This is a genomic window from Bilifractor sp. LCP19S3_H10, assembly GCF_052119185.1.
Classification (GTDB): Bacteria; Bacillota; Clostridia; order Lachnospirales; family Lachnospiraceae; genus Bilifractor.
Genome location: NZ_JBQKFT010000021.1, coordinates 1 through 46,794 on the forward strand (window position 1 = coordinate 1; position 46,794 = coordinate 46,794).

The 46,794-nt window shown below is 51.8% G+C and carries 29 protein-coding genes; 24 read left to right on the plus strand and 5 right to left on the minus strand.

Translation table 11 applies throughout. The annotated features are described in order from the left end of the window. The 4 genes from ACTQZS_RS13015 to mgtE form a co-directional block, all read left to right on the plus strand. Positions 1-923: GH25 family lysozyme (locus tag ACTQZS_RS13015; protein ID WP_441476189.1), on the plus strand; the 923-nt coding region annotated here is incomplete at its 5' end. Between the two features lie 237 nt (positions 924-1,160). Then, a complete protein-coding gene (locus tag ACTQZS_RS13020; protein WP_441476190.1) occupies positions 1,161-1,415 on the plus strand; it encodes a hypothetical protein in 255 nt (84 codons plus the stop codon). Between the two features lie 205 nt (positions 1,416-1,620). Further along, a complete protein-coding gene (dnaK, locus tag ACTQZS_RS13025; protein ID WP_441476191.1) occupies positions 1,621-3,513 on the plus strand; it encodes a molecular chaperone DnaK in 1,893 nt (630 codons plus the stop codon). A 513-nt stretch (positions 3,514-4,026) separates the two neighbouring features. Beyond that, positions 4,027-5,391 carry a magnesium transporter gene (gene mgtE / locus ACTQZS_RS13030; RefSeq protein ID WP_441100526.1) on the plus strand — a complete coding sequence of 455 codons (1,365 nt, stop codon included), beginning with the start codon at positions 4,027-4,029 and terminating at the stop codon, positions 5,389-5,391. Positions 5,392-5,597: 206 nt separating this feature from the next. Here the strand turns inward: mgtE and ACTQZS_RS13035 are convergent, their stop codons facing one another. Together ACTQZS_RS13035 and ACTQZS_RS13040 are read right to left on the minus strand one after the other, a co-directional pair. Then, the gene (locus tag ACTQZS_RS13035; RefSeq protein ID WP_441476192.1) at positions 5,598-6,482 is read right to left on the minus strand and encodes a bifunctional hydroxymethylpyrimidine kinase/phosphomethylpyrimidine kinase; all 885 of its coding nucleotides are present in this window, start codon (positions 6,480-6,482) and stop codon (positions 5,598-5,600) included. 455 nt (positions 6,483-6,937) lie between these two features. Continuing rightward, the gene (locus tag ACTQZS_RS13040) at positions 6,938-7,336 is read right to left on the minus strand and encodes a 4Fe-4S dicluster domain-containing protein (RefSeq protein WP_441100486.1); all 399 of its coding nucleotides are present in this window, start codon (positions 7,334-7,336) and stop codon (positions 6,938-6,940) included. A 670-nt stretch (positions 7,337-8,006) separates the two neighbouring features. Between ACTQZS_RS13040 and ACTQZS_RS13045 the strand changes: the two genes are divergently transcribed. From ACTQZS_RS13045 to ACTQZS_RS13060, 4 genes are all read left to right on the plus strand, one after another. Further along, positions 8,007-8,993, plus strand: coding sequence for an NAD(P)-dependent oxidoreductase (locus ACTQZS_RS13045; protein WP_441476193.1), 987 nt, complete (start codon positions 8,007-8,009; stop codon positions 8,991-8,993). Between the two features lie 601 nt (positions 8,994-9,594). Beyond that, positions 9,595-10,947 carry a Na+/H+ antiporter NhaC family protein gene (locus ACTQZS_RS13050; protein WP_441476194.1) on the plus strand — a complete coding sequence of 451 codons (1,353 nt, stop codon included), beginning with the start codon at positions 9,595-9,597 and terminating at the stop codon, positions 10,945-10,947. A gap of 312 nt (positions 10,948-11,259) precedes the next feature. Continuing rightward, positions 11,260-11,874 (plus strand): AAA family ATPase, encoded by a 615-nt coding sequence (locus ACTQZS_RS13055; protein ID WP_441100491.1) that lies wholly within the window; start codon positions 11,260-11,262, stop codon positions 11,872-11,874. Positions 11,875-12,049: 175 nt separating this feature from the next. Next, complete coding sequence (locus ACTQZS_RS13060) at positions 12,050-13,777, plus strand: amidohydrolase (protein WP_441476195.1); 1,728 nt, start codon at positions 12,050-12,052, stop codon at positions 13,775-13,777. Between the two features lie 86 nt (positions 13,778-13,863). Here the strand turns inward: ACTQZS_RS13060 and ACTQZS_RS13065 are convergent, their stop codons facing one another. After that, positions 13,864-14,664 (minus strand): response regulator transcription factor, encoded by an 801-nt coding sequence (locus tag ACTQZS_RS13065; protein ID WP_441476196.1) that lies wholly within the window; start codon positions 14,662-14,664, stop codon positions 13,864-13,866. Between the two features lie 431 nt (positions 14,665-15,095). Here ACTQZS_RS13065 and ACTQZS_RS13070 point away from each other — a divergent pair, with 431 nt between their 5' ends. The 8 genes from ACTQZS_RS13070 (at position 15,096) to ACTQZS_RS13105 (ending at position 32,392) form a co-directional block, all read left to right on the plus strand. Then, positions 15,096-16,460, plus strand: coding sequence for a putrescine aminotransferase (locus ACTQZS_RS13070; protein WP_441476197.1), 1,365 nt, complete (start codon positions 15,096-15,098; stop codon positions 16,458-16,460). 272 nt (positions 16,461-16,732) lie between these two features. Further along, the gene (locus tag ACTQZS_RS13075) at positions 16,733-18,217 is read left to right on the plus strand and encodes an aldehyde dehydrogenase family protein (protein ID WP_441476198.1); all 1,485 of its coding nucleotides are present in this window, start codon (positions 16,733-16,735) and stop codon (positions 18,215-18,217) included. A 609-nt stretch (positions 18,218-18,826) separates the two neighbouring features. Continuing rightward, positions 18,827-20,872: a glutamine synthetase III family protein gene (locus ACTQZS_RS13080; RefSeq protein ID WP_441476212.1), complete on the plus strand. Its 2,046-nt coding sequence runs from the start codon at positions 18,827-18,829 to the stop codon at positions 20,870-20,872. Between the two features lie 362 nt (positions 20,873-21,234). Next, a complete protein-coding gene (gltB, locus tag ACTQZS_RS13085) occupies positions 21,235-25,788 on the plus strand; it encodes a glutamate synthase large subunit (RefSeq protein WP_441476199.1) in 4,554 nt (1,517 codons plus the stop codon). Next, positions 25,788-27,314 carry a glutamate synthase subunit beta gene (locus ACTQZS_RS13090; RefSeq protein ID WP_441100502.1) on the plus strand — a complete coding sequence of 509 codons (1,527 nt, stop codon included), beginning with the start codon at positions 25,788-25,790 and terminating at the stop codon, positions 27,312-27,314. Before gltB ends, ACTQZS_RS13090 begins: the two co-directional genes overlap by 1 nt. 341 nt (positions 27,315-27,655) lie before the next feature. Next, a complete protein-coding gene (asnB, locus tag ACTQZS_RS13095; protein WP_441476200.1) occupies positions 27,656-29,242 on the plus strand; it encodes an asparagine synthase B in 1,587 nt (528 codons plus the stop codon). 274 nt (positions 29,243-29,516) lie between these two features. Next, a complete protein-coding gene (locus ACTQZS_RS13100) occupies positions 29,517-30,638 on the plus strand; it encodes an alkaline phosphatase family protein (RefSeq protein ID WP_441476201.1) in 1,122 nt (373 codons plus the stop codon). A 251-nt stretch (positions 30,639-30,889) separates the two neighbouring features. Continuing rightward, on the plus strand, positions 30,890-32,392 hold the full coding sequence (locus tag ACTQZS_RS13105; protein ID WP_441476202.1) for a PucR family transcriptional regulator: 1,503 nt from the start codon (positions 30,890-30,892) through the stop codon (positions 32,390-32,392). Between the two features lie 21 nt (positions 32,393-32,413). Here the strand turns inward: ACTQZS_RS13105 and ACTQZS_RS13110 are convergent, their stop codons facing one another. Together ACTQZS_RS13110 and ACTQZS_RS13115 are read right to left on the minus strand one after the other, a co-directional pair. Further along, positions 32,414-33,859: a C39 family peptidase gene (locus ACTQZS_RS13110; RefSeq protein WP_441476203.1), complete on the minus strand. Its 1,446-nt coding sequence runs from the start codon at positions 33,857-33,859 to the stop codon at positions 32,414-32,416. Between the two features lie 641 nt (positions 33,860-34,500). Further along, complete coding sequence (locus ACTQZS_RS13115; protein ID WP_441476204.1) at positions 34,501-34,935, minus strand: hypothetical protein; 435 nt, start codon at positions 34,933-34,935, stop codon at positions 34,501-34,503. 473 nt (positions 34,936-35,408) lie between these two features. Between ACTQZS_RS13115 and ACTQZS_RS13120 the strand changes: the two genes are divergently transcribed. The 8 genes from ACTQZS_RS13120 to ACTQZS_RS13155 form a co-directional block, all read left to right on the plus strand. Next, positions 35,409-37,091 carry a phospho-sugar mutase gene (locus tag ACTQZS_RS13120; RefSeq protein WP_441476205.1) on the plus strand — a complete coding sequence of 561 codons (1,683 nt, stop codon included), beginning with the start codon at positions 35,409-35,411 and terminating at the stop codon, positions 37,089-37,091. Positions 37,092-37,674: 583 nt separating this feature from the next. Continuing rightward, positions 37,675-38,469, plus strand: coding sequence for a carbon-nitrogen hydrolase family protein (locus ACTQZS_RS13125; RefSeq protein WP_441476206.1), 795 nt, complete (start codon positions 37,675-37,677; stop codon positions 38,467-38,469). 263 nt (positions 38,470-38,732) lie between these two features. After that, positions 38,733-39,182: a hypothetical protein gene (locus ACTQZS_RS13130; protein WP_441476207.1), complete on the plus strand. Its 450-nt coding sequence runs from the start codon at positions 38,733-38,735 to the stop codon at positions 39,180-39,182. Continuing rightward, positions 39,179-40,117: a 1-phosphofructokinase family hexose kinase gene (locus ACTQZS_RS13135; protein ID WP_441476208.1), complete on the plus strand. Its 939-nt coding sequence runs from the start codon at positions 39,179-39,181 to the stop codon at positions 40,115-40,117. Before ACTQZS_RS13130 ends, ACTQZS_RS13135 begins: the two co-directional genes overlap by 4 nt. A gap of 30 nt (positions 40,118-40,147) precedes the next feature. Further along, positions 40,148-41,380 carry an NADase-type glycan-binding domain-containing protein gene (locus tag ACTQZS_RS13140; protein ID WP_441476209.1) on the plus strand — a complete coding sequence of 411 codons (1,233 nt, stop codon included), beginning with the start codon at positions 40,148-40,150 and terminating at the stop codon, positions 41,378-41,380. A gap of 210 nt (positions 41,381-41,590) precedes the next feature. Then, complete coding sequence (locus tag ACTQZS_RS13145; RefSeq protein ID WP_441100523.1) at positions 41,591-41,830, plus strand: polya polymerase; 240 nt, start codon at positions 41,591-41,593, stop codon at positions 41,828-41,830. A 542-nt stretch (positions 41,831-42,372) separates the two neighbouring features. Further along, positions 42,373-44,268 (plus strand): hypothetical protein, encoded by a 1,896-nt coding sequence (locus ACTQZS_RS13150; protein ID WP_441476210.1) that lies wholly within the window; start codon positions 42,373-42,375, stop codon positions 44,266-44,268. A 27-nt stretch (positions 44,269-44,295) separates the two neighbouring features. After that, positions 44,296-46,794: Spy0128 family protein (locus ACTQZS_RS13155; protein WP_441476211.1), on the plus strand; the 2,499-nt coding region annotated here is incomplete at its 3' end.

Sequence of the window (46,794 nt, forward strand, 5' to 3'; positions counted from 1 at the left end):
ATCAGTATCAGCAGGCAAAAAAACTCGGGAAGCTGCTCGGAGTGTACCATTATGCACACCCGGAATACAACTCGGCGATCTCGGAGGTGGATTTTTTTGTAAAAAATATCAGAGGCTATCTCGGGGAGTGCGCAATCTTTCTCGACTGGGAGTCCTCCGGGCTGTGGAATGTATCATGGGCATTGCAGTGGTTGCAGTATTTCAAACAGAAAACCGGGATCACTCCGGTATTTTACACCTATGAAAGCGTCCTGCAGAGGTATGATTGGTCTCCGGTTGCAAAAGCTGGTTTTAAACTCTGGGAGGCAAAGTATCGCGATTACGGCATCGATAATAATTACGATATGACAAATGCCGGCTCTCGGCCGCGGCTCGGCGCATTTTCGTCCATGATCATGTGGCAGTGGACATCTGTCGGACGGCTCGACGGCTATTCCGGAAACCTTGACTGTGATCGCTTCTATGGTTCAGCTGATGACTGGAAGGCACTGTATGGGAAACCCGCTGCAAAAGCGCAGCAGGCCGCATCGAAAACGGCGGCGATCTATCGTCTGTATCATCCATCAAGTCAGGATCACTTCTACACGGCTGATTCCGGTGAGAAGTCTCAGCTTGTCGGATCCGGTTGGAGATATGAGGGTATCGCCTGGTATTCTCCTACATCCGGCACGCCTGTTATCAGACTGTATCATGCTCAGACAGGTGATCACATGTATACGGCATCCGGTACAGAGGCGAACAACCTTGTGCGGTCCGGATGGAAGCGTGAAGGAACCGCATTCTTTGTAAAGGGTTCCGGCACGCCAGTCTATAGACTGTACAAGGCAAAAACCTGCGACCATCTGTTTACGATCAGCACAAACGAGAAGAAGTCGGCCATGATGTCCGGATACAAGGACGAAGGCATTGCCTTCTACATATAAAAATAAGTCCAGGGAGGAATCCCCTGGACCGTGATCATTTATTTAAATATGTACAGATTTTATCTAGCAGATATCTAGCAAAATTTCACGTTTTGCTGTTCCGTGGCAAGGGGTAAATGCCTTAAAATACGCGGTTTTGGGCGATGATGATGGGTCAATCAATACCGACCACCAGCATCATATAAATTCCCGGGAATCCTTTAAATATAGGGATATCCGGGAATTTTTCTTTTTTCATTGAAGCAGATTCAAAAGCTGGATTTTAATTATCTGCTCACAGGACATTCTCTGAGGCCGGTGCCGAGGGAAAGGCTGGAGGATTTTATAGGGGCTGCCATGAATCCGGATATTGAGCGGGCGAGGAAACTGAGGCCGAATGAATTTGCGCCGGGGGTCACATCTCTGCGGTGTTTTGAGAAGAAAAATCCGGAGAAAAGCGGACATGGAAAAAATAAAGCCAGCATCGTGATCAGCAGAGACAAATTATTATAAGGGATATAAAATTTAAAAATTGAAAAATAAGAGTTGACATCCGGAAATTCCGTGGTACTATAAGGATTGTAAGCGTTAGCACTCGTACATGATGAGTGCTAACAAGCCGCAAATAAGAATCAGACATCAGAAGAAATCCGCAGGAAACCGATCAGATGATTTTCCGTCGCGGAGGATGCTTCATCCGAAAAGGAGGAAATAGATTATGGGAAAAATCATTGGTATTGACCTTGGTACAACAAACAGCTGTGTAGCCGTTATGGAAGGTGGAAAACCCACCGTTATCGCGAACGCGGAAGGAAGCCGTACGACCCCGTCCGTTGTCGCGTTCACAAAGACAGGAGAGCGTCTGGTAGGCGAGCCGGCAAAGCGTCAGGCAGTTACAAACGCGGATCACACGATTTCATCGATCAAGCGTCACATGGGCTCCGATTACAGAGTCACCATTGACGGCAAGAGTTATACTCCGCAGGAGATCTCCGCAATGATTCTGCAGAAGCTGAAGAGCGACGCGGAAGGCTATCTGGGAGAAAAGGTCACAGAGGCCGTTATCACCTGCCCTGCGTATTTCAATGACGCACAGCGTCAGGCGACAAAGGACGCCGGCAAGATCGCCGGACTTGATGTAAAGCGTATCATCAACGAGCCGACAGCGGCGGCGCTGGCTTACGGCCTGGACAATGAGAAAGAACAGAAGGTTATGGTATACGATCTCGGCGGCGGCACCTTCGATGTGTCCATCATCGAGATCGGCGACGGAGTCATCGAGGTACTGGCTACCGCCGGCAATAACCATCTGGGCGGCGACGACTTTGATAAGAGAGTTGCCGATTATATCGTAAGTGAATTCAAGAAGCAGGAAGGCATCGACCTCTCCGGCGACAAGATGGCGATGCAGAGAATCCGTGAGGCGGCAGAGAAGGCAAAGATCGAGCTTTCCAGCGCGACCACCACGAACATTAACCTTCCGTTCATCACCGCTACGGCGGACGGCGCAAAGCATCTGGATCTCAACCTGACAAAGGCAAAATTCGACGAGCTGACCGCAGATCTTGTGGAAGCGACCGCGGAGCCGGTAAGAACCGCTCTGAACGACGCGGGACTTACCGCATCTGACCTTGCGAAGGTTCTTCTGGTCGGCGGTTCCACACGTATCCCGGCGGTACAGGACAAGGTAAGACAGCTGACCGGACATGAGCCGAGCAAGAACCTGAACCCGGATGAGTGCGTGGCAATCGGCGCATCGATTCAGGGAGGCAAGCTGGCCGGAGATGCTGGAGCCGGAGACGTGCTTCTGCTCGATGTCACACCGCTGACCCTTTCCATTGAGACCATGGGAGGAATCGCGACACCGCTGATTCCGAGAAACACGACAATTCCGACGAAGAAGAGCCAGATCTTCTCCACGGCAGCGGACAATCAGACCGCAGTGGATATCAACGTTGTACAGGGTGAGCGTAAGTTCGCCAGAGACAATAAGTCCCTCGGACAGTTCCGTCTGGACGGAATTCCGCCGGCAATGCGCGGCGTTCCGCAGATCGAGGTAACCTTCGATATCGACGCGAACGGCATTGTAAACGTATCCGCCAAGGATCTTGGAACGGGTAAGGAGCAGCACATCACGATCACTTCCGGATCGAGCATGAGCGACGCGGAGATCGATAAGGCAGTCAAAGAGGCAGCGCAGTACGAGGCTGAGGACAAGAAGAGAAAGGATGCCGTAGATACGAAGAATGAAGCGGATTCGACGGTATTCCAGGTAGAGAAGGCTCTGAAGGAAGTCGGCGACAAGGTGCCGGCGGATCAGAAGAGCGGCGTTGAGGCAGACCTGAACGCACTGAAGGATCTGCTCGCGAAGGCTCCGGCAGACGGAAGCCTGACCGACGCGCAGGTAACGGACATCAAGGCGGCGAAGGAGAAACTGATGAATTCTTCACAGGCTCTGTTCACGAAGATGTACGAGAACATGCAGCAGAACCAGGGCGGCCCGAATCCGGGCGCAGGCGCAGGCCCGCAGGGCGGAGCTCAGGGCGGAAGCAGCAGCGCAGGCAATAACGGCGGCGATGACGTCGTAGACGCTGACTACAAGGAAGTCTGATGTCAGGACCGGTATTTCCGGGAATTACACAGACCGGAATGCTTCTGAGATAGAATGCTTCTGAGATACATTAAGATACATCATTAAGAGAAGATTATCACGATATAGCAGAGAGATCTGTGAAAGCGGCAGGAAGGCAGAAATGTCTCCTGCCGCTATTTTAATTTACGCGAACAGTGAGCCGCAGCCGAATGCGAAGTATTCGTGTGCGGCGAGCGTCGCGATAGCGAGATAAAACTCGCACAGCATGTTTTATCTCGTTTGCACAAAGGGAGCTGACCTGGGGAGAAGCGGAGATTGTTAAGAGGAGGTGAAGAAATGTTAATGGTGCAAAAAAGAACGGATTCATCGAACCGTGCGGTGGCATCCCGCCGCGGATTATGATATTATCGGTATGTTCGAAAAAACGACGATAAGTGCGCTAAGTTTCCGCATGTGCGTCTGTCTGCGCCTGCGGCGATCCTGTCTGCATTTTCGGAGAACTTACGTCGGGAGGTGATTTCATTGAATGAGATGATAAATACAGAGGAGCTGGAAGACCGGAAGGAAATGGTCGAGGCGTGTATAAAGGATGGCGACAGCAAGAAGCTGAATGAGATTTTCAGCGATATGGAAGCCATTGACTTCGCACAGATCGTGGAAGCACTCGAGGACGAGGAAATTCCAAAGGTCATGCAGCTTCTGAATGATGAGAACAGAACTGCGCTGATGGAGGAGTCCAGCGATGAGATGCGGATCCGTCTTGCGAAAACTCTGGATAATCATGCGCTTCTCGATATGTTCGCGGATATGCAGAAGGATGATATCGTAGATATGCTGGGAGATTTCCCTACCGGAAGAAGAAAAGAGGTTCTTAACCTGATGAAGGCGGATGACCGGAAGATCATCACAAACCTTCTCCAGTATCCGGAGGAATCGGCCGGAGGCCTGATGTCCACGGCTTACCTGGCTCTGAATGAGAATCTGACGGTATCCGAGGGCATTCACAAGATTCATGAGATCGGGCCAAAGACCGAGGTTATCGAGATTATTTACGTGACGGACCGGACACATCGCCTGACGGGAACCGTCGATCTGCGGGATCTCCTGTCGAGTCCCGGGTCAAAGCTGATCCGTGATATCATGCATGACAATGTGATCTATGTCACTCCTGAGGTCGATCAGGAGGAAGTCGCAAAGCTGGTATCCCGATACGATCTGCAGGCAATTCCGGTTGTCAGCGCGAAGAAACAGCTTCTCGGAATCATCACCGTAGATGATGTCATCGACGTCATCATTCAGGAGCATGACGAGGATATGCTTCAGATGGCCGGTGTAAGCTCGGAGGAAAGCCTCAAGACCTCCCTCGGGCAGTCGATTCGTTTCCGGCTTCCGTGGCTCCTGGTCAACCTTGCGACGGCATTTCTCGCTTCGTTCACGGTAAAGGCATTCGAGAGCACCATCAATAAGGTTGTCGCTCTTTCTGCGATCATGACGATTGTATCCGGAATGGGAGGCAACGCCGGTACGCAGACAATGTCCGTCTTGGTCCGTGAGCTCTCGCATAACAAGATAACGTTCGCGGAGGCGATGAAGGGGTTCTTTAAGGAAATATTGCTTGGCATTATCAACGGTGCCGCTAATGGTCTTGTGACAGGCGTCATTGTCTGGTTGATCTATGGAAATTTCTATCTTGGAGTGATTGTGTTCATCGCCATGATCGGGAATATGATTGTCGCGGGTGTCTTCGGCTTCCTGGTTCCTGTTGTGCTGGATAAAATCCATGCGGATCCGGCCGTTGCGTCCTCAATTTTCGTGACGACGGCGACCGATGTTCTTGGATTCTTTATCTTCCTCGGACTGGCCAAGCTCACCCTTCCGTTGCTCCTCGGCGCCTGAGTCCGTCTGAATTTGCAGCCATAGCGTATGTCCGTCTGAATTTGCAGCCATAGTGTATGTCCGTCTGAATTTGAAGCCATAGTGTATGTCCGTCTGAATTTCCGGCCATCGCGTATGTCCGTCTGTATTTCCAGTCAGGTCATGGCTGCCCATCCTCTGAGCCAAAGACGCGAAGACCGGAGCTTGAGAGAGCCGTGCATACTTCGTCAGCGAATGTCAGAGCATATGTCCGGCATCAGCATCGGCAGATACTTTTCATAATTAATTCCGTCGAGGAAGGAAGTGCCGGCTACGATGGAGTCGTGAACGCCGGCGGACAGAAAGTCTCCGGCAGTCCTGACGGTTCTGTCCCAGCTCCATCCGTTGAGACGTCCGCCGAGGACAATAGCGGCGAAAAGATCGCCGGTTCCGGAAAAGTGCCCTTTTTCGTGTGGGAAGAGATACAATGTCTCTTCCTCGCTGTTTACAAGCAGATTGCCGATCTTTGGTTGTGTTCCGTCAGCGGAGTGATTGCAGAGCTCCCCGGATAAACCCGTGACGAGAATTGTTTTCCCCGGCTTGTTCAGAAGGGAACGGGCCCGGTCCCGGATCTGTTCCAGAAGCGACGCTGCAGGATAGGAAAGAAGTTCTGCGGGTTCTGCGCCGGTCAGAAGACAGAGCTCTGTGATGTTTGGGGTCAGGATATCGGCCTGTTCGGCGAGAACCTTCATGTCGCGGAGCAGATCGGGCGAAAAATTTGCGTAGGTGAAGCCGTCATCTCCCATGACGGGATCGACCAGAAGCGTGGTTTCCCCGGTCTTGAACTGCGCCAGGAAATCCCTGACAAAAGAGGTCTGAGAGGAATCCGCCAGATAGCCGGTCAGAATGCCGTCGAAGCGGGCATCGAGCGAGGACCAGTGCGAGAGATAATGCGGCAGGTCCGCGGTGCAGTCTCTGGAGTAGTATCCCGTGTATTCGGTCTGCGCCGTCAGTACAGCGGTTGGTACCGGGTTCACGGAAATTCCCATGGCGGAGAGAACCGAAATATCCGCCACCAGAGAACAGCGTCCCATGCCGGAGAGGTCGTTAATTGCAGCTGTTTTCCTTGTCATTGAGCCTTTCCTTTCAAATCCCATTTTAATCATCAATCCCTATATTTCAGTATCTATTCTGCTCCCCAGTCTTGAGAATCTGCGGTTCTCTCGATGTGAGGAGTCGGGAAACCTTCGGTTTCAGAGCACATAATAACTTCAGCCGGGGAAGAGCCCACAAGTGGCCTTATTGCGCCTGAAATGATAATGTGCGGAATAGTTACATATTTTATAAGATTGGAATAGCGATCCTAGAATCAGTACTTACTAATTTCTTATATCCAGTAAACCCTCATACGATTCATCGTGCCACACACTGTATAAACTACGGATTGCTCCGTGCTTCGCACTCTCGCAATCCTGCAGGTGACCGACTTCGTCGGTCTGCGTTTTCGAAGAGCTTAACAGTAAACGCCCGGTAAAGGACCCGCTTGCGCGGTGTGCCTTCACCGGGCGTCTGTCGCTCCGGACCATTTTTATTTTTCTTCAATAAACAGGCAGTCCATCGGGCAGGCCTGCGCACACTTGCCACAGGCAATGCATTTGAATGCCTTTTCGGTTGCGGGATCTTTTCTCATCACATGCATCGGGCAGACCTCAACGCAGGTTCCGCAGCCTGTGCAGAGTTTCTTGTTCACCATGTAAACACCGAATTTGTTCTGTGTGATAGCGTTCTGCGGGCAGTTCCGGGCACACTTGCCGCACTGAATACAGGTTACCGGTTTGGTCTCGAAGGGGAATACTTCGTTTACCGTCTCGATCCGCAGAGCGGCAAGATCCAGATCGTCGCTCTTGAAATAGGTATTCGCACATACCTGAACGCAGGTGAGGCAGTTCATGCACTCGGCTTCTTTGTTAACCTTCAGACGTTTCATAACTTGACATCCTCCTTGTCAATAGAAATAGTACTGCATTTCCCTTTTGCGGTGAATACCGCAAAAAAACACCCAGAGTCATCACTTCTGAGTCTGTTTCAGATTACCGAAAGATTGTGCAATATTTAACATACTTTCATAGTATTAATCTATCGTATTCAGGATATTTCGTCAATACGGGAATAGCAGAATCAGGCAATTTTCTGTACCGAATCAACAAAAAAATCAGAAGAGCTTCCTGAAAATATGACGAATCTGCACAGCGGGCAGGTAAGGACAGATAGATTTTGTCTTGTTGTTCGGCGCTTCTGGTCTTGAACCTTCCGATGCCGGAAGTGCATAATAGAAAAATCGACAGAAGAACAGGCATGGAAGAACGGATATCAGAGGAACAACTGGCGGAGGTACAGGTTCCGGCAGCGCAGCGTCGGGATAATGAAGGGATATACAATAAAGATACATTGTGCTACACACTGTATAAGCTACGGATTGCTCCGTGCTTCGCACTCTCGCAATCCTACAGGTATGAGGATTTCGCGGCGTTCGCGCTTCATCCTCATACCTGTTGCCTTCGAAATCGCATACAGTCTCTTATGCGCGCTTCGCGTGCGACGATCCTGTCTGCGTTTTCGAAGAGCTTATACAGTAGATATATGAAAGGGAATTATTGATGAAGGTTTTACATATCGGGGAAAAGGGAAATATTGAGAAGTACGCAGCCGGAAACCCGTATCTCTCCAGGCTGGAGATCATAGAAATGCCGAGGGGGCTGACGGATATCGAGTACCTTTCCCGGGCGAAGGATGCGGATTACATTGTAGCGGATGCCATCTCGAGGGTATCCGGTGACCTGATCGCCGGGATGCCGAATCTCAGGATGATTCACTCTGAGGGAGTGGCTTATGACCAGATCGACACAGAGGCGGCTGCCGATCGTGGAATCTATGTCTGCAGCAGTCAGGGAATGAATGCTTCCGCGGTAGCGGAGCAGACGGTTCTTCTGATGGTTGGAATGCTGCGGGATGTGGTGAACGGAGACCAGGCGGTCCGGGACGGACGGCAAATTCAGGTAAAAGGCGGATATATCCGGTCAGGATCGCTGAGGGAGCTGTCTGACTGCACGGTCGGGCTAGTGGGATTCGGAAATATTGCCAGGCGTACCGCACATCTTCTGAAGGCTTACGGAACGCGTGATATTTTCTATTATAAAAGACATCCCCTCCCGGCAGAGAGGGAGAAGGAGTACGGCGTGCAATATCTGCCGCTGGACAGATTGCTGGAACAGAGCGATATTGTCAGTCTGCACCTTCCCGTTACGCCCGAAACGGAATACATGGCGGACTTTGATTTCTTCCACAAGATGAAGGAGGGATCATATTTCGTGAACACATCCAGGGGAGAGCTCGTGGAGGATGATGCGCTGATTCACGCCCTGGCATCCGGAAAGCTGGCGATGGCCGGACTGGATACCCTCGACTGCGAGCCGGTGCAGAAGGATCATGTGTTGCTTGAACAGCCGCGGGAGATCTCGCGCAGAATCATTTTCAGTCCGCACATCGGCGGAATCACCGGCGCTTCCTTTGCCCGCAGCATGGCGATGGTGCTGGAGGATATCAAAACTGTCGAAGAAGGCGGAAGACCGGCGCGAGCTGTGTGAGCCCAGCCCTTCGGATAAACCGTACATCGTGGAATCTCCGCCTTTCAGACAATCCGCGGGACGATAACCTACCTGATTTCTGTTAAAAAAATACCGGACCGCGGGTATTGTCATACTGCAAAAAGGTTGTTATGATTCTTCATAAAGAAAAGTCAGAGACATTTGTGATACAAGGAAGTATCGTCGGCAGACAGCCGGATACTTCTTTTTTTTGTATCCTATATTCTGAATACAGACAGTGCAAAGGGGCATGTGGATTTATTCTGCATGCCCTTTTCTGTTTTCGCAGGTTTTCCGATAACGCGGAGAGGGCTGTCGGTTGAACGATTGGACTCGTTGCGTGACATCTGCAAGGTTGTTTGATAATGCGGAGAGGACTGTCGGTTGAACGATTGGACTCGTTGCGTGACATCTGCAAGGCTGTTTGATAATGCGGAGAGGACTGTCGCACATGAAGCGCGAGAAAGATTGTACACGGTTTTTGGATTGTGTATATTGTGTTGTATATCGTGTTATATATCGTGTTGTGTATCGGGTATTCAGAGACGTCTCTCCAGAGTAACTGTTGATTGGTTTTTGGATAAGTAGTGAGGTGAAGCACATGTCGACCGGTTTACTTTCAGTATTTATTATCCTGGCTATTATCGTTATTGCGGTCTTGACAAAAAGGTGCGCAGAGGTTCTGATTGCAGGATCACTGCTCGCGTGTCTGGTTTATTATAAAGGGAGTTTCCTGACAAAGTGGTGTCAGCTCATCCAGGACACACTCGCTGAAAATGTCTGGATCATCATCGTTTGCGGCCTTTTCGGCAGCCTGATTGCGCTGCTGACGGCATCGAAGGGAAGCTATGGATTTTCACGGCTTGTTTCCAGATTTTGCAACACGGAACGCAAGACGTTATTTACTTCCTTCATTCTCGGCATTCTCATCTTTGTAGATGATTATCTGAATGTGCTGACCATCGGTGTGTGCATGAAAGGTGTCTATGATAAGAGAAAGATCCCGAGAGAGGCACTGGCTTATATGCTGGATGCTACGGGCGCTCCGGTATGCGTTATGCTTCCGTTCTCCACATGGGCAGTTTTCTACGCGGGCATCTTCGCTGATCAGGACAGCGTGCAGAAGCTCGGCTACGCGACCGGTCTTCAGGCCTATACGCACGCCATTCCGTATCTGTTCTACCCGATTTTCACTCTTCTGATTGTGTTCCTGTTCTGCCTTGGCGTCATGCCGAAGATGGGCACGATGAAGAAGGCGTATCAGCGTGTCGCTGAAACCGGTATGGTATATAGCGAAAAGAGCCGCAAATACAACCATGACGAAGAGGGATACACGGAGGAAGGCAATATCTGGGATTTCATCATTCCGATGGGTGTGCTTGTCGCTCTCGCGATCGCGACAGGCAATCTGCTTCTTGCGGTCGTGGTAGGCATTCTGGTCTGCTTTGTGATGTACATACCGAGAAAGGTCATTCGCATGGAGGATTTCTATACGACGATCTGCAAGGGATTTGCCGACATGCTTCCGATCCTGATCCTTCTGATCATGGCGTTTTCTCTGGAAAAGGTGCTGGCCGACATGAAGATGACGGATTTCATCATTCAGATTGCAGAGCCGGTTCTTACCAGATCTGTGTTCCCGGCGGTTACCTTCATTCTTGTCGCGGTGCTGGCATTCACAACCGGATCTCTCTGGGGCATGAGCGCTATCGTAACTCCGATTGTTTTTCCGCTTGGAGCAGCGGTTGGCGCAAATACGATCCTGATCATGGCAGCGGTTATTTCCGGAGGTGCTTTCGGAAGCCACGCGTGCTTCTACACAGACGCGACGCTGCTGTCTTCGCAGAGCGCCGGCATCGACAACATGGAGCACGCACTATCGCAGCTGCCTTATGTGCTGATAGCTGCCGGTGCCTCGGTTGTCGCGTATCTGGTCTGCGGATTTGTCATGTAGCGCAGCGGGTTATCGGATTTGTCATGTAGCGCAGCAGGTTATCGGATATGATATGAGATGCGTAAATATCCGGACAGGCAGTGATCGGGCAATTGTTGCGGGAGGAAATCTGTGGCCGGACATGTACAGCCTGTGGTGCTCCGTATAGCGCGTGGCGTTTCATACAGCCTGTGGTGCTCCGTATAGCGCGTGGTGTTTCACTTAGCCTGTGGTGCTTCGTATAGCGCGTGGTGCTTCACTCAGCCTGTGGTGCTCCATACAGTACGTGGCGCTTCATACCGTCCGGTTGTTTATTTAGAAAGAGGAATGATTATGAGCAAGAGTAAATTTGTGGTAACCGTGAACCGACAGTTTGGCAGCATGGGAAGACCGATCGCAAAGCGTATGGCAGAGGATCTGGGAGTCGAGTATTACGACAGAGATCTGATTGAGAAGGCCGCGCAGGAGCTGGATCTTCCGGCCTCGGTGATTGAGGAATCGGAGGAATCGGCGAGGAAGGGCGTCGAGAATCCGTTCTCCCGGATGCAGTTTCCGCTGGGAGGAGGCACAAGTGATGTGCAGGACAAGATTTTTCATACACAGCAGAATATCATTAAGTTTCTGGCGCAGAGGGAATCCTGCATTATCGTCGGCCGGTGCTCGGATTTTATTCTGGCTGAGATGCCGAACACGATGCATATCTATATCTACGCTTCCTATTCAGACAGACTGCATCACTGCATCTATGATCTGAAACTGGAGGAGCAGGAGGCACGCCGCATGATCAAGGCGGTAGATGACGCGAGAGATGAATATCAGATGCATTACGCGGGCTATCTGCCGGATGATAAGAGGTATAAGGACATCATGATCAACAGCAGTCTGTTCGGCGTGCAGGGCACTGCGGAATATCTTACGGACGCAGTCAGACGGAAATTCAGTTTGTAAGGCGATGATCGTCAACTGCCCACTGCCTGAAGGCAGTGGGTTTTCGCCTGCAGCAAACGACAGGCAGTGCAGTGGATTACGCCTGCAGCAAATGACAGGCAGTGCAGTGGATTTCGCCTGCAGCAAATGACAGGCAGTGAGTTTCCGCCTGCAGCAAACGAAAGGAATTTATTTTATGAAATATTTGATCAGAAGTACGGCGGTATACAACGGACATGACGCTCTGCCTTCCCCGGAGTCGATTCTTGTGGAGGATGGAGTGATCCGGAAAATTCTTCCGTATGATGTGAACGCAGAGTCGCTTCTGGATAAAAGGGAAGCAGAGGCGTTTCCGGATAAAAAGGAAGCAGAGGTGCTTCCGGACAAAATGAACGCAGAGTCGCTTCCGGATGGGATAAAAGTTCTGGATTTCGGCGACCGGCTGGTGATGCCGGGATTCATCGATGCGCACACGCATTTTTTTACCGGAGCCATGGAGAACAGCGAGCATGTGTGCAGTGAGATCGCGGATTCGGTCTCCGAGGACGACTGTGCGCGGATCGTCGGAGAATACGCGGCAAAGCACCCGGAGGAAAAGGTGATCCGGGGAAGCGGATGGTTTCTTCCAAAATGGAGGACGACGACGCTTCCGACGAAAAAAAGTCTCGACGCGGTGGTTTCGGACCGTCCTGTTCTGCTGAAATGCGCGGACGCGCACAGCTACTGGCTGAACAGCGCGGCACTTCGACTGTGCGGGATTACGCCGGACATGAAGCCTGAGAGCGGTTCTGTCGGTCTTCTTCCGGATGGAGAGCTGAGCGGAATGCTGATCGAGCCGGCCGCGTATGAGCCTGCGGATAAGGTGTTCCGCACCTTCCCGGATGATGAGTATCGGAAGATTATTGAGGATTTCGAGAGGGTTCTGGCCGGATACGGCATTACCGCGCTCAGCGAGATGTTTGCGCCCGATTATAATGAGGAGAACAACCATCTCTGCGAGATGATTCATTCGATGGCAGAAGAGAACAGGATGAGCGCTCATCTGTACCTGTTCCCGCGTCTGTTCGGCTATACGGATTTTTCTGCGGCAGAGAAATGGAAGAAGCAGTTTGCCGGGAAGTGGTTTGACATCCCGGGTGTGAAGGGATTCCTTGACGGGGTTACAGAGACCTACACCGGTCTTCTGCTGGAGCCCTATACGGACCGGCCGGATACCTGCGGAATCGGGGTGCCTCTGCGGGAGTATGACGACGTCAGACAGTCTGTCATTGCCGCAAACAGGGAGGGATTTTCCGTCAGGCTGCACTGCATTGCGGATGGCTCCGTCCGGATGGCGCTGAACCTCTTCGAGGATTCGATCCGCGCCAACGGGGACAGAGATTATCACAATACAATTGAGCATATCGAGAATATCGATCCCTCGGATATCCCACGCTTCCGGAAGCTTCACGTGATTCCGTCCATGCAGCCGGCACATCTGGTTCTGGATGAGAACGGCAAGATCCTTCATATCGGAAAAGAGAGAATCCGCTATGAATGGCCGCTCCGCTCTATGGACGAGGCGACGGGAACGCTGGCTATCGGAACCGATTTTCCTGTGGTCGGCATTGATCCGTTCCAGACGATATATACCGCAGTCACGCGAAAGGATTATCAGCATCATCCGACCGGCTTTAATCCGGAGGAAAAACTGACGATGCTGCAGGTTCTGTCCGGATATACCTTCAACGCCGCGCGCGCATACCATATGGAGGACAGGATCGGAAGCCTCGAGGAGGGAAAATATGCGGACATCATTGTGCTGAAGGAGAATCTGTTCACCATGCCGGAGGAGGAGATCATGGACAATCGTGTCGTCTTCACGATGTGCTGCGGCAAAATCACGAATGATGAGCTGAAGATTTGTGAAAAGGCGAGTAAGTAAGACACGAGCTGGCGCAACGGTTCCGCCTGCTCGCAGCTGAAGATTTGTAAACAGGTGAATAATTAAGAAGGGAAAATCAGGGACGGTCAGAGACCGGTCCCTGCGCCGTCCGTTCCGGACATGATCCGGAAAAGTTCCAGCCGTGAGGAAATATGAAACTTCCGGTAGATGTTCTGCATATGCTTCTGCAGAGTGTTGTCCGTGATATGGAGCTGCTCGCGGATTTTTGCATTCGGAATCGCCTTCATGACAAGCCGGACGATCTCAGCCTCCCGCCGGGTCAGTCCGGCTTTTTCGATCAGGGCGTCTGTCCGTTCTGTGGTGAGGGCCGCGGATGCGGAATTCGGCAGAAGCGCATCCGGAGCTTTCAGAAGCAGACGGCCGTAGATGTAGTTCAGATGCTTGTCGAGAGACTTCAGCAGGGTCATGTCGTCTTCTGAGAAGGGCGGATCCTCCCGGGTGCGGAACAGTGTGATCACGCCCAGAAACTTCCGTTCATACACGATCGACATCTGAAGGGTGTCATAGATATGATATGGGCGGTAGCACTTTTCATAGATCGCGGAATGAAGGCGGCTTTCGTTTTTCAGAAGATCGCTCTCCCGAAGCACCGTGGAGACCTTGGAGTGGAGCATCCACTGGATTTCGTCGTCCTCGTAGTTATCGATGTATTTCTGCTCCGCGGCGGTAAAATCTGCCGGATCGCAGTACACACCGTTGAAGGTGAAGCGGGGCGCATCAGGGTCCGCAGTCAGAAGACTGGCATAGGGGCTCGGAATCAGCATCCGGAGATAGGAGAGGAGATCGTGGTTAATTCCCTCGGCATCGTTGGAAGTATACAAAGAGTACAGGAGATCACTGAAGATCAGCAGATGATTGGTATCCATTATTCTGTCACCTCATTTTAAGTCGGTTCATTTACTAGGGGAAGCTGCGGTATCACGGGATCGTACAGGATTATGGTATCCTGGGAGAACGTACCTGAAAATACCGGAAATCAAGTATAAAAATCGCAGAATCCGGGAATGGCAACGGGTTTTGGACTTTGCTAGAATATAACCAGCAGTTAAATATAACAGCACCGATACAAAGGCGTATCTGTCACTTGTCATGACGGATGCGCTTTTTTTATCAGTATCTGCAGGAAACCGAAGCAGCTGCTGCCTGAATGTACAGCTGCCCGGATCCGCAGGGAAAGTATCTGCGGAAACAGAACCTGCTGTTTCAGAATCTGCGGTTACAGGACCTGCAGTTATAGGACTGTCAGTTTACAGAGTTTTCAACAGTTATCAACAGTTATAGACAGGAGGAAAAAACTATGGCAGACACAGCAAAGACAATCAAGGATCTGGATCGTATTATAGGTCTTATCGAGACGGACAGCAAGGACATTCCGAAAGACGAGAAGAAGAGAATGGTTGCAGAGACGCTGGATTACTTCAACAACTATGTCAGCCCGGGCTGGCTGAAATACAGAAAGTCCGTATCCTCCGATTCGGAAGGCGGAGCGGTTCTGGAGTGGGAGGATGGCGGCGCGTACGTATACGGACTGAACGGTGAGAAATTCATCGACTGTCTGGGCGGCTTCGGAATCTACACCTGCGGACACAGAAATCCGGAAATCCTGGACGTTGTGAAGAAGCAGCTCGATCATCAGGCGCTTCATTCACAGGAGCTGCTGGATCCACTGAGAGGATATCTGGCAAAGGCACTCGCGGACATCACACCAGGTGATCTGCAGCAGTGCTTCTTCACAAACGGCGGAGCCGAGGCCGTTGAGATGGCTCTGAAACTGGCACGTATCGCTACCGGCGGCAGATGGTACATCTCTATGGTAGGCGCATTCCACGGCAAATCCATGGGCGCGATCTCCGTAGGAGGAAAGGATACCTACCGTGTACCGTACACACCGATGGTACAGCAGGTACAGCATGTTGAGTACGGAAACGCAGAGGATGTAAGAAAGGCCATCAAGAACCTTCAGGCAGTCGGTGAGAGCGTTGCGGCAGTTATCGCGGAGCCGATTCAGGGTGAGGCAGGCGTCATCGTTCCTCCGAAGGGATATCTGCAGCAGCTTCGTGACATCTGTGACGAGACCGGCGTTGCGCTGATCTTCGATGAGATCCAGACCGGCATGGGCCGTACCGGCACGATGTGGAGATGTGAGGCAGAGGGAGTTACTCCGGATATCATGACCTTCGGTAAAGCCTTCGGCGGCGGCATCATGCCGATCACCGGAATCATTTTCAAGCCGAAGATGTGGGGACAGCAGCTGATCGACAACCCGTGGCTGCTTGGCTCTCCGACCTTCGGAGGAAACCCGGTATGCTGCGCGGCGGCACTTGCGACGATCCGCTATATGCTGAAAAACGATATCCCGGGCGTATGCAGAGAGAAAGGAAAGATTCTGAAGGCAGGACTTCAGTCCATGGCTGAGAAGTACCCGGATATCATTCAGGAGGTCCGCGGAGAAGGATTGATGCTCGCCGTAGAGTTCGTGAACTGCGAGGTCGGCTACGCGACCGCTAAGGGCCTGTTCGCCCGGAGAGTCATGACAGCGGGAACACTGGTGAACGCGAAGACTATTCGTTTCGAGCCGACAGCAGTTATCTCCGAGCAGGATATCAAGGATGTTATCACGAGACTGGATGAGTCGCTCGCGGACGTAAGAGCGGCAAAGTAAGTTCAGGATCATAATTATCGTCTGAGCTTATGAAATAAGGTAAGTTCAGACGATAATAATATTACGCGAACAGTGAGCCGCAGCCGAATGCGAAGTATTCGTGTGCAGCGAGCGTCGCGATAGCGAGATAAAACTCGCGCAGCGCGTTTTATCTCGTTGTCTGCTTGAGCAGCAGGGTAAGCGCCATGTAAGAATAGCACCACATGCGGCATAAGCTCCGGATGGATCCGTGCTGTGTACTCTCGCAAAACCTATATACAAGGAGGAAACGGATGGAAATCGTAAAGAATTATATCAATGGTGTCTGGAAGGAATCCGTATCCGGGAAGACAGAGGAAGTGATCGGACCCGCAGACGGCAGTGTGATCGGCGTTGTGACGGACAGCTTGCCGCAGGATGCGGAGGAAGCCATCGCCGCCGCTAAGAAATCCTTCTATACAGACCGCACCTGGAGGGATATGCCGGGTGTGGCAAGAGCGGGAATCCTGTATCGGATTGCGGAGCTGATCGATGAGAATGCCCATGATCTGGCCGTGACAGATACCCTGGACAATGGAAAACCGCTCCGCGAGGCGGAGGGTGACGTCTCAGACGCCGCCGAATGCTTCCGTTATTATGCCGGCCTGATCGATAAGCCGGAAGGCGGCGCTTATGCGACCAATAACGGGTTCGGTGAAATGCTGAATATGACCGTGAAGGAGCCGGTGGGTGTCTGTGCGCAGATTACGCCATGGAACTACCCGCTGCTGATGTCCTGCTGGAAGCTGGCGCCCTGTCTGGCAGCCGGAAACTCCCTGGTATTCAAGCCGAGTTCCAAGGCACCCCTGTCCACTGCAAAGCTGTTTCATCTCTTTGAAGAGGCGGGGCTTCCCGCCGGAACGGCAAATCTTGTGCTGGGCAGCGGATCAAATGTTGGAAATGTGTTCGCGGAGAGCGAGGATGTCGATATGATCACCTTTACCGGAAGCACAAAGGTCGGTCAGGGAATCGCGCGGGCGGCAGCCGGCAACCTGAAAAAGGTAGGTCTGGAGCTTGGCGGAAAATCTCCGGTGGTCATCTTCGATGACTGTGACCTTGAAGCCGCGGTGGAATGGGTCATGATCGGAATCTTTTTCAACGGCGGCCAGGTGTGCTCGGCCACTTCCAGACTGATCATTCAGGATGGAATCCATGATGCCTTCATCAAACGTCTGGCTGAGAAGGCATCCAAGGTCACTATCGGCCCCGGAATGGAGAATCCGGATCTTGGACCTGTGGTTTCCGAGGACCAGATGAACAAGATCCTGTCCTACATCAGGACCGGAATTGAGGAGGGTGCCGAGCTCGTATGCGGAGGAAAACGATATACAGAGAACGGATGCGACAAGGGATACTACATCGAACCGACCGTTTTTGATCACTGCAGTCCGGATATGCGCATTGTAAAGGAAGAAATTTTCGGACCGGTTCTGAGCGTGCTTACATTCCACACAGAGGAGGAAGCTGTGGCGCTTGCGAACGATACGGAATACGGACTTGCCGGAGCAGTGATCACCCGGGACGGCGCGAGAGCACTTCGCGTCACCAGAGAACTCCGTGCAGGAATCACGTGGATTAACTGCGATCAGCCTACCTTCTGCCAGGCACCATGGGGCGGCTACAAGAAGAGCGGCATAGGACGTGAGCTGAGCGTACAGGGACTGGATGAATATCAGGAGACGAAGCAGATCAATATTAATCTGCATCCGGAGAATCCGGTCGGGTGGTACGTACACTGAGCAAGCTCCCCGCGTGCCAGGAACATTGCGACTGGACTTATGTATAAGCTGCGGATTGCTCCGTGCTTCGCACTCTCGCAATCCTAACAGGCATTCGCACTTTCGTGCCGCTTGCGCGTCACTTCGTGCTCATACCTGTTGTCGTCGCTAATGTTCCTGCCCGCCGGTGAGCAGGCTCCCCGCGTGCCAGGAACATTGCGACTGGACTTATACACAAAAATGAGTATTTTATTTTGGGGCGTGTTCTTATAGAATAGGGAACTGATGACAGGCAAAGATGCTTAATCATAAGAGCATCTCTGCCTGTCTTTTTTTACGCGAACAGTGAGCCGCAGCCGAATGCGAAGTATTCGTGTGCGGCGAGCGTCGCGATAGCGAGATAAAACTCGCGCAGCGTGTTTTATCTCGCTACGTGAAAGCAGCAGTCTCCGGGAATGCCGGGCCGTGTGCGGGCCGGCCGGGAGGCGGGGAAGAACTGCAGAAGAGTTGTATTCACTGTTGTGAGATGCATTCCCGGAATAGGAGGTAGAAAAATTGGAAGAAAAAAGACTTGATTTTGTGAAATCCGTTCCTGAAATCTTCGGCAGCCTGGTATTCAACGATCAGGTTATGAAGGAACGTCTGCCGAAGGACGTGTATAAGGCGGTTCATAAGACAATTAAAAACGGCAGCCATCTGGAGCTCGACGTGGCGAATACGGTTGCGGCGGTGATGAAGGAGTGGGCGATCGAGCATGGCGCGACGCATTTCACACACTGGTTCCAGCCGATGACCGGACTTACGGCTGAGAAGCACGACAGCTTCATCTCTCCGACCGGAGACGGCAAGGTAATCATGGAGTTTTCCGGAAAAGAGCTGGTAAAGGGCGAGCCGGATGCTTCCAGCTTCCCGTCAGGCGGCCTCAGGGCGACCTTTGAGGCGCGCGGCTATACCGCGTGGGATCCTTCTTCACCGGCATTCATTAAGGACGGATCTCTCTATATTCCGACGGCCTTCTGTTCCTTTGGCGGAGAAGCTCTGGACAAGAAAACCCCGCTTCTGCGTTCCATGGAAGCACTGTCCAAGGAGGCGGTCAAGGTTCTTCATCTTCTCGGAAATGAGAAGGTTACACATGTTGACACCACCGTTGGTTCCGAGCAGGAGTATTTCCTGATCGACAAGGATATGTACCTTCAGAGAAAGGATCTCCTGATGTGCGGACGCACCCTGATCGGAGCTCCGGCACCGAAGGGGCAGGAGATGGAGGATCACTATTTCGGCGTTCTGAAACCGAAGGTATCCGAATACATGCATGATCTTGAACAGGAGCTCTGGAAGCTCGGCGTTCCGGCGAAGACAAAGCACAACGAGGTTGCGCCCTCTCAGCATGAGCTGGCACCTGTATTTGAAACTGCCAACGTCGCGGTGGATCACAACCAGCTGACGATGGAGGTCATGAAGAAGGTGGCGGACAAGCATCATTATGCATGCCTGCTTCACGAGAAACCTTTCGAGGGAATTAACGGATCCGGCAAGCACAACAACTGGTCCATTGTCACCGATACGGGCGAGAACCTTCTGGATCCAGGCAGAACACCGGCGGAGAATACCCAGTTCCTGGTATTTCTGATGGCTGTTATCGAGGCGGTCGATGATTATCAGGATCTGATGCGTGTATCCGTGGCAACCGCAGGAAACGATCACAGACTGGGAGCGAACGAGGCGCCGCCGGCAGTGATCTCTATCTTTGTGGGAGACGAACTCGCCGCCGTGCTGAAATCCATCGATGACGGAACTGCCTTTGTGGGAACCGGAAAGACGAAGATGGGAATGGGCGTTCATGTACTGCCGCACATCACCAAGGATACGACCGACAGAAACCGTACATCACCGTTCGCATTTACCGGAAACAAATTCGAATTCCGTATGCCGGGTTCCTCTCTGTCTGTAGCTGACCCCAACATTATCCTGAACACAGCTGTTGCAGAGTCTCTTTCCCGCATCTATGATGTGCTCAAGGATGTGGCGGCAGAGGATCTTGACGCGGAGATTCACAAGCTTCTGAAGAAGATTCTGGATGAGCACAAGAGAATCCTGTTCAACGGCAACGGCTATACGGATGAATGGATTGCCGAGGCGGAGAAGAGAGGCCTCGCGAATCTGAAATCTCTTCCGGACGCGATGCCGAAGCTGCTTGACAGTAAGAACGTGGAGCTCTTCACAAAGCATAAAATCTTCACAAAGGAAGAGATAGAGTCCAGATATGAGATCTTCCTGGAGAACTATTCCAAGACCGTGCACATCGAGGCCCTTACCATGGAGGAGATGGTACGGAAAGATTTCACCAGCGGACTTCTCGGGTATATGAAGGATCTGACGGAGGAAAGCACGCAGAAGAAGGCACTGCTCGGAGATGAGGGCGGCGCATATGAGACCGGAATCCTGAAAAAGCTAGACAGCCTTTCCGGAGAAATCGGAAGCGCTCTGGCGAAGCTGACAGAGGATACAGCAAAAGCAGAGAAGCGCGATGGTCTTGAGGGCGCTCGTTATTATCATGACGTGATCCTCACGGATATGGAGAACCTTCGCAGCTATGTAGACTCGGCGGAGATCTATGTTCCGGAGAAATATCTGCCGTATCCGACCTACGGAGAACTTCTTTTCTCACTTCGATAAGAAAATCTGGAATGGGACGGAAATCCACAGAATCCGGACGCCAGAAGAATGGAATGCATCGTGAATATCAGGAACTGTCGCGGGTAAAAACGCGGCAGTTCCTAAAACTGTATTTAAAATCAGATTTGCAGGGTAATTGATTTTAACCATAATTGAAAGCGGAGCCCGCCCGGAATAAAGTACATGACAAGTACAGGAAACGGCCCGGATGATTATTTACAAGCAGATATTCTGCAAAATATGAGAACAAATGGCGCAAAAACTGCTTGCATATCCATGATAATCACTATATAAAAAAATCAGAAGCTCATAAATCCTGCGGGATCATTACCTGCAGACTGCACAGATGAGGAAGAATAAGTATGGATGAGTATACACAGCATATCAGAAAGTATCGACAGCTTCAGAAGGATCATGATGCCTGCGGTATCGGTGCGGTTGTAAACATTGATGGACACCAGGACAACCGGGTTCTGGACGATGCGCTTGCCATCGTTGAGAAGCTGGAACATCGTGCCGGAAAGGATGCGACCGGGACAGTCGGAGACGGTGTCGGCATACTGACACAGATCAGTCATGACTTTTTCCGCAAGGCCGCGGCGCAGGAGGGCATTGCGGTGAAAGACGCCGGAGATTACGGCGTCGGCATGTTCTTTTTTCCACAGGACACCATGAAACGCACCTTTGCGATGCGGATGATGAAGGTCATTGTGGAGAAGGAGGGACTGAAGCTGCTCGGCTGGAGAACGGTTCCGACAAATCCCGGCATCCTCGGAAAGGCTGCGCTGGACTGCATGCCGTATATTATGCAGTGCTTCATCGAGCGGCCGGAGGAGCTCTCCAGAGGAATTGAATTTGACCGGAAGCTGTACGTTGTGAGACGTGAGTTCGAACAGAGCTCCGATGATACCTATATCTGCTCCCTGTCATCGAGAACCATCGTATACAAGGGAATGTTCCTGGTCAAACAGCTGAGACGGTTCTACGGCGATCTCCAGGACAAGGATTACCGGACGGCGATTGCAATTGTGCACTCCCGGTTCTCCACAAACACGACTCCGTCCTGGAACCGCGCGCATCCGTACCGCATGATTGCGCACAACGGAGAGATCAATACGATCCGCGGCAACATGGACCGTATGCTCGCCCGTGAGGAGACCATGACCAGCCCGATCATGGAGAAAGACATCGACAAGATTTATCCGGTGATCAGCGCGTCGGGTTCCGATTCGGCGATGCTGGACAACACGCTGGAATTCCTCTACATGAACGGCATGGATCTTCCGCTTGCCATGATGGTGACCATTCCGGAGCCGTGGAACCACAATCGCTTCATGGATGAGGACAAGAAGGATTTCTACCATTATTATGCGACCATGATGGAGCCGTGGGACGGCCCGGCGGCAATTCTGTTTTCCGACGGAGATGTGCTCGGTGCGACCCTTGACCGTAACGGACTGCGTCCTTCCCGGTATTACATCACCGATGACAACCGGCTGATCCTCTCCTCGGAGGTGGGAGTCCTGGACATCCCGCCGGAACACGTGGTGAAGAAATCCCGCCTGACGCCCGGAAGAATTCTTCTGGTCGACACGAAGAAGAAGAAAATCATCTCCGACGACGACTGCAAGAAATACTATGCTCACCGGCAGCCGTATGGTGAGTGGCTGGACCGCAACCTGCTGAGACTCAAGGACGTTCCGATTCCGAACAAGAAGATCCCGGTACACAGCCAGGAGATGAGAGACCGCCTCTACAAGGTATTCGGCTATACCTATGAGGACGTCAAGGATTCGATCCTTCCGATGGCGGAAAACGGCGTCGAGCCGACCGCTTCGATGGGACACGATGTTCCGCTTGCGGTACTGTCCAGACAGCATCAGCTTCTGTTCAACTACTTCAAGCAGCAGTTTGCGCAGGTTACCAACCCGCCGATTGACTCTCTCCGCGAGGAAATCGTCACGGATACTACCGTATATATCGGATCGGACGGCGATCTTCTGAATGAGAAGAGCGGCAACTGCACGATGCTGGAGGTCAGCCATCCGATTCTGACCGGCGTCGACCTGATGAAGATCAAGTCGCTGGATCGTCCGGGCTTCCACGCACAGGTGGTTTCCCTTCTGTATTACAAGAACACCTCCCTTGCGAGAGCGCTGGAGCAGCTGAACATTACGGTAGACCGTGCCTATGCAAATGGGAAAAATATCATCATTCTCAGCGACCGCGGCGTGGATGAAAACCATGTCCCGATTCCGTCGCTTCTTGCGGTATCTTCTGTCGAGCAGCATCTGGTCCGCACGAAGAAGAGAACGGCCGTTTCGCTGATCCTGGAGAGTGCGGAGCCGAGAGACGTTCATCAGATCGCGGCGCTGCTGGGATTCGGTGCCCGTGCCATCAATCCGTATCTGGCTCATGAGTGCATCGCGGAGCTGATCGATATCGGCATGCTGGACAAGGACTATCACACCGCGATTGCCGATTACAACAAGGCCCTTCTCGGCGGAGTCGTAAAGACAGCCGCGAAGATGGGTATCTCTACGATTCAGTCCTATCAGTCCGCGCGTATTTTCGAGGCGATTGGTCTGGACAAGGAGACTATCGACAAATACTTCACCGGAACAGTGAGCCGCGTGGGCGGCATTGGCGTCAAGGAGATCGAAGAGGGCATTACCTTCCGTCACAATCATGCCTTTGATCCTCTTGGCCTGTCCGTGGACACCTCTCTGGATTCCGTAGGCTTCCATTATCTCAGAAGCGGCAAGGACAAGGAGGATCACCTGTATAATCCGGAGACCATCGTCACCCTGCAGCAGGCGGTAAAAACCGGCGACTACGACAAGTTCCGTGAATATACCGATATGGTGGATGATTCCAAGAGACCGCATACCCTGCGCGGACTTCTGGAATTCGTGCCAAAGCAGGATCCGGTTCCGCTGGAAGAGGTAGAGCCGGTGGAAAGCATTGTGAAGCGCTTCAAGACCGGTGCCATGTCCTTCGGATCGATTTCGAAGGAAGCGCACGAGACCATGGCCATCGCGATGAACCGGCTGGGCGGCAAGTCGAACACCGGCGAGGGCGGTGAGGATCCGGCCAGATATGGAACCGAGAAAAATTCGGCGATCAAGCAGGTGGCTTCCGGACGCTTCGGTGTCACCAACGCGTACCTGAACAGCGCCGCTGAAATCCAGATCAAGATGGCACAGGGCGCAAAGCCGGGCGAGGGCGGTCATCTTCCGGGCAAGAAGGTCTATCCGTGGGTTGCCGCAACCAGATTTTCAACCCCGGGCGTAGCTCTGATCTCTCCACCGCCGCACCATGATATTTACTCCATTGAGGATCTGGCACAGCTGATCTATGATCTGAAGAACGCCAACAGGGACGCGCGGATCTCCGTCAAGCTGGTATCCGAGTGCGGCGTCGGAACGATTGCTTCCGGTGTAGCCAAGGCGGGTGCCCAGGTCATCCTGATTTCCGGATACGACGGAGGAACCGGCGCTGCGCCGATCTCCTCGATCCATAACGCCGGCCTGCCGTGGGAGCTCGGCGTCTCCGAGGCGCATCAGTCCCTGCTTCAGAACGGCCTGAGAGACCGTGTCATCATCGAGACTGACGGAAAGCTGATGAGCGGCCGCGATGTCGCGATCGCCGCCCTGCTCGGCGCAGAGGAATACGGCTTTGCGACAGCACCGCTGATCTGCATGGGCTGCATGATGATGAGAGTCTGCTCCAAGGATACCTGTCCGGCTGGCGTGGCGACGCAGAACGAGGAGCTCAGAAAGCGCTTCGCAGGCAAGCCGGAATATGTCATGAACTTCATGATTTTTATCGCAAGGCAGCTTCGTGAGATTATGGCAAGGCTCGGATTCCGCACCGTGGATGAGATGATCGGCCGGACCGACTGCCTGGAGAAGCGGACCAATCTGATCACAGACCGCGCGGCAGAGGTCAATATGGACCTGATCCTGGATCCGTCCTACGCACACGCGGAAAAATCGCACTTCGACCAGAAGGACGTATACAACTTCCATCTGGAGAAGACGCTGGACGAGGCGGTTCTTCTCCCGAAGTTCAGAGACGCCCTTTCAGGAAGAGCCGGAAGCAGACCGGACAGACAGGAGATTACGCTCAAGGTTTCCAGTACGGACCGTGCATTTGGAACCATCCTCGGATCCGAGATCACCAGGAAATTCGGCAGTGATCTGGACGATGACACCTTCGTTGTACACGCGGTAGGGGGCGGCGGACAGTCCTTCGGCGCTTTTGCTCCTAAGGGCCTCTCCCTCTATCTGGAAGGCGATGCGAACGACGGCTTTGGAAAGGGCCTTTCCGGCGGAAAGCTTGTCGTCGTGCCTTCTCCGAAGGCTCCCTTCCGTGCGGATGAGAACATCATCATCGGAAATGTCGCCTGCTACGGCGCGACCTCCGGAAAGGTCTATGTGGCCGGTATTGCGGGTGAGAGATTCTGTGTCCGCAACTCCGGCGTGACGGCAGTCGCGGAGGGATGCGGCGATCACGGCCTGGAGTACATGACCGGCGGAAGAGCCGTTATCCTCGGGACGACGGGCAAGAACTTTGCGGCAGGCATGTCAGGCGGAATCGCGTATGTACTGGATTCCGACCACACCCTATACCGCAGGATGAACAAGGATATGGTTACCCTTCAGGAGCTTACGGACAAATACGACATCCAGGAGCTGAAGAACATTCTGGAGGATTATGAGAAGGAGACCGGATCGAAGCGGGCGGCCGAGATTCTGTCTGACTTTGAAAAATGGATTCCCGACTTCAAGAAGGTCGTGCCGAACGACTATCAGAGAATGCTGACGGCGATCGGAAAGTACGAGGAGCAGGGAGTAAAGCATGAGAATGCCGTACTTGAGGCGTTCGAAGAAGTAACAAGGAGGGTGTCCTGATGGGTAAAGCGACAGGTTTTCTTGAATACAGCAGAAAAGACAATGCCGATGTTCCGGTAAAAGAACGGGTGCAGAATTTCAGGGAGTTTCATGTGCCCCTCGGAAAAGAGGACCGGATGGAGCAGGGCGCGCGCTGCATGAACTGCGGCGTTCCCTTCTGCCAGTCCGCAATGAAGCTGAACGGGATGGTGACCGGATGCCCGCTTCACAACCTGATCCCCGAGTGGAACGACCAGGTCTACCGCGGCCATTTCCGGCACGCGTTCAGCAGACTGATCAAGACCAGCAATTTCCCGGAGTTCACCGGAAGAGTCTGCCCCGCGCTCTGCGAGAAGGCATGTATCAACGGCGAGTACGGGGACCCGGTGACGATTCATGACAATGAGCGGTTCATTATTGAGACCGCCTTCGAGAAAGGGTACATACAGCCCCGGATTCCGCAGGTCAGAAGCGGAAAAAAGGTAGCTGTCGTGGGAGCGGGGCCTTCCGGACTCGCCGCGGCGGACGAGCTGAATCACAGAGGACATTCGGTGACCGTTTTTGAGCGTGAGGACCGGATCGGGGGACTCCTGATGTACGGTATTCCGAACATGAAGCTCGACAAAAGCGTCATCTGCCGCCGCCAGAAGCTGATGGAGGCAGAGGGTGTGGTCTTCCGCACCGGTGTGAATATCGGAGAGGAGTCTGTGAAGGAGCTCGAGAAGGAATACGACGCCATCATTCTGGCGTGCGGCGCAAAGCAGCCAAGAGCCCTTGCGGGAGCGGATCCGGACAAGATTCACGGGATTTACTATGCGGTTGATTTCCTGAAGGCGACGACAAAGAGCCTTCTCGATCACGGCATGACGGACGGTGTCTGGAAGACCGAAGCAAGCCGCGATGCCGAGACCCTTCTGAAGCAGAAGGATTTCATCAGCGCGAAGGGCAAAAACGTCGTCGTTGTCGGCGGCGGCGATACCGGAAATGACTGTATCGGAACATCGATCCGGCACGGCTGCAAATCCATCACAGCGCTTGAAATGATGCCGGAGCCGCCGGTGGAGAGAAGCGCTTCCAATCCGTGGCCGCAGTGGCCCCGTGTGAAGAAGACCGACTACGGCCATGAGGAGGCGATCGGGCTGTTCGGTCATGATCCGAGAGTCTACGAGACCACAGTCAAGGAATATCACACTGACAAAAAGGGCAACCTCAAGGAAATCGTCACCGTCAGGGTCAAATTTGAAAACCGCAAGATGGTCATGATTGAGGGAACGGAGAAGACTCTTCCCTGTGATCTGCTTCTGATCGCTGCCGGTTTCACCGGGTGCGAGAACTATGTGGCGAAGGCCTTCGGACTGAAGCTTACGGCGAGGAACACCGTTGAAACGGAGCCGGACCATTACAAGACCAATGTGGAGAAGGTCTTCACGGCAGGCGACATGCACCGCGGACAGTCCCTGGTGGTCTGGGCGGTCACCGAAGGCAGAAAATGCGCCTGCAGCGTCGACGAGTATCTGATGGGCTACACCAACATGAGAGAAGCGTGAGGATAAAATCGTCACACCCCGGAAGAGGCGCGCCACGCGTTGTACATAGTCGGAAGTCTGTACTGACTGCGGCGGCTGTGATATGCGCGGATTCCGGAACAGCCGGATCACACATACTTCAAAATAAGTATTTTCAAAGGACTCTTATTCTTATAGAATAGGAAACTGATGACAGGCAAAGATGCTTTCAGCAGAGTATCTTTGCCTGTTTTTTTTACGCGAACAGTGAGCCGCAGCCGAATGCGAAGTATTCGTGTGCGGCAACAGGTATGAGCACGGAGCAGACCACATCTTATACGTAGGTGGCGCTGTTTACATTATGAAAGAAAGAGGATGAGATTATGTGCAGTATACTAGCTTATTGCAGTGAAGGCGGATCGGAAGAAGCACTTGCCAGAGCCCTGAGAAAAACCACCTCCCGCGGACCCGATGCTTCCAGACTGATCAACACAGAAAAGGGATTTCTCGGATTCAATCGTCTGGCCATCATGGGTCTTACACCGGAAGGAATGCAGCCTTTTGAACTGAACGGCAATTACTGCGTATGCAACGGAGAAATATACGGATTTCGTCCTCTGAAGGAAGAACTGATCCGGAAGGGGTATACTTTCCGGTCAGACAGCGACTGTGAGATTCTTCTCCCCCTCTATAAGGAATACGGCGTCTCCATGTTCCGCAAACTGGATGCCGAGTTCGCGCTGGTGATCTATGACGCGGACACGGACGAGTACATCGCCGCGAGGGATCCGATCGGCATCCGTCCGCTTTACTACGGGTATGACAGCAGACACGTGATCCTGTTCGCCTCTGAGCCGAAGAACCTGATCGGTCTGTGCGACAAGATTTATCCGTTCCCTCCGGGCACCTACTATAAAGACGGCGATTTCCACACCTATCATGATCCGTCATATGTCGGCGGGGATTACAGCCACGACGACGCGGAGACCATCAGTGCGAACATCCATGACAAGCTGGTCGAAGGAGTCCGGAAACGGCTGGATTCCGACACACCGGTCGGCTTCCTTCTCTCCGGAGGCCTGGATTCGTCGCTCGTCTGCGGCATCGCCGCAAAGATGCTGGACAAGCCTCTCGAGACTTTTGCCATCGGAATGGATATTGACGCAATCGATCTGAAGTACGCCAGAGAGGTCGCGGAATATATTCACAGCAACCATCACGAGGTCATCATCACGAGAGACGACGTCATCAATGCCCTGGATCCTGTCATCGCAGCGCTCGGGACCTACGATATCACCACGGTCCGCGCTTCCGTCGGCATGTATCTGCTGTGCAAGTGGATTCATGAGAACACGGACATCCGCGTCATCCTGACCGGTGAGATATCTGATGAGCTCTTTGGATATAAATACACGGATTTCGCGCCGAACGCGGAAGCGTTCCAGAAAGAAGCCGAGAAGCGGATCCGTGAGATCAATGTCTACGACGTGCTCCGCGCAGACCGCTGCATCTCCGTGAACTCGCTGGAAGCGCGAGTTCCGTTCGGTGACCTGGATTTCGTGGATTACGTGATGCACATTGATCCGGAGAAGAAGCTGAACACCTATGGAATCGGAAAGTATCTCCTGCGTCACGCCTTCGAGAAGGACGCGTGCATCCCGCACAGCATTCTGATGCGTGAGAAGGCCGCATTCTCCGACGCAGTGGGACATTCTCTTCGAAACGATATCATTGAATACGCGGACAGCTGCTACACAGATGAGGAATTCCATGAAAAAATCCAGAAGTACACCTATGTGCAGCCGTTTACGAAAGAATCGCTTCTCTACCGCGAGATCTTTGAGAAGTACTACCCGGATCAGGATCAGCTGATTCCGGCGTACTGGATGCCGAACAAGGAGTGGGAGGGCTGCGACGTCAACGACCCGTCCGCCCGCGTGCTTTCCAACTACGGCGCTTCCGGTGTCTGAGGACAGCAATATCTGAAGCTGGAAGGCAATGATGACGGAAGTTGTGAAAAACTGAAAAAAAGTAAGCTAATCCCCCGGCCTGGCCGGGGGATTTATTATATTTCTCTAAAGATGATTAGCATAGAGAGTTTCGTGTTAAAATATTAGGAAAAGTTACTGTCTGCGTCATATCTGCGGGACAGAGAGCTCACAGCCGGTAATGTTCTGACAGAGGTTCTGTGAAATCATGATCTTGCCGTCTGCAGGTGATCAGTAACTGGTTGAGAGGAGCATTATGAGCAGCGAGATCAGATATCCGGATTATGACAGGAGCCTTCTGGCATTGACAGCTTCCGTTCTGAAATATTACGGGGTCTGTGATTATGGACATACCACACTGCCGGAGATGGATTCGCTTCTGGGACAGGGCGCGGACCGCGTGATTGTGATTGTTCTGTCCGGAATGGGAACCGCAAATCTGAAGCGGCATCTGTCGGAGACGGATTTTCTTCGGGCAAATAAAGTGTGTGATCTGTCGGCGGTTTTTCCTTCGTCGACAGCCGCGGCATGCGCCACGCTGCAGAGCGGGGAATCGCCGCTGGAGCATTCGTGGCTTGGAAGAGACCTTTATTTTTCCGAGGTGGATCGAAACATCTCACTTTTTTGCAATCGGGTGCAGGGGACGCGGAAGAGGGCAGCGAACTATAATGTTCCGCTGAAGTATATTCCGTATCGACGATTATCAGACAGGATTCGCGAGGCGGATTCCCTGGTGGAGACACATTTTCTCTCACACCGCGAGGGTGAAAGAGTCTGGAGCTTCCGTCAGGCGATGCAGCGGATCCGGAAAATCGCTTCAGGTTCCGGGAAGAAATATATCTGCCTGTTTTGGGATGAACCGGATCTGGAGATGCATACTTTCGGCGCGGCATCCGGAAAGGCACACAACCGGATGCGGTTTTTGAACCGCGAGATCGAAAAGCTCTCCGGAGATCTGTCAGATTCGCTGGTGGTGGTCACCTCGGATCACGGAATGATTGATACGCACTGGATTTATCTGGAGGATTACCCGCATCTTGCCGGACTTCTGGAGAGAGCCCCTTCCGTAGAACCGCGCGCAGCTGCCCTGTATATCAGACAGGGGAGGAAGCTTGAATTCGAGGAGGTTTTCCGCGATCTGTTCGGAAGTGATTTTATTCTCCTGAGCCGGGAAGAGGTTCTGGACAGAGGGCTGCTTGGATCCGGGCACCCCGGAGAGAAGACGTACAGTATTATCGGGGACTATCTGGCGGTTGCCGCCGGAAACGTGAGCCTCGGATGGAAGCACAGGAAGCGGGAGAAAAAGAAGATCGGAAGTTATGCGGGGCTGACCGCAGAGGAGATGACGGTTCCCTTCATTGCCTGCACAAAAAAATAAAAATTTCAGGTACGGTAGCGTGTCCGGAAGGGCACGCTATTGGTCGTTATTGCACAAAATGACAGAAGGGAGTAATATTTTATATATTAAAATACAGAAAATCTAAGTAACTGTATAAGCTATGGATTGCTCCGTGCTCCGCACTCTTGCAATTCTGCAGGTGACCGGCTTTGTCGGTCTGTTTTTTCGAAGAACTTATACAGCAGCCAACATACCGCGCAAGCGGGTGAGGCTTAAATGGAGCAGAAAAAATGAAATTAAGTATGTGGATGATCGCCAACCGTCTGGCGCCGCTTATGGATATCCGGACGGAGATTCATAAGGATGCCAGGCCGATTCTGAGCAGCGCGCGGCTGGCTTATGCAACGAACTGTGTGCATGTCTATGCGGAAAAGGATTATGTCGTCTATGAGGGCGAAGATGGAGACCGTATCCAGATCTATAATCTGAGTGTTCTGGAGGCGTTTGAGATCCTTCAGGGCGTATTTGACTATTATCAGGACTGGGAGGCCAGGGTAGAGGAGGATGTCCGCAAAGGGAACTACAGGGACATCATCGAGCAGACGGAGTTCATCTTCCGGAATCCGATTCTGATACAGGACGGGAATACCAAGGTTCTGGCCATGAGCCATGTGGACAAGTTAGAATCCATGGATTCCGAGTGGCAGTACATCGCCCGCTACGGCTATTCATCTCTGAACAGTATCTATCAGATTGAATATGAGAATCTGGAACCGGAGAACCGTGAGAGCTGTTCGGTTTTTCACTGGAAGCAGAAGGTGGAGAATTCGTTTCACGGCATTTCCAAGGCACTGTATATCGGCAATACAGAGTGCGGAAGGATTTCCGTCGTCGAGCGCGGCCACGCGGTGAATGCGGGAGATGTGCAGCTTCTGGACAGGCTTGGGCAGATTCTTCAGCCGTATATCGGCATCGCGATGCAGAATCAGGTGAGACCTGAGAATCCGCTGTATGATTATCTTTTTGAACATTCAGAGGATAAGGAGAAAGTTCTGCGGCAGCTCGCCCATTTTGGCTGGAGCGAGGATGAGAACTTTGAGATCGCGCTGCTGGATCCGGAGGGGATGGACAACGGGATGAATCCCACAAAGGCCAGAAACGTCATCGAGCATGCGATCATGCACAATTTTTCGGGATGTTTTGTGATGCAGAAATCGCCGTATGTGATAATTCTGACAAACCGGAATCTCTATCGGGATCGTGTCTTCCAGACTTTTCTCGTGTCGTTTACCGAGCAGAATTCCGTGTACAGCAGCTTCAGTCTGCAGGTGCGCGGCATAGAGAACATTCCGTGTCTGTACAGGCAGGCAGTGTACGCGCTGGAGGCAGGAAGAAAGGACAGCAGACTGATGGAGGAGGATGAGCTTCTCCGGCACATCTTCCGGTTCGGAAGCTATGCCAGCCGGTTCATCATCGAGGCGCCGGATATGCAGGACAAGATCTGTGCCTGCCATCCTGCGGTGGTCCGGCTGTGGGAGCAGAAGGTGCGAAAGGGAAAAACCGAGCCATACGACACGCTGAAGACATTTCTGGAAAGTGAACGTTCCATTCAGCGAACCGCTACCGAGATGTACGCCCACCGGAATACCATCACCTACCGGCTTGGGAAGATTCAGAGCATCCTGAAGGAGGATCTGGATGATCCGGAACTCCGGATGTATCTGCTGCTCAGCATGATGATTCTGGAGATGCAGCAGAGCCGGGAAGAAGCCGGGGAGAACAGGGAAAAATGAACGGAAAAAAAGGATGAGGAATCAGGAACCGGACTCCCCGCCGGCTGCGTTTCCTGTGGCTGCGGAGGCATCCTGAGATGGCGCTGAATAATCTGCGCCGCCTGTGCTTTCTGTGGCGCCTGTCCCTGCTGAAGCTCCGCCACCGGTCTCAGCAGAGGCACCGCCACCGGTCTCCGTCGCGGCACCGCTGCCTGCTCCTGTCGTGGCACCGCCGTCAGTTCCGGCACTGCCTGCAGTTCCGGCCGTGACACCGCCGCCTGTTCCGCCGGAAACCCCGTCTCCGGTTCCTGTATTCGTTCCGGAATTACCGCCGGACGGAGAGGCTGCCTGTCCTGAATCACCGCTGCCGGAGGATTGCTGATTTCCGGAGTCGGAAGCATTCTGTGGATTCGCGGCAGATCCGCCGGCAGCTCGTCCGGAAGCGGCAGAACCATCATATGCGGACGTATCCCCGGATACAGCGGGAGATGTCTCATACCAGGTTCCTCCGGGCTGACTGCCATAGGACTGATACTGGTTGTAGTAGTAGTCCGAGGTATTCTGGCGGCTGCTGATAATGTCGTCGATATTGTCGGGCGCGTCGGAGCCGGAAGTACCCTTGCTGTCGGAGTCCGTTTTTGAAGTGTCCAGATCGGTTTTCTTCACACCGCTTTTGTTCATCAGGACAACGGAGTACATACCGGTTCCGTTGAAATAGGATTCATACGCGTCGGCGTCCCGGACTACAATACCGGAGAGGGGATCGCTGATCACGACGGTTCCGGCATCCTGGTCATAGCCGGCCAGAACCATGCAGTGCTCGTTCTGATACCAGGTATAGGTGTATCCGTCGTACTCATAGGACTGCGATGTGATCAGAGGATCCGACATATACATCGTGCCCCAGATAACGACGGGATATCCTGCCGCAACGACCTTGCACAGATCGGACAGAGAGGTGCCCGAGGTGTTGATGGCCGCGATGTCAAGATTTTTTTCCTTGATGTACTTCTCGGCGGCGTTCACAACTCCTCCCGCAAAAACTCCGGCGCCGCTTTCTGTGTGGGGATCACCTGCGTACTGGTAAGCAAGGTTGTTGCCGTATTCCATATAATTATCGGCAATGTCTGTTTTCTGAAGGTCACATCCAAGGGAATTCAGCGCGATTGTAAGAGCAACGGATTCGCAGCCGGTGGGAAGCTCGGGATTCTGCAGAATCTCGGGAACATCGAGGACCACCTTGCTGTCGGAGAGATCTGAGGACAGGATAGAAGCAAGAATTGTATCCGCGGAGTCGACGGACCAGTCTGCGTCGGAGACCAGATCCGCATCCGCTGCAGTATCATCAGAATTCGCGTCAACTGCCGCGGGAGATAACTGTGTCTGGGCACTGACCTCGGTGGAAGAGGAGGAGCCGCATCCGGCAAGCATCGCCGTGGCAAGAGCGGGTACAAGAAATAAAGATAAGATTCTGTAATTGTTTTTCATAATTTTCGCCTTTTCCCTTCCTCAGCTGTGCTGTATGGCAGGATTTATGCATGACCTTCGTCAGCTGCGCTGTATCGAAGGATTTTCTTCCGCGAAGGGCCATTCTTTTCATTAGTGTCAGTATTCATCGACGAAAAGAATTTTAGCACAAACGAGGCGTGAGAAAAAGCGAAAATGTTGTGAATAATGTCAGAGATTCCAGATTATGGTGAACAGTACCACCAGAAATGAAAGGCAGGACAGACGCACAATAATGGATATTCTCTTCTGCGGGGACAGCTTTTGGGAGGAGAAGATACGGAACCTCCGTATTGTGTTATTGGTATTAGCTGTACTGTTTATCATTGTATTTGAAGTATTCGAAATGGTATTCGTAGTCGCATTCAAAGTAACACCTCCTGCTATCTTTATGATAGTAAAAGGTGTTGTGCGAATCTATCACCGGACAGCTAAATGTGCGTTAAAGGGAAGTTAAATTCCGGATCGTAAAAGGAAATCCGGATTCGGGGATGCCTGTGACTCGGGGCGCTGCGATCCGGCGGGGCTGTGAGCCTGGGCACTGCGATCCGGCGGGGCTGTGAGGCCTGGAACCGGCTGTCCTGCAGGTCTGTCGGTGGAGCAGCGGGATTCCTTCTGCTCGGTCAGCCGGGAAGCTGGGACGCGTACTTTTCGTAGAGCTCGGAAAGCCTGTCATATTCTTCGGTACTGAGATTTTCTTTTGCGTACTGCATCAGCCCGTCGTAGTCGCGGTTCTGGATGTAGGAGCCTGCGGCAGCAATGGTGGACGGCGTCAGGTGGTTCTGCAGAATCTGTGCTGCCTCTTCCTTGTCGGAATCGGAGATGGAGCCAATCGCCTGCTGAACGGCAGAGGAGTCCGGGCTGTTTCCGGCAGCCTCAAGGATCTGCTGTGTGATGGTATCGCTGAGCTTATCCGTGATCGCGTCCGCGGCCAGCTTCTGAACATGGCTGCGGTTCACATAGAGAACAGCAGCTGCGACAATGAGCAGCAGAACGAGTGTGAGCAGAACGTTTCTGAATATATGAGAGCGGCGTCTGCGCCGGCGGTATCTTGACATAGTATTCCTCCTTTAATAAATTAAATTGTAACACAAAAACGCCGAAGCGACTCTGACTCACTTCGACGTCTTTTTTTAAAAATGAGGGGGGAGATGTGACAGCCGGTATGTCTATCAGCTGTCTGACTAATACATTACGGGATAATTGTGTCGAAAGTGTGGACTTGAGGTAAAAGAATTCTAAAAAACCGGGGAGGATTGCTCCCCTGCCCGCAACTGTCCATCCCCTGCCAGTAACTGTCCATTCTCCCCTGCCAGTAACTGCCCATTCCTTGACAAGCTATACGAAATTCAGTAAAATTATTTTGCATGAAAAGCACGAAAATATGTGCCTGCTTCAAAACCGATTTGTTGGTTTTGCCAGTAAAGACGGAGGCGCTCCGACAGGATAGTCAGAACGGGAATCCCCTGTTTTCGGGCGGCAGCCGACCCATGCAAATATCCGGAATGATAAGGAAGAACGGAGGAATCAAATGTATCAGGACGATTACAAACGCTGGTTAAATGCGGATCTCATTGATTTTGATCTGAAGAAGGAACTTCGTGATATTGAGGGCGATGACGAGGCGATCAAGGATCGTTTTGCGGTGAAATTGCAGTTCGGAACGGCAGGACTTCGCGGAACGCTCGGCGCCGGCACAAACCGGATGAACATTTGGGTTGTAAGACAGGCCACCCAGGGTGTGGCGGACTGGGTGAAGACCCAGGGCGGAACACAGACCGTGGCAATCAGCTATGACAGCCGTCTGAAGGGATGGAATTTCGCAAGAGATGCGGCGGGCGTGCTCGCGGCAAACGGAATCAAGGTGCGCATCTACGATGAGCTGATGCCGGTTCCGGCACTGAGTTTTGCGACCAGATACTACAAGTGCAACGCCGGCATCATGGTGACAGCTTCTCATAACCCGGCAAAGTATAACGGATATAAGGCTTACGGACCGGACGGATGCCAGATGACCGATGACGCGGCTGCTGTTGTATACGATTCGATCCAGAAGACCGATGTGCTGACAGGCGCAAAGTATATGTCCTTTGCGGAGGGCGTTGAGAAGGGGCTGATTCAGTTCGTCGGCGACGACTGCAAGGAGGCATTATATGCCGCGATCGAGGCGAGACAGGTAAGACCGGGCCTTGCAAAGACCGCGGGACTGAAGCTCGTGTATTCTCCGCTGAACGGAACCGGACTCGTACCGGTTACCCGTGTTCTGCAGGATATCGGAATCACGGATATCACGATTGTTCCGGAGCAGGAGTACCCGAACGGATATTTCACAACCGCTCCGTATCCGAACCCGGAGATTTTCGAGGCATTGAAATACGGACTTGAGCTTGCGAAGAAGACCGGTGCGGATCTGATGCTGGCGACAGATCCCGACGCGGACCGTGTCGGCATTGCCATGAAGTGTCCGGACGGCTCCTATGAGCTGGTATCCGGAAATGAGATGGGTGTGCTTCTGCTGGATTACATCTGTGCCGGACGCATCGAGAAGGGAACCATGCCGAAGAACCCTGTAGCGGTGAAGTCCATCGTATCGACTCCGCTGGCGGATCTTGTGGCAAAGCATTACGGCGTGGAGCTGAGACATACGCTGACCGGCTTCAAGTGGATCGGCGATCAGATCGCGCAGCTGGAAGCAGCCGGAGAAGTGGATCGCTTCATCTTCGGATTTGAGGAGAGCTACGGATATCTCGCCGGCCCGTATGTGCGGGACAAGGATGCCATCATCGGATCCATGCTGATCTGCGAGATGGCGGCGTATTACAGAAGCATCGGTTCCTCCATCAAACAGCGTCTGGAGGAAATCTACAAGGAGTACGGCCGTTACCTGAACAAGGTGGACAGCTTCGAGTTCCCGGGACTTTCCGGAATGGACAAGATGGCGGGAATCATGGCAGAGCTTCGCCAGAATCCTCCGGCAGACTTCGCGGGCAGGAAGGTAGTAAGCGTCACCGATTATGAGGAGCCTGAGAAGACAGGCCTTCCGAAGGCCAATGTACTGATCTACGGTCTCGAGGACGGCGCTTCCGTTGTTGTGCGGCCTTCCGGCACGGAGCCGAAGATCAAGGCGTACTATACGACAAAGGGAAAGGATCTTGCGGAGGCCGAGGCCGAGAAGGAAGAACTCGCGGCAGCGCTGAAGCCGATCTTTGAGTAAGCAAGACAAAGTGCGTACAAATACAAAGCGCGTACAAATACGTTGAGGATAGGCAAATTCTCTGAAAATCAGTCAAGAAAAATGCGGTCATAAGACCGCATTTTTCTTGTACAGGCGGCATACAGACGGCGCCATGATATTTGACAGGAGCATAAAATTAAAAGTAAGCTTGTCTGGTTCCGGATATACATCTCGAATCGCGGAAGAACAAATGAATGATATCGGGATGATATCTGGTTTATCTTGTTGTATTCGCGATTATTTGTTATATCTTGTGTTAAGGAAGAAAGAAAAAGTCATGTAAGCCGTTGAAGAGGGCGGCCGCACAGGCTACAATGAATAAGGGAATAATAAATCCAAAAGCATCCGGTTGATTTTGTGTCGAAATCATTAGGCAAGTAAAAGAACCGCACAGCAGAAGAACCGCAAGGCAAAAGAACCGCAAAGCAGAAGACCAGCAAACAGAAGTACAGCAGAGCAGAGGAACCACAAACGGCTATATGATTCATTATGGCGCCATACTGCACCTACTGCCACCTACTGCGTAAGAAGCGTTATAGGCGAAATAGGAGGATGGACATCGATGAGGATTGCGCAGATTCAATCGCATGTGTACAAAAACAAACAGGAAAATTTGGACATGCTGGCGGAGAAGCTGAACGGACTCGATGGGAAAGCAGTCGATCTGGTGACGGTCGGAGAGATGTTCACGACGCCCTATGAGACGTCCTGTTTTCCGGAATACGCGGAGCCGGAAGGTGGCGAAAGCTGGAGACAGCTTTCTGATATGGCGAGAGGGCATCGGATCTATCTGTCTGCCGGGTCCGTCCCGGAGGTGGATGCAGAGGGCCGCGTATACAACACAGCCTATGTGTTTGACCGGGAGGGAAGACAGATCGCAAAGCACAGGAAGGCGCATCTGTTTGATATCAATGTAGAGGGCGGGCAGCATTTCCGGGAATCGGATACGCTGACAGCTGGAAAGGGGGCGACCGTCTTCGACACGGAGTTCTGCAGGATGGGTATCTGTATCTGTTTTGACTGCAGGTTTCCGGAGATGGTGCGCGAGATGGTTCTGTCCGGCGCGAAGGTGGTGCTGGTTCCGGCATCCTTCAATATGACCACGGGTCCTGCGCACTGGGAGCTGATGTTCCGTTCGCGGGCGGTCGACAACCAGTGCTATATGGTCGGGACATCGGACGCCAGAGATCCATCCTTTTCCTACGTGTCCTGGGGACATTCCATGGTGGTTTCACCGTGGGGAGATGTCGTGGCAGAGATGGATGAAAAGGAGGGCGTGCAGATCACGGATCTGGACCTGCCGCTGGTGGACAAGGTGCGCCGGGAGCTTCCGCTGCTGCAGTCACTCAGAAGCTGACAATTTCGACTAAATAAAATTTTCAGACCAGATTCAGACGATATATAGTAAGATAATAACAGAACACTATGCCCAGCGGATGGTGCATCAGAATATGAACGAGATAAAACACGCTGCGCGAGTTTTATCTCGCTATCGCGACGCTCGCCGCACACGAATACTTCGCATTCGGCTGCGGCTCACTGTTCGCGTAAATAACTCAGCTGCTTTGTTGCCTTGCAGCTCCCGCAGCTGCCACATATATGAACAGGAAGGAATCAGATATGGAAATTTCCAGCGCAGTATATATTTTCCTTGAGGACAAGAAACGAATCGACAAGTTCGGACCGGAGGATGGACATCCGGCGATGACCGGCCTGAACATCCTGCATTTCCTGCAGGAGCGGCTTCGGAATAATGAGATGGAGAAGTTCGCAGAGATTGTCCAGGGGTGTCAGTTCATTCCCTATGATGAGACGCAGACGGACGCGAGAACGGACCGGTCGGGCGATATCCTGGGGCTTCTCTGGAGAAAGGGCTCGATGAAGCTGTATAACAGCGAGGACTACGCAGATGTCGTGGACTATGTGTACATCATCGATCTGGACAGCCGATACCTTCGGATTATCAATAACTATGAATACACCATTTCATTCGATGAGATGGAAACGCTGTCGGACGATGATTACCTGGAGAAGATTGCGGCGTATGAGGGAGACGAGGAGGAGTCATGATCGCAACAGTAACGATGAATCCCTGTATCGACAAAACCCTCACCATCCGTGGATTTTCCTACGGCGGGCTGAACCGCGTACAGACGAAGCGGTCAGATTTTTCCGGAAAAGGAATTAACGTCTCCATCGTGCTGAATCAGCTTGGAATTTCGGTGCGGACCTTCGGTATCAATTACACGAAGAACGGGCAGGATTTTTCGAAGGGGCTGGAGGCGCTCGGCATTCATTATGAGGCATATATGGCGGAGGGAGAGGTCCGGGAAAATATCAAGGTCATGAACGAGGAAGACCGTGTCACGACCGAGCTGAATCAGAAGGGAGATCCGCTGGACGCGAAAACCATACGGGCGTTCACGGATCAGCTGATGGAACAGCTGTCGGATCCGGAGATCGACATGGTAGTGATCACCGGAAGCGTACCGCTGGGCGTGCCAGCCTCATTTTACAGAGATCTGACCGCTGCGTGCAGGAGGATTGGGAAAAAGGTGATTCTGGACGCGGAAGGAGAGCTTTTTCTGGAAGGAATCCAGGCCTGTCCCGATGTAATCAAGCCGAATCTGTATGAGTTTGAGACGGCATTCGGCCTGGAAAATCCGGGCAGGGAGGAGATCCTGCGAAAGGCGGGAGAAATCATCGATGGAGGGGTCGGGATCATCTGCCTGTCTATGGGCGCGGAGGGCGCCATGATCGTCGGCCGTGAGGGGGCATGGATCTGTCCGCCGGACAGAATTGATGTCAGAAGCACACAGGGAGCCGGAGATTCCATGGTGGCCGGAATGTGTGTGGCGATGGAAAAAGGCCTCCCGCTTTCGGAGATCCTCCGTTATGGAGTGATTGCCGCGGATGGGTCGCTGATCCGGGAAGGCACGCAGCTTTGCACAAGAGAGAATTTTGAAAGGTTCCGGAAGGAAGTCCGGGTCTTCAGAGCAGATTGACTAAGAAAAAACTGGAGGGACTGGAATTTTATGAGATGTCCATATTGTGGTGAACAAAATCCGGATACTGCGAGGCGATGTTCCCGCTGCGGCAGACGGCTGGATAAGGTTCGGGTAAAAAAGAGAGAGCGCCAGCTGCTGCTTATGGGAATTATCCTGATTCTGGTGATTCTTGCCGCGGGAATCGGCGCGATGTTCGGCATATCGAAATTCCTGAAAGACGGACAGAACAATTCTCCGCAGAAGGTCACGATTAAGGCAACGCCGACTCCGGAGGAGGAATCGGTCACAAGTTCCTCGTCTTCGGTTTCTGTCTCTTCCACCTCAGAGCCATCTGTGACGCCGGGGGCAGAGGAGGACAAGCTGACAGCCTCCATTGTGGACGCAAGCCGTCAGTCGCAGATTGATCTGCTCGGGTATTCACAGGTAACCGTGGCGAGCGCCGATGCGACATCGACGATTTCGCAGGCGGGAATCGACAACACACCGCATGTTCTGTACGATGGATCGAAGGACAGCAGCTGGCAGGAAGGAATGGACGGATCCGGAATCGGTGAGAGTGTCACCTATCATCTGGATCAGGTCTGCAAGGTGAGATTCCTTGTGCTGCGCCTCGGAAACTGGTACGGCTCGGATGATAATTACACCATGAACAACCGTCCGAAGACGATGACCTTCGAGTTCGGCGATCAGAGCGTTCAGGTCACCTTCCCGGACGAGAAGAAGGAATTCTGCGTGGAGCTCTCGAAGGATGTCGAGACATCCGAGATCAAGATGACCATCGACGAGGTGTATAAGGGAACGGATTATGATGATACCTGCATCAATGAGGTTGACGTCTACGGAGTTCCGACCGGAGAGACAGCGGCGGGAGCGGGAACGGATACAAACGGTGCGGCAGGTACAGGGACGCAGTCTGCCGGAGCCTCAGGATCCGGTACCGATGCTTCCGCGTCCGGAACTGCGGGAACGGCAGGCGGCGCAGCTGGCGGAGCAAATGGAAGTACAGGAGCAGGAAACACAGCCGGCGGAACCGGAACCAACGGCGCGGGAACGAACGGTACGGATATCTACGGAGGTGCAGGAAGCTACGGCGGAACAGACAGCAGCACATATGGCAGCGGCAATGCCGGCGGCAGCTACAGCAGCGGCAATGCCGATGGCACCTATAACAGCGGTTACGGAGCAGGGGCCGGCTATGGGGACGGCACGTACGGTGGGACTGCGAACTACGGACAGACGAATAATTACAATGGATATTAAAAACTGCCTTCAATTCATACAGAATTCATGGTATGATGAAATTTGTCCGGAGGACATCAGGCAGGACGAGTTTTAATTCATACAGAATTCATAGCGCATTGAAATTTGTCTGAAGGACATCGGGCAGGATGAGTTTTTGTCCCAAGAATAAGAGGACAGGATCATCAGAAGAAGGTAAGCAGTAGAGAACAGTATTGGAGGTGTACAACAATGAAACTGCAGAACATTAAGGATGTAGACGGTTTTTTCAAGGTGATTGATAATTGCAAGGGCCGCGTAGAGCTGGTTACCGCAGAGGGCGACAGACTGAACCTCAAATCCAAGCTCAGCCAGTATGTATCACTGGCAAATATCTTCTCGAATGAGGCAGCAATTCCGGAGCTGGAGATCGTAGCTTCCGAGCCGGAAGATATCAAGGCCCTGATGGATTTCATGATCCAGGGAAACTGACGGATTTCGAGATCCGGCAACGGACGGATTTCAAGATGTAATTGCAGAGCAGATAATATCATAATGAATAAGAAGGATAACCGCCGGGCGGATGCAGAGATGTATACTCCCAGGCGGTTATTTTTTTGCCGGGGAAAATGGTATTACCAATTGTTGGACAATACATTATTCAATAAAAAATAATTCAGATACTTGCATATGGATGAAAATGGTTTTATATTAATAAATAATCATACCTTGGAAACATAATATTCGTGAAGGTACATAAGGTACTGTAACAAAGACAAGCAGGGATACAGCACTTTTGTATCGGAAATGAACAGCAATTGTGCAACCCATAAATAAATATTAGCAGGCATTATCAGAGGATTGCTTTTCAGATTGCGGGAAAAGCGGTCCTTTTTTGGGACGATTCACGGAAACGTTTTCGGAAGGCCTGCACAGGTTTCAGGGATGGTGTGATTTAAGAAAAATCATGCATATAAGAATAATCAGCTATTGCAGTATTTGAATAGGAACAGGATGGGAAGGGAGAGAGATAGATGAGAGAGAAGAAGAGCTACAGAAAGCTGCTGATGAGGGCTTCTGCACTGGCTATGTCGGCCTTTATGATGACCGCGGCGGCACCGCCGGTGTGGGCGGACGGGACGCAGGAGAACAGCGTTGTTTCGGAGTCCGCCGGGAGCACGGATGACAAACCCGGGGTAAAATCGGGTTCAAATGACAAGAAGGGTGACTATACGATCACCTTCCAGGACGAAAAAGGCAATGTTCTGGAGTCATTCGATGCATCGAAGGGTGAAAAATGGGGACCCTCCGGGGATATTTCGGTGCGTTCCACCTTCTATAAAAACGGGAAAGATTACGATATCGTGAGCGGACCGGAGGGGGCACTCAGCGCCGAATCTGATTGTATGCAGGTTTCCTCTGAGTATGACATTGAAGGCGATATGGTCTTCACCTACCGTGAGCATCAGAAAAATGCGGATTCTGCGGCTTCGCAGAAGACCTACAAGTGCATGACAGAGGATGGTGGCATGCTGCTTTATATGTTCACCGGATCAAAAGACATGATTCCGGAGACGCTGGCGCCGGGAAGCAAGCTGTACACCAGATCCTCAAAGGAGAATGACAGCAAGGATACCGCAGTTGAGAACGTCTACTACACTCTGACCAAGGATACTGACACGCGTTATCCGGTCACCGTCAACTATGTGAACGCAGATGACGGAAGCACGATTACGTCCAGAACCTTTTATGTAAACGGAAAGACAAAAACCTTCGAGGCTCCGAATGCATTCTCCGTGACAGAGGATGGAAAAACCGTGAATTATCATGCGAAGGATCCAACGAAGATTACACATGAGGTTTCCGATACCACAAGGACTTACACGATCCGGTATCAGAAGCAGACGGCAGATTCGGGACAGAGCTACAGCTGGTACATTCTTCTGTACAACTCCGAGACAAACCGCTGCATCGATTCGAAGGTTGTCAAGGTGAAACCGGGCAAGGATGGAACCTTCACGCCGGAGAAGAAGATCACGAAGAACGGAATTACTTACACGATCAATAAGGCGTTTGACAGGTCGTTCACCCATTCGTATGACGACAGCAATCACACGATGTATGTCTACTATGATCCGGAAGGCTACAGCAATTCGTCCGAGGTCAAGAGTAGAGAGATCAATATCCAGTATGTAGACATCGCAAACGGAAATGTGCTTCAGAGCCGGACACAGACCGTAACCTCAGAGGGTGATACGAGAATTGATTTTCCGGACAGCTTTGATATCAATAACGTACATTATCTTCGGATCGCCGGCCAGGCTGCGTATGTAGATCACAACTTCTATTCCCCGAAGGAGACCTATACCGTTTATTACTACGATGAGAACAACACCGCATTCCAGAAAGTGGTCATCACCAGAGAGGAAGTGCAGGAGGTGACCGTCACAGACGGCGGTACAACGTATCGGGTCATCCCGGGAATTACAAGAACGGTTATGCGGAATACAGACACAGGAGTCAGTACGGTAGTGTCAACCAATGATTCCACAGGCGCAGCGATCGCACCAGTTGCTGCCGGGAACGTATCGAATGGAACGGCGAATACCGGAAACAGCACAAACGCGAACGCAGGAAACGGCACTGCAGGAACGGATGAAACTTCTTCCGCTGCAGGTGCAGGAACAGCCAACACTGCAGGAACGGATAACAACGCAGCGGGAAGCGACAATGATTCCGGTGATGTTTCCATTGATGGTGTTCAGGCAGACGAGATTCAGACACCTGAGAGCAATATCAAGCTGAATTCCGATAAGGACAAGAATTCCACAAGGAACCTTGTCATCATGGTGATCAGCATTGCGGCTCTTGCGGTGTGTGCGGTTCTTGCGGTTCTGCTTATACGCAGAAGAAAAGCCCTGAAACACTGACGGTACTATGCGGGAGGAGAGAGAACGATGAAGAACAAGAATACATTCCGAAAATGGATGGCGCTGTTTCTTTCCATTTCCATGGTGGCGGCAAGCGGTATTACATCCAATGTAAGACTCCGCGCTGCTGAGGATACACCGGTACAGGAGACAACCGCCGAGGGAACGACGAGTGCAGATACCGATGCTTCCGCTTCGGAGAATGCGGATGAAACAACGGTAGCAAACGTAGATCAGAACGATACCACCAGAACCGAGGAGATCGGTCTGAACGGTACCGAGCAGGCAGCGGAGGAAAGTGCGGCTCCGTCTGCGGAAGAAAATAAAAATGCGGAAACCGCAGCAGAAGCGGAGCAGGGAACGACACCTGCAACTGTTGCCGACTCCGAAAATAAGGAAACGGCGGCGGATTCTACAGCATCTTCTTCCGTATCCTCATCTTCTGAGGAGGAAGACAAGAACCTTACTGCATCTGAGCAGATCGATGAAGCCCGCAAGGATGCGACCAAGAGAGAATATTCCTATGAGGATGATCTGGTAAGCGTAACAGCAACCCTCGATGACCCGAAGGCAGTTCCGGATAATGCGGAGTTCCGTGTAACGCCGGTCACAAAGGACAGTACGGATTATAATTACGATGCTTACATGAACGCTCTGAACGACGACGCGGCAGCATCGTCTGATTCTGATACAGAAAAACAGTACACCGACGAGAACACCCTTCTGTACGATATGGCCTTCATCTATCCGGTAGAAGAGAAGGATGAAGACGGCAATGTAACACAGAAGGAAGTAGAAGTACAGCCGGCAGAAGGCGCAGTAAAGATCAGCGTAAATTTCAAGAAAGATCAGCTGACCAAGAGCCTTGACGCAGACAATGATTCCGATGTTGAGATCAAACACCTGCCGCTGACCGATGCGGTGAAGGAGAGCAACGACACAACAGCAGATGCTACCAATATCAGTGCAGATGATGTGAAGGTAGAGGATGTTAACGCGGATGCTTCCGTTGATAACAATTCCGTTGACTTCAGTGCTACAAGCTTTTCAGTATTTGCAGTTCATTCTGATCCGAATGTTTCCGCTGTGAAGATTCAAGATATGAATCTGCAGTCGGCACTTGGCGAAGGGTATGACTATGGTATTGTAGCAAACAAGTATAGCCAGAGTGGCGATACTGAGACCAATGTAATGGTTGGATCGTATACATCAAGTGCTGCTGAGGTAGGCGCATCCAGTAATTATAGCAATGCGGGTGGTAATGACTATTTTGGTTCATTCGATGATAATATAAATCTTGTGCGCTTTCATCAGTCACCGGCAAATGTTTATCTTGGCAATAAAGCGTGGACACAATATGAGTCGAAGACTGTAAAATTGGAAGGAATTAATGGTAGTAATATTGAACAAAAAAGCATTGATGTTTCTAAAGTAATAAATGATATCAACACAAACTTTGCAAAATATATTCCTGCTGAATTACCAGATGAAATAAAAACTTTGGAAAATGGAAAAGATAGTAATCAGCAACCGTGTGATTTAATACTTGATTTTACAAGATCAGATGCTGGTACTTACTTGGTTAACTTTACTGGAAAGCAGATTTCAACTGCAGACGCAACAAAAAATCTGAATATTAAAAAAAATGATGATCAGACCATTGTTTTCTATTGTACAACGAGTGGTGAACTCGACATCAATGATTATGAAGTCAATGGCATTTCGATGAATACCTATGTGGCAAATAAGAGTGAAGAAGCAGATAATATCATGCAGCAAATTATATTCTATGCTCCTAATGCTACTAAACTCAATATAACTAAAGAGACGAGTGGTATTTTTATTGCACCCAAAGCTGAGTTTTCCAAAAGCAATACTTCGGGCGGAGTTTTGGTTTGTGATAAGTATAGTGGAGGAAATGGCGAATGGCATTATCACAATCATAATTTGCAGGCTCCAGCTGAAGCAGGATACAAACTTAAAGCAAAGAAGAATTTTGAGGGAGGGACATTAAACGGAAACGATTTCAGTTTTAGTCTTTATAATGCAGATGAAAACTTTAAGATAAAGGGATCTCCTATTCAGACTCAAAAGAATGAGTCGTCTGGTGATATTCAATTCGATAACATTACGTATAACCAAGAAGGAATAAATTATTACGTATTAAAAGAAAATAATACGGAAAAACCTAATGTAAAGTATGATTCAACCGAATATCATATTACAGTCCAGGTAAAATTAGATAATGTAAGTCATAAATACGTAGTAGACAGCTCATCTATTACGGACGCAAATGGTAATCCGAGTGATATTCCTGTATTTAATAATACTTATAATAGTACACATGATGCTAAGGGCGAGATCCAACTCGATGTCACAAAGGAACTGAAGAACCGCGAGTTCCAGGAGGGTGATAACTGGACGTTTACACTGGCAGGAAAGGATACGGACTATACGGATCCGATGCCGGAAGGAAAAGGTAACGTCATCACTGCGGATGCAACAAGCGGAAGCAGCAAGACATAT

Bases quoted from the DNA above. Each gene is read 5' to 3' on its own strand.
- ACTQZS_RS13075 (WP_441476198.1), top strand. From the start codon at position 16,733: ATGGAAATCGTAAAGAATTATATCAATGGTGTCTGGAAGGAATCCGTA.
- ACTQZS_RS13110 (WP_441476203.1), bottom strand. From the start codon at position 33,859: ATGAAAAACAATTACAGAATCTTATCTTTATTTCTTGTACCCGCTCTT.
- ACTQZS_RS13040 (WP_441100486.1), bottom strand. From the start codon at position 7,336: ATGAAACGTCTGAAGGTTAACAAAGAAGCCGAGTGCATGAACTGCCTC.
- ACTQZS_RS13145 (WP_441100523.1), top strand. From the start codon at position 41,591: ATGAAACTGCAGAACATTAAGGATGTAGACGGTTTTTTCAAGGTGATT.
- ACTQZS_RS13065 (WP_441476196.1), bottom strand. From the start codon at position 14,664: ATGGATACCAATCATCTGCTGATCTTCAGTGATCTCCTGTACTCTTTG.
- ACTQZS_RS13060 (WP_441476195.1), top strand. From the start codon at position 12,050: ATGAAATATTTGATCAGAAGTACGGCGGTATACAACGGACATGACGCT.
- ACTQZS_RS13100 (WP_441476201.1), top strand. From the start codon at position 29,517: ATGAGCAGCGAGATCAGATATCCGGATTATGACAGGAGCCTTCTGGCA.
- ACTQZS_RS13105 (WP_441476202.1), top strand. From the start codon at position 30,890: ATGAAATTAAGTATGTGGATGATCGCCAACCGTCTGGCGCCGCTTATG.
- mgtE (WP_441100526.1), top strand. From the start codon at position 4,027: ATGATAAATACAGAGGAGCTGGAAGACCGGAAGGAAATGGTCGAGGCG.
- gltB (WP_441476199.1), top strand. From the start codon at position 21,235: ATGGATGAGTATACACAGCATATCAGAAAGTATCGACAGCTTCAGAAG.
- ACTQZS_RS13150 (WP_441476210.1), top strand. From the start codon at position 42,373: ATGAGAGAGAAGAAGAGCTACAGAAAGCTGCTGATGAGGGCTTCTGCA.
- ACTQZS_RS13130 (WP_441476207.1), top strand. From the start codon at position 38,733: ATGGAAATTTCCAGCGCAGTATATATTTTCCTTGAGGACAAGAAACGA.
- asnB (WP_441476200.1), top strand. From the start codon at position 27,656: ATGTGCAGTATACTAGCTTATTGCAGTGAAGGCGGATCGGAAGAAGCA.
- ACTQZS_RS13050 (WP_441476194.1), top strand. From the start codon at position 9,595: ATGTCGACCGGTTTACTTTCAGTATTTATTATCCTGGCTATTATCGTT.
- ACTQZS_RS13055 (WP_441100491.1), top strand. From the start codon at position 11,260: ATGAGCAAGAGTAAATTTGTGGTAACCGTGAACCGACAGTTTGGCAGC.
- ACTQZS_RS13035 (WP_441476192.1), bottom strand. From the start codon at position 6,482: ATGACAAGGAAAACAGCTGCAATTAACGACCTCTCCGGCATGGGACGC.
- ACTQZS_RS13115 (WP_441476204.1), bottom strand. From the start codon at position 34,935: ATGTCAAGATACCGCCGGCGCAGACGCCGCTCTCATATATTCAGAAAC.
- ACTQZS_RS13045 (WP_441476193.1), top strand. From the start codon at position 8,007: ATGAAGGTTTTACATATCGGGGAAAAGGGAAATATTGAGAAGTACGCA.
- ACTQZS_RS13070 (WP_441476197.1), top strand. From the start codon at position 15,096: ATGGCAGACACAGCAAAGACAATCAAGGATCTGGATCGTATTATAGGT.
- ACTQZS_RS13120 (WP_441476205.1), top strand. From the start codon at position 35,409: ATGTATCAGGACGATTACAAACGCTGGTTAAATGCGGATCTCATTGAT.
- ACTQZS_RS13135 (WP_441476208.1), top strand. From the start codon at position 39,179: ATGATCGCAACAGTAACGATGAATCCCTGTATCGACAAAACCCTCACC.
- ACTQZS_RS13125 (WP_441476206.1), top strand. From the start codon at position 37,675: ATGAGGATTGCGCAGATTCAATCGCATGTGTACAAAAACAAACAGGAA.
- ACTQZS_RS13080 (WP_441476212.1), top strand. From the start codon at position 18,827: ATGAAGGAACGTCTGCCGAAGGACGTGTATAAGGCGGTTCATAAGACA.
- dnaK (WP_441476191.1), top strand. From the start codon at position 1,621: ATGGGAAAAATCATTGGTATTGACCTTGGTACAACAAACAGCTGTGTA.
- ACTQZS_RS13140 (WP_441476209.1), top strand. From the start codon at position 40,148: ATGAGATGTCCATATTGTGGTGAACAAAATCCGGATACTGCGAGGCGA.
- ACTQZS_RS13090 (WP_441100502.1), top strand. From the start codon at position 25,788: ATGGGTAAAGCGACAGGTTTTCTTGAATACAGCAGAAAAGACAATGCC.